Here is a 57,671-nt window from a genome sequence, read left to right on the forward strand (position 1 = left end):
GCGGTCCCGTGTTTCGGGCGCCGCCCGGACTCCGGGGTTCTCTCTTCGGTGCTGTTCGTCATGGGTCACGACGGTAGGAGGTGGACCTTTCCGTTTCCTGTGGACCGCGTTAGAGCACGGTAGGAACACGGACCGGCCGCACCCCGGCCACCGGTGCGTCTCCCGTCACCCGCCGTGCTCCGCGAGGCCCTCGGGGTCGAGTACCTCGACAGCGCCGTACCGCACGTGGATCAGACCCAGGTGCTCGAACTCCTTGAGGACCTTCCCGCGACGCGGTCCTGGCTTCTCTCCAGCCGCTCGGCGATGCTGGACATCCAGCGGCGGGTGAAGGTCGGATGCCGCCTCAGGAGCCGGGCGAAGCGGTCCGGGGCCACACACAGGCAGACGCTGTCCTCCACCGCCCGAGCGGTGTAGGCCATGGGCGTGCACAGCAGCGACTGGATGTCACCGTCCACGTCGCCGGGGCGCAGCACGCGCAGGACCCCGTGGTACGAGCCGTTGGGGTCGGTTTCCAGGGCGGGTCGGCCGGAGCGGACGATCCAGACACCGGTGCTGGGTCTGTGGGACTCGAAGGCGGTCTCGCCGCGCTGTAGCCGTCGCGTGCCCAGGCTGGCGGCCAGCGCGGATATGTCTGATCTGTCCAGTGGGGAGGAGGTCCGGCCCCCACGTGCTGAGCGATCCACACCGCCTCCTGGACGAGCCCCGCATCGCTGGGTGTGTGCTGCCGCTTCGGCTTGGTCACCACCGTGTCCTCGCCTGGTTGATGGTCGCAGTGAGCGGTGTTCCCACCGGGCGCCCGCGTTCACCGGAACTGTCATGTCGCCGACAGTCGGAGGTCGTCTCCGGTCGTGCGGGCCGATGCGCGTCGTGTCGCCCGGGCGGACGTGCGGGACCGGTCCGGGCGACGGCTGGCCCCTGTGCCGCCGCGCTCCCTCCGGCGGGAGGTGGAGTGCGGGTGTCCCGCTCTCCGGGCCGGGAGGCCGTGGCCGCGGCGCTCTTCCGCCTCTCGTGGAAGGCGGACACGGAGGAGCGGGCCGGTGCGGGGACCTGGTCCTCCGTACCGACCCGCCGAACGCGGTTGTCCCGGGTGTGGCGATATCGGGGGTCCTCCCCTTACCGGATCCAGAACCCCGGGCCGCCGTGCCCGTAGTAGCCGCCGTGGCTGTAGCTGCTGTAGTGGTACGCGCCGCCGGGGCCGGCGTAGGAGCTGCTGTGGTGGTGGTAGGTGCCGCCCGAACCGCCGTGGTCGGTGCCGGCCGCCGACATCGACGAGGCCGAGAGCGCGATGGCGGGAGCCGCCAGAACGGCGACAGCGATACGGCGAACCGTCTTCTTGCTGGTGTTCATCATCCCCGCATCCTTTCTGGTGCCGCGCCGTCGCGCGGATACGTCCGGACCGTGTCGGCGCCCTCCCGTTTCCCCTCTCGGGGGGAGGGCCGGGCAGCGTCGGCACATCTCCAGTGAACCCGGTCTCGGAAGGCGTTTCGAGGAGACTGTCAGGGGCCTGACCAAGGAAACCCGGAGAATGGGGAAAAAGGTCCTCGGGAGGGCTCCCATTGTTTTCCGCCTCTCCGGAAGAAAAGTTTGGGAAAGCTCGGGAAAGAATGCTTTTCGTGCTCTCGGGCCACCGGGGACGCACCGGTGCCGCGTCCCGCGGCGGTGCCCGCCCCTCGGCCCGGCTCGGGACCGGGGCGAGTGTTCACAGCGGCTACTCCAAGCTAAGTGTTCATGGTTGGCTATGTTCACATATATGTGTATGCTGTGCACACAGCGAAGGGTTCCGTGGAAAACGGGAGCGGTGTGCACGCCTGGGCGTCCGCGCGCCCCGGCCGCCCCGGACTCCGCCCCACGGGGCGGCCCGCCTTCCGGCGGCGCTTCGCGGCCCCCGTACACACAGACCGGAGCACCACCATGAACCAGCCTCCCCAGCCTCCCCATGGACCGCCCATCCCGCCGGTGCCGGGCACGCCGCCCGGCCGGGGCACGTCCATGGGTGGGAAGATCGGCCTCGGATGCGGCGGATGCCTCGGTGTCCTGCTCGTCCTGTTCCTGTTCGCCGGATGCGTGGCCGCGCTCTCGGGAGGCGGCGAAGCCGGCTCCACGGGCGAGCGGCCCTCCGAGACCGCCGGGGCGCCCCGGGAGACCCCCGAGGAAGAGGAGGCCGCCCCGGCCGAGGAGGCCCCGGAGGAGGAAGAGGAGGGGCCCGCCACCATCGGCAACGGCGTCCACCGGGTGGGCGAGGACATCGGGCCCGGCACGTACACGACCGACGGCCCGGACCCCGACGACCTCTTCCCCATGTGCTACTACGCGCGCCTGTCCGGCCTGTCGGGGGAGCTCGACGACATCATCGCCAACAACAACATCGAGGGACCCGGCTCCGTGGTCGTCGAGGAGGGCGACACCGCGCTGGAGCTGTCCGGCGGCTGCGAGTGGACGCTCCAGGAGCCTTAGGCCGGCCGGGGGCGGGCGGAGTCCGGCCCCGACAGCAGGACGGGCGGCCCGGACGGGGGCCGACCCGAGCGGACCGCCGACCGGGGGAGCGGGACGGTCGGCGGTCCGCGCCCGTATCCCGCGTGCGCGGACCGGACCGGCTCAGAGCAGGTTCGCCGCCAGGAGGATCGCCACCAGTAGGAACAGGCCCGCGACGAGCACGAGGAGCACCTCGGCGCGGATCTCCACCCGCCTGCCCGGGTACCCGCGCGGCTGGAGGTACTGGGCGAACCCGGGGTGGTGCAGTCGGACGATCAGGGTGGCGACGGCGGCCATCTCGTGCGCGTCGTGTGCCTTCGCCAGGTCGTCGAGCAGCCGCTGGACCTCGGCGGGGGCGGGCTCGCCCTCCGCGGCCGGGGCGCTCCGGGGCGCGGCCCCGGCTGCGGGACGGGCCCCGGGCGGAGGCGGGATCTGCCAGGGGTCCGCCCACGCCTGAGGCGGGGGAGGATCCGGTTCCGAATGGCGGCCCACCGTCGCCGGGACCGGCGGGGAGGGCGCGACCGGGGGCTGGGAACGGTCCCGCTCCCCGGTGTCCTCCACGGCGCCTCCGGACCCGGGTTCCGGTCCGGGCGGGGCGGGCGGCGGCGGAGCCGCAGGCCCCGCCGCCGCCCGCGGCGCGGGGTCCGGTTCCGGCGGGGGGGCCGGCGGGACCGGAGGGGGCTGGGGGAGCGCCTGTTCCCGGGCCCGGGAGTACAGGTAGTCCAGTACCGAGTCGTGGTCCCCGGCGGCCCTCGTCTCCCTGCCGAGCTCCGACAGCTCAGCGGGCCCCCGGTGCAGCAGGCCCACCAGCCAGCGTGCGGTCAGGTGGTACTCGTCGGCCCTCTCCGGAGCCAGGACGTCCACCAGCGGAGGACCGTCCGGACCGGAGGGGGGCCGAAAGGCGATCCGGGGCCGTTCCTGGTGCGCGCTCCTGCGCGCGGGCCAGGGCTCGTAGGTGGAGAACGACCACTCCATCCCCTCGTAGAGGGGGGACCTCTCCTCGCCGACGATGTCGCGCAGAGCGCGGTAGAGCCCCCACAGCAGCAGCAGGCGCTCCCATTCGTCCAGGGACGGGCCCCGGTCGGGCACCAGGACGTCGAGGGGCTCCAGGGGGAACTCCAGCACCCGCGCGACCAGGGCGGGCAGACCGGGATGGGCGGCCGCCTCCTCGTCCAGCCGCCGCACCTTCCACTCGGCCCCGGCCAGCGTGACGGGGTCGACGGTGGCCCATCCGCGGGGGGTCCGCCCGGGCGTCTCCAGCCACGTCCGGAGGTAGGGCCACGCGCCCAGAGCGGACAGGAGCGCCCCGGGCAACCCGAGGTGCTCACCGACCAGGGCCTGGGCCCGGGTCCCGCGTCGGTCCCGGGGACTGTCCTCGGGGGAGCGGCGCAGCAGCGCGGCCCGGCCGTCCCCGAACCTGCGGTACCAGTAGCTGGGCGCGGCGAGCTCGGGGGGAAGGGCCGGATCGACCACCTTGACGAGCCTGTCCCGCCAGAGGCTCAGCCCGTTGTAGTCCTCCTGGGCGAAGGAGGTCCCGACGGGGCCCAGCCCCGGGCCCACCAGGCCGTCGTCGCGGACGGAGAAGGAGATCCGGTGCAGTACGGTCCCGGTGCTCCCGACCGGTGCGGCCATGTCAGCGGCCCACCTTCCGCGCCTCGGCGCCGCCCAGCACTCCCGTCGCGGCCATGAGGGTCAGGAAGGGTTGCAGGGCGCGCTGGGGCCGGACCGGGCGCGCGTAGGCCCTGCCCTCGGGGAGGGGAGGACCGCCGGTGGCGGAGGCCGCGTGGATGGCGGTCCTGCCGAACTCGAACCAGGGGCGCAGGTAGGTCCGGCCCTTGTCGTACCGGCTGACGAAGGCGTACAGGTCCCGGGTCTCCTCCTCGACGCGCTCGGCGTCGGGGGCGCGCACGCCGTCGCGCAGCCACCGGTCGACGGGGTGCTCGAACCGGAACAGGTCCGCCTTGCTCATCACCAGCACCGCTGCCTTGTCCTGTTTGTCGGCGACCAGGTCCAGGACCGTGGCGAACGTGGTTTCGGGGCGCTCGTTGCGCATGTCCTCGGTGGAGAAGACGAACAGGAAGCCGTCCACGGTGTCCAGGAACACCTGTTTCTCGGCCTGGCCCGCGGTGCCCAGGACCTCACCGGAGACGTCGAAGAAGGTCACCGCCCTGGGCGGCGCCGAGGGCGTCTCCGCGTCGCCCACCATCAGGCCGACCTCGAACTCCCACACGTCATGGCTGGTGCGGTCGAGCATCTCGCCGCGGTCCAGCAGGGGCCGGACCTTGGTGTTGGTGAACTCCTCGTACCCGCGTACGTCCAGCGGGGAGGCGGACAGGCCGAACTGCTCCAGCCCCTGGTTCTGGATCGCGCCGACCATCGACGCCAGCAGGTGCGTCTTGCCCGCTTTGTAGGACCCGATCAGCGCGACCACGACCGGGTCGCTGTCGGCGCTGACGTACTGGTAGGGGAGGTGGTGCTCGGGGACCTCCCCGGCCTGGTTGGGACAGCGCACCTGGGCGCGGCGCAACAGCCTGCGCCGCTGCTCCGGAGTCGCCCCGTCCGGGACCTCCAGCGCCCGGTGTTCGCCGTCCTTCCACAACCACAGCCTCCCGTGGTCCAGGACCACCCGGCTCAGGCACACCGGGCAGCGCACCCCGGGGGGTGCGGTCTCGTGTTCACTCATCAGGTCCGCCTCTCGGTCGGGGGTGCCGTTCTCAGCGGGTGAGCGCGAACAGGATCGCGGCCGCGGCCAACAGCACCGGCACCAGTGCGTAGAAGGCCCACAGGACCGGTTTCCGCCGCCCGCCGGGGCGCCGGGACGCGTCCGCCGGGGCGGAGCCGGGCTCCGCCGGACCCCCCGGTTCCCGGGCGGGGCCCTCCTCGTCCGCGCGCCGGGGCGCCACGTACCCGGAGGCCTCCCGCTTGTGCCCCAGCCGATCCAGGAACTCCGCGCGCCCCGGCTTGAGGTGGGCGTCCATTCTGTGCCGGTAGGGCGTCGCGGTCCCGGAGAAACGGGACAGCAGGACGTCGGCGCCCGGACGCTCGGCCGCGGTCCCGGCGAAGACGTCGGAGAGTTCCACGGCCAGGCTCGGGAAGTCCTCCAAGGGCAGCACCCCGCCGCCGCGCACGTCGTGTCCGCTCAGGGCCTGGAACAGGACCAGGCCCGCGGACCAGACGTCGTCGCGCGGGTCGCACACGCCCGTGCCCTCGCGTTGCTCGTGTGAGGCCCAGGGCTCGGCGCCCACCGCGGTGCGCGGGGTGCCCGCCACGGTGGCGTGCGCGAAACCGCACAGCTGGACCCTCGCCAGGTCCGGGTCCCAGCGCACGGTCCCGGGCCGGATGTCCCGGTGGACCACCTCGCAGGACCGCAGCCAGTTCAGCGCCCGGAGCAGCCCCTCGCGGAAGGCGGCCCGCTCGGCGTCGAAGAGCTGCCGCCGCCGGTACAGCGCCTCCAAGGGCTCGCCGACGTGCGGCTCCAACAGGGCGAAGGGTTCGGCGGGGTCGTCGTGGTAGCCCACCAGCCTGCTCAGCTCGGCGGGGGCCGAACCGCTGGCCGCCCTGGCCAGCCGCACACCGGCGAGGATCTCGTTGTCCAGGGCGTTGAAGGCCTCCACCCGCTGTTGGGGGCGCTCCCGCCGCGCGGTCCGCACCCGCAGCAGCACCCGGTCGCTGACCTCGTCCCGGACCAGGTCGTGCTCCAGGAGCGGGTGGGCGGGCGCGAGCGTGTCGTCGGCGCGGATCCGTACCAGGCGGTACGGGACCTCGTCCCGGTGCGGGGTCAGGTAGACCCCGCTCGGGGAACCGTACTCGTTCACCGAAGGTAGTCCTCCTCGAACGGGGAGGGCGGCGCGTCGGCACCGCCGACACCCGTTGCCTCCTCCGTGTCCTGTCCACCCGGTCCCGCGTCCGCCCGGGAACCGGTGCCCTCCTGTGCCGCCGCGGGGCCCGTGCCCGCCGGGCCGTCCGCGCCCTCCGGGTGGACCGCGGGCCCGTCGTGCCCCGTCGGGGCCTCGGCGGAGCCGCCCGCCGGGTCGCTCCCGGGGTCGGGCTCCCGGGCGCCGGACCACCGGGTGCGCACCACCCCGTGGCGCAGCGGGACCAGGCGCACCAGCCCGGTCAGGCGCCCGCCGTGCGTCCACACCGTGCTCTGCGCGATCTCCGGGGCCCGCTCACCGTGCCCGTCGTGGTGCAGTTGCCCGCGCAGTGACCGGGGGGCGAAACGGACCACGGCGACCGCCGAGGCCGTGTCCCTGAGCAGCGGCAGGTGCACGGGGTCGCACAGTTGCAGCATGCGCTCCTCCGGCTGCCGCAGGAGCGTGCGCACCGCCCGGTCCAGGCCCGAACCGCCGTAGATCCGCCGCGGCAGGTCGGGGTCGGCGAACCGGGGCGGGGCGTGGGGGCCCACACGGTCCAGGTGGCCCCGGTACTCCTCCATGAGGTCGGCGGCCGTGGCCCGGGTGCGCTCGTAGGGGTCCCTGACCGGCCCGTCCGCGCGCGGCCGCGCCCACAGGTCCTCCAGGCAGGTGCGGGCCAGCGCGGCCAGGTCCGAGTACAGCACCGCCTCCAGTTCGGGCAGGCGGGAGGGGGCGCCCGGGCCGGGTACGGACTCCGACAGGGCGTCGGCCACCGCGCGCGCGGCGCTGGCGGCGGCGCGCGCGGTGTCGGCGAGGCGGCGCCGCTGCGGGCCCGGGTACCACTCCTCCCGCGCCGTCTCGTTGACGAGCGAGGTCAGGGCGGAGGCGGCCGCGCCCGCCCGCGCCAACCCGACCTGGTCCCTCCAGCGGCGCGCCAGCCCGGTCCAGGTGCGCACGAGCACGACCGTCCCAGCGGCCGCGCTGACGGCGAGGGCGGCTCCCAGGAGCAACGGCGGGGGCGGCCCCGGCGGCAGCGAGTCGGTCCGGAGCAGTCCGCCCAGCCCCGTGCCGGCCAGTGCGCCCGCGAACGCCGTGACCGCGTGGACCGCCAGGAGCGGTCGGCCCGCACCCGGGCCCCGGGCCGAGCGCAGGCCCGCGGCGAGCGCCCCGACCCAGCCCAGGGCCAGGACCAGGGCTCCGACCGGTCCGGCCCAGCCGCCGGTCAGCGCCGGAAGCAGGGGCAGGAGGAAGGCCGCGGGCAGCAGCCCGGAGAGAGTTCGGGGAAGTGGGAAGGGCGGCGGTGAGCTCAGCGCGGCGATCACCTCGTCGGGCGCCGCCCGGTCGGCCCGGGGCAGGGCGGCGGCGCTGCCGCGGGGGGAGACCCGTTCGGCGACCCGGTCCAGGTCGGCGGCGACGCCGGTCACCGACGAGCCCCGGCTCAGGCGCTCCTCCGCCCGGCGGGCCAGCGCGCCGACGGCCTCTTCGACATCCTCCGGACCCGGCGGACGGCCGCGGAGCCCGGCGCGTTCCAGCTCGGCCGCCAACCGCTCCCCGCCAAGGGAGCTCAGCCGCGACAGCAGCGACCGGACCCGCTCCCGGTACCCCGAGAGCGAGCCGCCCACCCGGGCCAGCTCCGCCTCGCGGATCCGGACCGGGGCGGCCAGGACGCCGCCCCATCCCGAGGCGGCCGCCAGGGCCGCCTCGGCGTCGGCCACGTCGTCGCGCAGGCGGCGTTCGTGGCCGGCCAGCTCGCCCGTGCCCGGATGGCCGTCCCCGGGCGTGGGCCGGTGGGTTCCCCGCACCAGGTCGGCCAGGATGCCCCCGCGCGGCCCGGGGGCCGACTCCGCCGAGGGCCCCGGCCCGCCGCGGTCGGGGTCGGTGAAGTCGCGTACGGCCCGGGCCAGAGCCGAGGCGACGGCGTCCGATCCCCCTTCGGGCCCGGCCCAGGACAGGCCGGGTGAGGCCGCGGCGTCGGGCATCCGGCGGCTGAGTTCGACGATCTGGTCGAAGACCTCGGCCTGGCTCAGCACCTCGACCAGGTGCGCCACCCCGGCCCGGGAGCCGGGGGCGGCGTCGGGGTGGGGCCGGGGGGTCCCCGGGGGGAGCAGGCCCCAGTCCACCCCCGTCTCATGGCTGACCCACAGCGTGGCCACGCCCCGTTCGGGGCCCAGTTCGCCCGGACGCTCCAGGACACGGCGTCCGCTCCCGTCGTCGGAGGGCGAGCCGCAGACCACGCACACCAGCGACCGGACGCGCCCGCCGGTGAAGGCCTCCACGTAGGCGGGGCCGTGGTCGAGGAGCAGTTCCGTCCCGTCCAGGACCAGGGCCCGGTCCGAGCCGGTCAGGGGCGCTCCCTCGCCGAAGTCCCGGCGGACCCGCTGCAGGGCCTCCCGCGCGGTGGTGCCCCGCAGGTCCAGCAGGTGCACGCTCATCGGAAGAGGTCACCGTCCTCGCCGTGGTAGCGGGCCTCGCGCTCCAGGTCCCGGAGGTTGGTGCTCAGCGGGGCGGCCACCCCCTGGAACTCCAGGTCCAGTGCGGCGGGCAGGGTGTGCTCCCAGAAGTCCCGGATCTGCCGGGCCCGGTTGCGGGAGTTGCCGCGCAGGTCCTCCAGCATCCGGTCCAGCCGTCCGACCTCCTTGTCGGCCGACTGGCACAGGGCCGTGTAGGCGCTGTGCGGCTCCGACGGCCGGCTCTCCACGCCCCGGGGCAGCTCCGCCATGAGCTGGGCGCAGAACTGGCCGGTGATGCCGTCCTCCCCGTTGAAGGCCCAGTGCTCGTAGGCCTGGAGCAGGCTGCCCCAGGAGGAGGCCCGGCCCAGGGGGCTGAGCCGCAGCGGCATGGTGACACCGCCGCCCAGGGTGAAGCGGACCTCGTCGGGTGAGGAGGGGTCCCCCACCACCGTGGCCCGGCCGTTCCACAGGGCGTTGAGCATCCGGTGCAGGATGCGCACGCGGTGCCGCTCGGTGGTGGCCAGGTAGCTGAAGTCGTAGCCCAGGCGCTGGCGCCACGGCAGGTAGTCCTGCGGCCGCTGGTGGGTCAGCGCCTCCGACCACAGGCGCATCACCTCCCGCACCTCGGGCACCTCGGTGATCCCCATGGAGCTGCGGAAGAGCACCACGCTCAGGCTCTCGGCGCTGACCGGCCGGAACTCGTAGGCGTGGCCGCCGCCGCGGGGCAGGTTGACGGACTCCCGCAGGTACTGCTCGACGCGGGGGTTGGCGGACGGGGAGTGGTAGGTGATCAGCACCTTGAGCGGGCCGCTGCCCTGGGGTACGTAGCCGACCGGCAGCAGCCCGGCGACCTGGGCGCGGAACTGGGCCAGGTCCTCGTCCGCGATGCTGCCGTCGCCCTGTTCCGCGGCCTGGGAGAGCAGGTCCGCCAGACGGGGCAGCAGGGGGGTGTGGGCCGGGCCGGGCTCCCGCAGGAAGCGCTTGACCTCGGACTTGAGGGTCTCCCGCAGGAAGCCGACCGCCTCGGCGGGGCCGCGCTCCAGGCAGGTGTCGTAGGCCGCGCGCCACCCCCGGGCGCCGATGAGCACCTGGACCAGTTCCGCGTCGGTGGGGGACACGTGCAGGCGCCCGGTCTCGTGCAGGAAGCGCGCCAGGTGGTCGCGGACCCGCACGAAGAAGGGCTCCAGGTCCCCGCCCGAGGGCGGCAGGAGGTAGGAGACGCCCGTGCGCGGCCGGTACAGCTGCTGCGCCAGGCGCTCGAAACGGGTGCGGTCGGCGCGGGCGTGCTCGTCCAGCTGCTGGGTCAGGGCGCCCAGGTCCCGGTGCAGCTGGGTCGCCGCCCGGTTCCAGCGCGGTACGGTCGGTGCCCACGCCTCGCTCCAGACCACGCGGGTCTGCCAGTCGTACCAGAGATCCTGGTCCTTCCTGGCCTGTACCGGCACTGGGTCGGTGTAGCGCACCTTGCGCATTCCGCCCACGCGGTCCCGCATCCGCGGGATGGGCGGCAGCGAGCCCAGCCCCTCGGGAGGGGAGGGGGTGTTGCGGCGCTGTTGGAGGATGCCCAGGACCCCCAGCCTGCCGACCCGGCTGCTGCTGTGGGAGTCGCCCGCGACCACGCGCAGCGCGTCGAAGGGGTCGACCTGTCCCAGCAGTTCGCGCACCCCCGCCCGGTGGTCGAAGTTCTGGGCCATCTCGGGGATCTCGTGGCCCAGCTTGCCGCGCAGGGCGTGCAGGCTGCGCTTCATGGAGTCCCCGCGGTCGTACAGGGCGGTGGCGATCTCCTCGGCTCCGGTGACGGGCTGCGGTTCGGCGAAGTCGATGCCGGCCTGGGCCAGGACCGGGTGGATGTTGGCCGCGGAGAAGAAGTCGTTCACCAGGGCCTCGGTCCGCCCCTCGGCGCTCTGCGCCGGGGCCTGCATGTCCTCCACCGCCGAGCGCAGCAGCCGGGAGCCGATGATGTCGGAGAGTTCGTCCACCGGCACGGTCAGGGAGGCGACCAGCGCGGTGGACACCCCGCGGTTACCGATCCCGGTCTCGGCGAGGGACTCGCGGTCGGCCTGGGTGTTGATGAAGCTGTCCGCGAAGGACTGGTGGTTCTCCTGCTTGGCGGACTCGGCCTCGGCGCGCCGGTCCATGTCGGTGCTGGCCAGGGAGAGTACGAGCGAGACCACGGACCGGTGCAGGTCCTCCCGGTCGGTCCCGGTCGGGCGGCTGAACAGGAAGGCCGTCTGCACGGTGGAGGGCATGATCTGCACCCGCCCCTCCACCGGGTAGTAGACGGCCGTCTCGTCGCGCAGGTCGCCCCCGGGCCGGTGCTCGTTGACCAGTTCCAGGGAGGCGGCGCGGCCGTTCTGGTCGTCGACCAGGCGGAACATGTCCAGCAGGGCCCGCCCGGCGTTGAGCTTGGCGTTGCGTCCGCCGCCGAAGCCCTCGTCGAAGGCGGAGGGCATGAGGACCAGGGGGTAGATCTTCACGCGCAGTCCCGGCCGCTGGAAGGTGTGCGCGATCAGGTGCAGGTAGTCGTAGAAGATCCCGGTGCCGGTACCCCCGGCCACGGAGAAGGACACGAAGACGTCGCACGAGCGGGGCAGCGTGCCGCCCAGGGCGGCCAGGTCGCCCGCCGAGTTGGCGATGCGGTTGATCGCCTCGTGCAGCGGGGCCACCGCCGGCCCCGTCCCGGAGCGGAAGGTTTCGAACAGCGCGGCCCGTCCCACCGTGGGGAACTGCCCGGCGCCCTTGTCCAGCGGGGCCACCCGGGGTTCCCCGCCCGCGGGCGGCAGCCAGTGGTCCACCGTCTCGTTGGCGCTCAGCCGCAGGCTGCGCGCGGCCTCGGGGTAGGTGTGCACCTCGGGCACCAGGTCACGCACGTAGTGGGCGGTGCGCTCGGCCGCGGCGAAGTGGCGGCGGCCGGGGACGACCCGTTCGGGCAGGCTGTCCAGCTCGCCGCGGTTGACGTCGGCGTAGACGAACTGCACGCAGGAGGGAAGCTGGTAGGGGAGCAGGTCGGCGCCGGGGCGCGACTGCTGGAACTCGGTCCCGTCGGGGCCGCACAGCTCCTCGCGCATGCGGCGCTCCAGTTCGGCTCCGATACGACAGCCGGTGCCGCCGAGGCCGACGTAGAGCAGCGGCTGGTAGAGCTTCATCGTCATGGGGTCTCGCAGGCCCTTCAGGCTGGTCGTTGTTCTTCGGGGCGGACGTCGCGGGGCCGCCGCCGGGGTGCGGCGGCCGGAGCGTCGGGTGTCCGGGTCGGGGCGGGGGCGTTCCCGCCGGTGTCAGTCCAGGCGGATCCCCGAGGGGCGCGGGCCCTCCCCGCCCGCCTCACCGGCCGCGCCCGCGGACGCCCCGGCGGGGGCGTGCGGTCCCGCGGTCCCGCGGGGGCGTCGCTCGTCGCGGAAGAGCACCGTCAGGTCGTCGCCCAGGGGGCCGCTGCGTTCGCCCGGTTCCAGGGACTGGACGCGGCCGCGGGGCGTGCGCAGCAGTACACCGCCGGAGGCCGAGCGCGAGGCGCGGTAGAGCCGTGCGGAGTCGGTGGGGCCCGCGTGCTCCAACCGCGGCTCCGCTCCCTCGGCGTCGCGGATGGTGAAGACGAAGGAGGAGCCGCGCCTGCTGGGGGCGCGCAGTTCGGGCCCCAGGGAGCTTCCGTTCCGCTGGAGTTCCACCACCAGGCCCCGGACGTCGCGGGCCTCGCGCCTGCGCCGCCACAGCAGCCAGGCCAGGAGCGCCCCGGCGCACAAGAGGGCGGCCAGCGGCGCCCAGGCCCACCAGTAGCGTTCCAGGAGCCCGGGGGACGTGCGCACGGTGACCGTGAGCGGGGCGGAGGTGTTCAGGACGGCGCCGTCGGCGCTGACGGCCTGGACGTGCAGTACCGCCCGCCCCAGCGCGGAGCCCTCCTCGAAGCGGACGGTGAAGGGGGTCCGGCTGGTGCCCGGGTCGAAGGAGGCGGTGTCCTGTTCGATGGTGGCCAGGACGCCGTCGGGCACCCCCAGGAGCAGTTCCACCTGCCCCGCCTCGGTGTCCTGGTTGTCGACGCTGAGGATTCCGCCGATCTCGGTGCCCGCCCAGACCTCCAGGGGCGGCGCGTCGAAGCTGACGCTGGGCTGGAGGGAGGCGCCTCCGGGGTCGACGGTGTAGCGCAGCTCCCGCACGTCGTCGGGGACACCGGGGCCCTGGACCCGGCTGGTGAAGAGCAGTTCGGGATCCCCCTCCGGGACGGAGACCGTACCCGCGTACTGGCCGTCCCGGGCGGTGGTGTCGGGGGCGGTGCCCTCGTCGCTGAGCGCGATCGGCTCGGAGGAGCCGTCCGGCAGGGCGACCTCGGCGGAGAAGTCGAGTTCGGAGAGGGCCCCGGCGTCGGTGACGGCGCCGCGTCGGGTGCGGATGTCCACGCGCACCACCAGCTCCCGGGAGGAGCGCTCGGCGGGTTCGACCGTGAGGTAGGTGTTGACCCGGCCCTGCCACTGCACGGTGGCCGTCACCAGCTCCTCGGGGGTTCCGTCCGGGGAGGTGAGCCGTACCTCCCAGGTGCCCGGCAGGGGGTCGACGATGTGCAGCACCTCGATTTCGCCGTTGGCGCCGCTGAGGCTGGTCCGGGAGCCCTTGTGCTCCTCGGCCCCGGGGTCGACCGCGTCGCCCTCGGGGTCGGTGTACTCGACCCCGATGGCGGGGTTGTTCTTGGTGACGACCAGCGCGCCGTCGGTGGCGATGGCCGGGATCACGGCCGACAGGGTGGTCGTGCCGCCGCCACGCAGGGTGTCGCTGTCCAGGTCGCCCGCCACCGAGCACGAGGCCGCGGCCAGGGCCTCGCGCAGGGACAGCACCACGTCGGCGGAGCCGTCGACCACGCGGGCGGAGGGGGCGGCCACTTCCAGGTCGTTGCACGTCTCCTGGGAACCGCCCGCCGCGAACGCGTCGAGCTGGTCGCGGTCGATGGCCGATCCGAAGCCCAGGGGCCAGATCCGCACTCCGTTGTCACGGGCGGTCTCCAGGTGCTCCTCGATCCGGGCCGCCGCGTTGTCGTCGCGGTCCTCCGGCCGGGCGCCGTAGTGGGGGCTGTCGCGGACGTCGAGTTCGCCGTCGGTGAGCAGGAAGACGATTCCGACCGCGTCCGGGGGAGCCTCGGGGTCGCGCAGGTAGCGCAGGGCCGTGCCCAGGGCCTCGGCGTGGTCGGTGTCGTCGCCCTCGGCGGAGTCGCGCCGCCGGAGCCCAGTGACGCAGTCGGAGAGGTACTGGCGGCCCGCCCCCTCGTCGACCGGGGTGGGACGGCACACCTCCCGTGCCGCGATCTGGCCGGGGCGTCCGTTGTTGCTGCCGAAGCCCACGACCGTCACCCGGGAGCCGGGGTCCAGGACGCTCTGCGCGATGGTGGAGGCCGCCCTGGTCTCCTCGGCGACGTCGGACTCCGTCAGGGAGCCGGACTCGTCCACCAGGATCACGATGTCCAGCGGGGTGGGGGCCTCAGCGGGCGTCTCCTCCCCTGGGCTCGGTGACTCGGACGCCTCCTCGTCGGCGGGGTGGGCCCCGGGCGCCGCGACGGCGGCGGGCGGGGGAAGGAGAAAGAGCAGACAGGCCGCGGCGAGGGCCGCTCGTCTCCAGGTCGTCGCCGCACGCGGGGTCAGCGCCACGCCACCTGTCCCTTCGTCCGTCTTGTTGTTTTTCGCAGCACGATAAACGATACGTGTGTGCGAACAATTGGATTATTGTCCGAAAAGCGATCGGGAGCCTTACTTTACTGTCTTCTGTGGGGGTCTTCAACGGATTTCGAGGAGGCCGTTTTATCTCGCTATGTGTAATGGTGGAACCGCGTCCTGTGTTCTCGGTCGGGGTGGTTTCCTCCCTGGTGGTGCGGGAAGTATTTCTTGTTTATTTGATGGCGTCGTGGGGCTTTTGGGGCGCCAGGGGAGTTCTTTGGAAAAGATGTCCCGCTGTGTTTTCCATGGGATTCAAGGGAGAGAAAGGACTCCCATGGGGGGTTTGGGGTGTTTCTGGCGTGGGTGTGGGTGCGCGCCCGTCGGAAAGGGGCCGGTGTGCGGGCCAGATGGGCGACTTTCAACCCTTTTTCGGGAATGACGGCAGGAATGGGAGTTCTGCCCGGTTCAGGGGAGGTCCCGCGCTCCGGGGAGAGAGTCACCCGGGCGGGAGGGGGCCGCACTGTCGCGTGCGGCCGTGCCGGACCGCCCGCCGACCGGCACGGGCGGCCCGGCGCACCTCTGCTCTGGGAGGGGCCCGGTGTCCCGGGCAGGGGGGCCGGGTCAGGGCTTGCGGGCCAGACCCGCCCACATGTCGGTGTCCGGAGCCTCGCCGACCTCGGGCTCCCCGGCCCGCCAGCGCGTGGCCGGGACCACCCCGGGCTCGAGCAGGTCCAGGCCCCCGAAGTAGGCGGCGAACTCCTCGCGCGTGTGCGAGCGGTAGGCCAGGGCCGCGCCCTCGTTCCACCGCTCCAGCGCCGCCAGCGCCGCGGGGTCGTCGGGCATCACGTGGTCGCCCACCATCACGAAGCTGCCCGGGGCCAGTGCCGCCCTGTACCGTTCCATGACGTCCAGGGCCTCGGCCAGGTCGGGGATGTGCCCGAGCGTGCCCACGACGCTCAGCGCCACCGGGCGGTCCAGGTCCAGCAGGTCGCCCGCCGCCGCCAGCACCTTCCCGGTCTCGCGCAGATCGGTGTCCACGAACGCGGTGGCGCCCTCCTCGGTGCCCACCAGCAGGGCGCGGGCGTGGGCGAGGACCATGGGGTCGTTGTCGACGTAGACCACGCGGGACCCGGGTGCGGCGGCCTGGGCGACCTCGTGGGTGTTGTTGGCGGTGGGCAGGCCGGTGCCGATGTCGAGGAACTGGCGCACCCCCTCCTCCCGGGCCAGGTGGGTGATCCCGCGGGTCAGGAAGCCCCGGCCCGCGCGGGCGTCGGTGACGATGCTCGGGCGCACGGCCAGGATCTGGTCACCCAGCGCGCGGTCGACCGGGTAGTGGTCCTTGCCGCCGAGCCAGTAGTTCCACACCCGCGCCGAGTGGGCCACGGTGGTGTCGATGGGCGGAGTCTCCGTCACGGACGGGCCTTTCGTTCGGTGGACGTGCCGGGGGTGCCGGGCCGGGCGGGTCAGGGCTTGCGGGCCACGCCGCCGTACTGGGCGATCTCCTCGGGCCGCCCGATGTCGGTCCGGTCGGGGCGCCAGAACGGGATGGACACGACCCCCGGGTCCATCAGCTCCAGCCCGTCGAAGAACGCGGTGATCTCCTCGACGGTGCGCAGGTGGTAGGGCAGGGACGCCCCCTCGTTCCACGCCTCGGTGGCCGCGACGATCTCCGGGCCGGTGTTCGTGCTGTCGCACATGGCGAAGAAGCTGCCCGGGGGCAGCGCGTCCAGGTAGGCGCGCACCAGGGCGTAGGTGCCCTCCTCCACCGGGTAGTGGCCCAGGGTGCCCAGGAAGGTGAGCGCGATCGGCCGGTCGAAGTCCAGGTGGGCGCGGGCCTGGTCCAGGAGGGGCCCGGGGTCGGTGAGGTCGGCGTCCACGTAGTGGGTGCTCCCCTCGGGGCTGCTGGTGAGCAGGGCGCGGGCGTGGGCGAGGACCATGGGGTCGTTGTCGACGTAGACCACGCGGGAGTCGGGGGCCGCGGCCTGCGCGGCCTCGTGGGTGTTGTTGGCGGTGGGCAGGCCGGTGCCGATGTCGAGGAACTGGCGCACCCCCTCCTCCCGGGCCAGGTGGGTGACCACGCGCACGAGGAACTCCCGCTCCGCGCGGGCGATCTCGACGATCTCGGGAAAGGCCTGCTCGACCTGTTCGCCGAGCGCGCGGTCGACCGGGTAGTGGTCCTTGCCGCCGAGCCAGTAGTTCCACACCCGCGCCGAGTGGGCCGCGGTGGTGTCGATGGGCGGAGTCTCCGTCACGTGCGTGCCTCTCGTCGGCGGGAGTGATGCGTGTATTGTCCTGGTCGCGGAGTGTCGCGCGCAACCCGCAAAGCCCGGCGGCGCAAGGCTTTCCGAAGCCCCGGAGAACGCGCTGGTCCCGGGTGTGCCCGCGCCGGTCCCGGCCCCGGCCGCGCGCCCGCGGCGGAGCGTCACCCGGTTCCGGACGCCACAATGGGGGCATGCCACACCACCGACCACCGCGGACCGACGACGGGGCGCCCTGCCCCTGCGGCGGCCCCGGCGCCTACCGGGACTGCTGCGCCCCCCTGCACCGGGGCGGGGAGCGGGCCGCCACCGCCGAACGTCTCATGCGCTCGCGCTACAGCGCCTTCGCCGTCGGCGACCGCGACTACCTGCTGCGCAGCTGGCACCCCGACACCCGGCCCCAATACCTGGACCTGGACCCCGCGACCGTCTGGAGGCGCCTGGAGGTGCTCTCCACCACCGGCGGCACGCCCTTCCACAACGAGGGCACCGTGGCCTTCCGCGCGGTGTACCGGGAGAACGGACGCGAGGGCGCGCTGGAGGAGCACAGCCGCTTCACCCGCCACGGGGGGAACTGGGTCTACCTCGACGCCCTCCCGGGGTGAGGCCCCGCCGGTGACGCGCGGCGGCGCCGGGTAGGTGCCCGGGCACGCTGTGTCCCCGCGAGGCGGTAGGAAGGGGAACGCGTTCCGCGCCCCCTCGAACCACAGCCGACACGGAGACCACCATGACCGCTCCGCCCCCCGGACCCCTGGAACAGGGAGAACTCGTCCAGGACCTCGCCAGGAAACTGGTCGCGGCCACCCCGAGGGATGGTGACAGCTCACCTACGTCGCCAGGGTGGTCGGCGCCCACCGCGGCGAGACGCTCGCCGTCCAGGAGGCCGACGGCCGGGTCCGCCGGGTCGAGGTGCCCGACGGGGCCGCCGACGCGGTCGACGCCCTCAAACAGGCCTGTTACCAGCCGGGCAAGGGCACCTGGCTCTCCATGGTCATCTCGGTCCACCGCTCCCGCCAGCTCAACATCGAGTACAACCACGACACCGAGCCCGAGCTGCCCGCCGGGGTCAGCCCGCTCGTGTACGCCCAGGAGCTGGAGCGCTTCCCCCGGGACCAGGAGCTGGTCCCGGAGTGGCTCGCGGCCCGGCTCGACCAGGCGCGGCGGATCGACGCCGACGGGCTGCGCGCGGAGTTCGGCGCCGCCCTGGAACAGGCCTGCGCCCGCGCCGGGAGGGAGCGCTCGACTCCCTGGTCACCCGCGAGACCGCCCCCGGCCTGTGGCAGACCGTGGTCGTGGACGCCCCCGACTCGCTCAGCCCGCTGCCCCGACGGGCCCACGAGCGCTCCGGGCGCCCCGACGCCACGGTCTTCGCCGAGGCCGTGGCCGCCTCCGTCGGCGAGGACGCCGAGGTCAGCGAGCACGAGTTCGACGGAACCCGCATCGTGCACATCGGCGGACGGCACCCCTACGCTGCGGCGCACGCCCACGTCCTGGACCGCCACCTGGGCGACCTGCCGCACGGGGCACTGGTGGTCTCCCCCGTCCCCGAGGTCGTGCTCGCCCACCCGCTCGGCCAGGGGCACCCGATCGCCGCCATCGACCACCTCCAGCAGATCGCCGAGCGCTACACCGCCGACGGCGACAAGCCGATCAGCGCCCAGCCGTACTGGTGGCACCCGGGATCGCGCTCGCGCGACCAGGGCGTCCGCCCGACCTGCGCCCCGTGGGCGTGCGCGTGGACCGCGGGAGCGGATCGGTCACGCTCAGCGGCGACCAGGAGTTCCGCGCCCTGCTCGACACCCTGGTCCGCTGACCCCGGGCGGGCCCCGGCGCGGGAGGCGCCGGGGCCCGCCCGCGGCCTCAGCCCCGCGTGCCGCCCGGGTCCTGCCACCGCGCGGCGATCAGGTCCACGGCCTGATCGGCCAGCTCCTCGCCGCACTCCCGCACCTGCGCCAGCGACTCCCGGAACCGGGCGACCCGGCGGAAGAGCTCCCCGTGGCGCCGCTGCTCCTCCACGGGCAGGACCGGAAGCCGCATCCGGGACGGGTCCACCCTCAGGTGGCCGCGCATGCTGCTGCCCACCCGGGTGATGTTGGCCGACTCCCCGGAACTGGCCACCAGCCCGGCCAGGAACCACGGGTCGACCGCGGCGGGGTTGGTGCGCACCACGTACAGGCCGACACCCGGATAGGCCCCGGCGTCGGCCGCGCCGGCCACCCGCGCGGTGGGTCTGCGGGCCAGGGCCGGGATCAGCACGTCGCCCTCCTGGATCGGCGGGTTGCGCATCGGGTCGGCGTCGACCTCCTCGGTGCGCTCGGGGGCCGCGCCCCGCACCACGTCCTCGCCGGTGAGCACCCGGGCGCTGGTCCGCGGGCCGCCCTCCTCCGCCGAACGCCGCGGCACCGGCCGCCGGATGGTCACCGACCCGGCCTTGGCCAGCTCCGCCAGGGTGACCGCTCCGGCCGCACCGTCCCCGCCGCCGTCCTCGGGGGCCTCGGGCAGCAGGGCGCGCAGGGAGCGCAGCGCGCCCTCCATCCGCCCGCGCCGCTCGGCGAACAGCGCCGGGTCGCCGGTCCAGGCGCGCGGCACCGGCAGGCGCGTACGCGGGGTCAGGTCCGCCTCCCCGTCCATGAGGTCGACCGCGTCCACGGCCCGCGCCGCCCCGGGCCGCTCGGTGAAGCCCTCGGGGTCGGCCCGGTACTCCTTCCAGGCCCCGTCGACCGCGGCCGCGACCTCCTCGGCGGAGGGCGTCCGCCCGGGTTCGCGCGCGTCGGTGTCCACGAGCAGCACGGGCCCGGGCGCGGCCCCCTCCTCGGGGGCGCGCAGCACCCACAGCTGCAGCGGCACGGCGTAGTGGGCCGCGAACCCCGGCGGCAGCGAGACCACCGCGCCGAAGGCGCCCGCGCGCAGCAGGGAGCGGCGGATGCGCCGTCCCGACGGGCGCTGCGCGGCCCCCGGCGGCATGAGCACCACCGCCGAGCCGCCGGGGCGCAGCAGCGACAGGCAGTGCTGCACCCAGGCCAGGTCGGACTCGAGGCGGGGCGGCGCCCCGTACCTCCACCGCGGGTCCTCGGCGAGCTCCTCGGCCCCCCAGTTGCGCTCGCCGAACGGCGGCGCGCACAGGACGGTGTCGGCGCCCTCCCCACCGAAGGCGGGGGAGCGCAGGGCGTCGGCCACCCGCAGGTCCGCCTCCGGCGTCAGGGCGTCGGCGAAGGCCAGCCGCAGCGCGGCCGACCACACCGAGGCCCCCTCGCGGTCCTGCCCGCGCAGGGCGCGCCGCCCGGCGCGCGCGGCGGCCAGCAGCAGTTCGCCCCGTCCGCAGGCGGGGTCGGCCACCACCGCGCCGTCCCCGGCCAGGCGCACCATGAGGTCGGCCAGTTCGGGCGGGACCGTGTGCGAGCCGGAGGGGGAGCGCTGGTCCAGTCGGCCCAGCAGGCGCCCGAAGGAGGACCGCGCCCCGCCGTCGCCCGCGGCGCGCACGGCCGCGTCGACCAGCACCCCGGCCCTCCCGGCGGGCACCCCCTCGGGAGGGCGGGCGGCCAGGGCGTCCAGTCCGGCGCGTTCCAGGCGTTCGGCGAAGGAGAGCCGGGCCCGTTCCAGCAGCGCGGCCGGGTCGGTGCCGGTCTCCGCCGCGGCGGGTTCGGCGTCCAGGTACAGCAGCAGCACCCCGGCCCAGACCAGCGCCGCCTCGGCGGGCACCAGGGAGCGCAGGGAGTCCAGCGCCTGCCACAGCCGCTGGTCGGGGTCCACGCCCGGGACCTGGCGGTGCGCGGCCAGCCACTCCTCCACCTGGGCCAGGTCGAACCGGGGGCTGCGGTCGGTGCCGCCGACCGGCTGGGGGAAGTCCTCGTGGCGGCGCCGCCAGTTGCTCACCGCGGTGGGCTTGACCCCCGCGATCCTGGCGATGTCCGCCGAGCTCACCCGCACGTCACCGGTGCCCATGGACCCCATCCCGTCTGTGACCACAGCTGACAGGTCATGACTATACACAGCCGGTTCGGTGAACGCTGTGCGTGCCCTGACCGCCCACTATAAGGATTTGGTTGGGTTCCTTCACACCTCGGGGGTGTGCACGGAGGTTCCGGGGGTAGCCGTTCCATTACCGGACAAGCGGTGCGCAGGGGTGCGAAAGGGGAGGGGCACGGATGCTGGAATGGTGGGAGTTCGCACTCCGACTCGGCTGCGCCTTCGGGCTGGGCTGCCTGGTGGGGGTCGAGCGCCAGTGGCGGGCGCGCATGGCGGGGCTGCGGACCAACGCGCTCGTCTCCGTGGGGTCGGCGCTGTTCGTGCTCCTGGCCGCCAACACCGTGGACGAGGTCAGCCCGACCCGTGTCGCGGCCCAGGTGGTCTCCGGCATCGGTTTCCTCGGCGCGGGCGTCATCCTGCGCGACGGCATCAACGTGCGCGGCATCAACACCGCCGCCACCATCTGGTGCGCCTCGGCCGTGGGAGTCCTGGCGGGCAGCGGTATATACGTGGGCGCGGCGATGGGCGCGGTCACGGTGGTGGCCGCCAACGTCCTGCTGCGCCCGGTGGCCCGTCGGCTCCAGAAGCACAACTCCGCCTCCCACGAGGTCGGGACGGTCTACCGGATCCACGTGGTGTGCAGCGACTCCCAGGACGCCCACGTACGGGCCCTGCTGCTCCAGGCGCTGTCCGACACCGACTTCAGCCTGCGCTCCGTGGAGAGCGGCCACCTGACCGAGGACCCCGACTCGGTGTCGGTGCGCGCCGACATCGTCGTCAGCGGGCGCCAGGACGACACGCTCGAACAGGTGGTGCGCAGGCTCAGCCTGGAACCGGAGGTGTCCTCGGTGCACTGGCGTGAAATGGAGGAGGAGGCCAGCTAGGGGCGCTCCTCCACCGGGGCCTCCTCGCGCGGGCCGATCCCGACCGGGCCCGCGGTCCCGCCCCCGTCGTGCGCGGCCCGGGGGAAGAGCCGCATCCGGACCAGGAGTTCCACCCTCTGGGCCGGTGCCCCGCCCTCCTCCTCCCGCCGGTACGCGGCCGCACGGACGACCGCGGCGAGGCACCGCCGTGGCGCCCCGCACCCGCCGGCGCCGTGAGCGCCGGAAACGGGTGCCGGCGGCCCCTAGGCTGGGAGCCATGACCGACCACGGCCCCGACACCGCCAGCACCGACGCCTTCCCGGGGACCGACCCCGGGGACCTGGACGAGCTCCTCCGGGGGGCCGCCTCCCGTGCCGGGGGCGGCGAGCGGACCCGCCGCGCGCTGGAGGACATGCGCGAGGACCCGCCCACACCGCTGGAGGGCCAGTACGCCTCCGTCGAACTGGTCAAGCTCCTGGGCGAGAGCCGGGACGAGGGGGACGCGGCCGAGGCGGAGCGGATCGCCGCCGAACTCCTGCGCCCCGGCCGGCTGGACGAGGGGCCCGCCCAGCTGCTCGGTGAGCACTTCCAGGCGCTGGAGCGCTGGGACGAGGCGCTGCACTGCTACAACATCGCCGCCCGGAGGCTGGTCGCCGCGCCGCCCGCCGAACTCGCCGAGGAGGAGGACTTGGCCCTGGCGCCGCTGGTCAGTCGCCTGCTGGCCCGGATGCGGCTGGGCATGGCGCACGACGAGCACGACGAGGTGGCCCTGGGCGTGGCCCGTCGCCAGGTCGAGGCCCTGGCGGACCTCTCCCGCACCGGCCAGGACCGCCCGGAGACGGACGTGGCGGCGTTCTGCTCCCGGGAGTCCTTCGAGGGGGCCCGCGCCGGGGGAGTCCTGTCCGGGGGCGCCGCCGAGGAGGGCGCCGACGCCTACTGCCGCGCCGCCGAGCGGGCCCTGCGCGAGCGGGCCCGCCTCAACCCCCGGGCCTCGCGGGCCGTGGTGCTGTACGACCTCGATGAGGTCACCGCCTTCGCCGAGCGCTCCGGCCTGGACCCGGCGGACGAGGCCACCACCACCGCGTGGGCGCGGCGGGAGCTCGCCCCGGACGACCCCCGGATCCGGGCCTGGCCGCCCGCCCGCAACGAGGCCTGTTGGTGCGCCTCGGGCCGCAAGTACAAGAAGTGCTGCGGCTCGCCCGCCAACCGCTGACCAGGGCGGTTCCGCCTGGAGGGTTCGGGCCGATCCCCGGTGGCCGGAAGCTGTATCAGCGTCTCGGCCAAACTCAGCACCGTCGTCCCCCCGGTACATCGGATCGCGGTGACGGAACGGGTGTGCCAGGTCCTGTCCGCGGTAGGCAGGGCCGGTGCCGTCGGGCACTGGGCTCCCGGAGACCTGGAGATCGGACACAAGCGATGGAGAGTGTTCTTCTCCTAGGGCGTGCCTTGCGCTGTGGCACCCCGCGCGGGCTCCGCCTTTCATGGGAAGGAACCGCCACTCGGGTCCGCCCCGCGGTGAGGGGACGGGATGGAGCGGTTCCCGTTCGCGCTCATGGTCATCACGTTCCCGTGGGTTCCGGTGAGAGTTCAGCTTGGTCGGGGACCCTTCACGTCGACTTGTCCCCAGGGCCCTGACCCGGCGGCGTAGGGCGTCGGGGACACCCGTGTCGATGGGGAGGGGATCCGAGAACGCGGTCGGCACCCCTCTCCGACTCCGGCGGACACCTCCGTAGCCGACCGTGTCGGCGGCGACGACGGGCAGAGCATCCGAACGGGACAGCGCATGGTGGGCGGGCGCACCGCCGACGAACCACTGACAGAACTTGCGTGGGACGCCTCGGACCCCTTGCACCGCGGGTTCCGGGAACACGGCCGTTCCCGGAACCCGGCGTCCTCAGCCCAGTAGAGCCTCCAGAGCGCCCAACGCCGCGTCACGGCGCAGCCGGTCGTGGAAGTTCTGGTTGCGGTAGTTGCGCAGACAGCTGTAGCAGGACGTCTCCACCCCGCAGTCGCACCTGTCCACCCGCGCGTGGGCGGCCTCCAGCACACGCGGGAAGCTCGCGGCGATCCTGGCCGGTCCGCCCGCGCCACCGGGGACGGTGTCGAACAGCACCGGGTTCATCGTTCCCCCCAGACGCCGGAACAGCGTGCCGTCGATGTCGTCGCGACTGATGTCCAGCGCGGAGGAGGCCCCCTCCAACAGTGCGAACAGCAGCGAGTAGCGGACCGGATCGCTGACGCGCCCCATGTCCAGGGCACCACCGAAGGAGACCTCCATGATGTCGGTCTCGTAGCGGTGGGCCAGGGACAGGCGGCGTACCGTCCCCTCACAGTCGGTGCCCTTGAGGGGGTGGGGGTGCTTTCGGGGCTTCCTGCCCTCGGTCACCCCCTGGCCCCAGCCGCAACGGTCGCAGATGAGGTACCCGAGCCCGCTCGGCCCGTCGGAGACGGCCACCAGCTCCCCCCGGCTGCCCGCCTGGCACAGCACGGTACCGCCGGGGAGTTCGTGGGGGTGGTCCTCGGGCTCGGCGGCCAGGTTCACGACGTGGGTGAACCCGTGCCAGGAGATCTTGGGCGGTACCGCTCCGGCGGGTTCGACCTTGGTACTGGCGACGAACCCGAACTGGGGGATGCGGTACTGGGTGGGTGTCCCCTTGTAGGCGGTCGAGCAGGACGGGCACACCGGCGGCAGCTCGTCACGGGACTCCGCGTAGTGGCCGCACCCCTCGCACACCCGGTAGTAGTTGCCCAGCAGCTCCTTGCCGGGCAGGCGGTACACCCCGGCCGAAGTCCACCGTTTGCCGCCGGCCACGACCGAGCTGCCGGGGGCGTACTCGTAGATCGCCGAGGACAGGTCCCGGGCCAGTTCCAAGCTGCGCCCGACCGTCTCACCGGAGTGGTGGGTGCGCAGCTCAACGGTGTCGATGGGAAACCCGTACTTGGGCAGGACGTTGCGGGTGGCGAGGAAACCCAGCAGGGAGCGTCCGGTGACGGTGTTGATGGTGCGTTCGAAACGCGCGGCCAGAGGGCTGTTGCGGGCCTGGAAGGCCTCCAGGCGCCGCTGCTCGAAATCCTCGACGTCGGCCGTGACCTCAGCGCCCAGCGCGCGCAGCATCTCGCACAGCCGCTCCACCCAGTCCCCGCCCTTCAGGTCCAGCCGCCGGGCGACCTCGTCTGGCAGGATGCGCTCTAGAGCTGTTGAGACCTCGCCGGGGACCGGGGAGAGGAAGTCGGCGACCCTGGTGTAGGGCGCGGGCGAGCCCTCCCGACCAGAGCGGAAGAACTCGCCCACGGTGCCCCACGACTCCCCGGTCTCCCGGTACCAGTACCGGAAGAACGCGGCCAGTGCCACCGAGTGCGCGTGCCTGCGGTCGATGCGCTCGTTGGCCAGCGGTACGTAGGGAGCGCGGACCTCCCCGGCGATCATCTTCTCCGGTTCCTGGTAGCGGAACATGTCGTGGGAACGCCGCTGGGCGTAGGTGACCACCAGTGCGGCCGAGTCCGCGCGGCGCCCGGCACGCCCCGCGCGTTGCACGTAGTTGGCGGTGGTCGGCGGCATGTTGCGCATGAACACCGACTGCAGTTCGCCCACGTCCACGCCCAACTCGAAGGTGGTGGAGCAGGACAGGGCGTTGATCCTGCCCTTGACGAAGTCCTGCTGGATCTCGGCGGCCCGCTCACTCGACCACTGGGCGGTGTGCTCCTCCGCGGCCAGGGTGACCGGGTTCAGGTTGCGGTACAGCTGCCGGTAGTGGTCCTCGTCCTTGTCGGGGTCGGGTACCTCGTAGGGCACGAGGGTCCCCGTGCAGTTGAGGGTGGGGCACACGCCGCGCACGGACACCGGGTGCAGCCGTCGGCACCCGTCACACTGGTAGGGGGCTGAGCCGGGACCGACCAGGGTGAGGGTCAGGTCGCGGTGGCCGACCTGGTGGACGGTGCCCAGGCCCCGCTCACGGGAGGAGACCAGCCAGCCGTCCTCGTCCTTGGTCAGCGTCTTCCAGACCGACTCCAGAACCGTGGCGGGATCGGCCTCCACCTCCAGGTGTTCCAGCAGCCTGCGCACGTAGTTGAGCCTGCGGTTGTCCCCCTGGGTGGGCAGCCAGCTCAGTACCCTGCGGGCCCGGTCGCTGCCGTTGAGCCGGGCGAAGATGGGACCGCGCCGGGGCGCGAACACCTCGTCGTCGGCGGCCACCCCCTCGGGCATGGTCAGCGCCCCCTGCTGGCGCAGGGTCCGCACCAGCTCGCCGAACAGGTCCCACACCTCGTCCTCGGAGAGCCCCAGGCGCTGGGTGAACGCCGGCGGGATCCGCGTGCCCCCGGGCCGCAGCAGGCCCACCCGCAGCAGACCCCGCCCCTCCAGGGACTGGCGGTCGTCGGTGGTGACCATATCGCTCAGGACCCAGGGGGCGACCCTGGTGACCCGCTCGCGCTTGGAGGCCCTGCGATCGAAGAACCCGGCGCGCTTGGCCGTCCTGGCGGTGGCGTCGACGAGGTCCTCCACCCCGATGTGCTCGTCCGGGTCGGGGTCGTGGATGTCGGTCATCGCCTCCAGGATCAGCCTGCGCCGCTGGAACACCTCGTAGCTGCCCCGCAGGTAGGGCGCGAAGAAGGCCGCGGACTGGCGGCTGTCGCTGAAGGTCAGCAGTTTGCGTCCGCCGCCGGGGCGGTCGGCGGCCTCCTCGTCGGGGTCCTCGGGCAGCGCCTGGTAGAGCGCGGTGGCCACGACCGCGGCGGCCGCGTCGTTGCCGCTCTGGAAGCGGCGCAGGGTCTCGGCGCCGCGCGCACCGCACCGCAGGCAGGGTGCGGTGTCGGGGTTGCGGCTCTTGCTCCGGATCACCCGGACCGGGCGCACCGACCGGCCCCGGCACGTCACCGCGCAGGAGCCGTCGGCGGTGTCGGAGACCGTGCCGCAGCCGGTGCACAGGAAGCGCGGTTCGGCCCGGTGGTCGCCGGGGTCCTCCAGGGTGTCGTCGTCATCGTCCACCGTGGTGGGAGCGGTGCCCAGGTAGAACCACTCGGCGGGGTCCTTGGGGGAGCGCTGGGGGACCAGGCGCCGCCCCCGGCCGTCGTGGATCTGGGTTCCCACGGCGTAGACGTCACCGCAGCGCTTGCACGCGCCCAGCTCGAAGGCGGGGGCCGCGCAGGTCTCGCACTCCTCGTGCCGGGCCAGGGAGACGTGCGGCCCCTGTTCGCCCAAGCAGGTGAAGGCCCCGTCGGTGGCCCGCGTGAACAGGTGGTAACGGGCCGACAGGAGCGGGTTGCCGTGCTCGTCCCGCACTCTGCTGCCCAGGGACACCAGTGAGGCCAGGGCCCGCACCCGTTCGGCCGGGGTCCGCGTCCCCTGGCCCTCCCCGGGGTCGGGGACCGCGCTGAAGAGCTCCTCGGCCAGTTCCTCCAGGGGGCGGGGGCCGCCGCTGGCCATGAGTACGCGCAGGTACTGGACCCGCCGCTCCCCGGCCAGGAGCGCGGCGGCGTCCGCGCCGCCGACCACGTGGCGCCTGGCCGCGGTGACCAGGGCCCGCTCCGGGTCCTCGACCTCGGCCAGGGCCCGGTACTCCAGGGCGGGCAGCGGGCCCCACGTGCTCTCGGTGACCGTGTCGCGCCGGGTGGCGCTCACCAGGTCCTGCCGGTCGGGGTCGGCGTCGTCCCACTCGAAACGGGCGTGGAACAGCTTCGAAGCGAAGTCCATGACCTTGTGCGGGTCATCGCCGACGGTGGCGCTGGTGGCGATGCACCGCAGTTCGCGGCCGGGGGCGACCCGTTCGCGCAGGCGCCGCAGCAGCATGGCCAGCTCCGCGGCCTTGGCCCCGTCGTAGACGTGCGCCTCGTCCAGGGCGATGAACCGCCACTGCCCGGCGTGCTCGCCCTCGAACAGGTCCAGGTCGGCGGGGCGGAGCAGCAGGTACTCGAGCATCGCGTAGTTGGTCAGCAGCAGGTGCGGCGGGTTCTGGCGCATCCGCTCCCGGCTCAACAGCTCGTTGGGCAGCACCGGCTCCCCGTGGTGCAGGGACTCGAAGGCCTCCCGGGCCCTGAGTTCGCTCTCCTTGGTCTCTCCCGTGTAGCGGCCGAAGGTGATGTGCGGACTGTTGGCCAACAGCTGCCGCAACCGCTTGAGCTGGTCGTTGGCCAGCGCGTTCATGGGGTAGAGCAGCAGGGCCCGCACGCCCGGACCGAGTTCGCCCCGCTCGTGCTGGCGCTCCAGCTCGTTGAGGACGGGTACCAGGAAGCTCTCGGTCTTGCCCGAGCCGGTACCCGTGGCCACCACCAGGTTGCGTCCCGCCCGGGCCTTGCGGATCGCCTCCTCCTGGTGCTGGTACAGGGGCCGGGTCAGGTCGATGTCGGGTCCGCTCGGTGCGAGGAAGCCGGGTGAGAGGACCCCCTCCCGGACCAGCTCCTCGGGGGTGCGGCCCGTCTCGTAGGGCGGGGTGGCCTCCAGAAGGGGGCCCTTGCTCAACAGCGCGCTGGAGGAGATCCGCTCGTCGAGCGCCGAGGCCAGTACGGGGTCGCGTACCGGGAGCAGCGAGCGCAGGTAGCGCCGGTAGGTGGCGCTGATCTGGGCGCTGACGTCGATCGGGTCGAGCTGGGAGGTCACGTCTGCTCCTCGTGGTCGGGGGTGCGCTCGGCACCGGAGAGGGTGAGTTCGGCCAGGACGATGTCGGTGGCGACCAGGTCGGGTGCGGCCTCGGCCAGCGCGGTCCACGTCCTGCGCTGCGCCTGGGCGAGGGAGGCGAACAGGGGGAAGCCCCGGGCGGCCAGGCGCGCGGTGACCGCCATGGCCAGGGACACCGCGGGCAGGTTGAGCCACGGCCGCGCGTCGGGGGTGTGGCGCGATCCGACCAGTGCCGTCGCGGCGTGCTGGTGGTGAGGGCGCAACCGGGTGAGCGAGCGCAGGACCGGGTGGACGATGTCGGCTCCGTGCTTGCGGACCAGGCGCAGGCGCGCGGAGTCGCGGATGGTGAACAGGCCCATGGCCGCGTTGCTCCGCGAGTCCCCGTCCAGCAGGGCCCGGGGTACGACCCGGGCGGCCTGCCACAGCGCCTCGAACCGCTCCGGGGACAGAGCGGTCATGCTCTCGGTGGCGGCGTCGAACCGCCCCGTGCCGTGGGCGGGGTCGCGTCCGCCCTCCTCCAGGATCCTCCTGGCGGTGTGCCCGCAGCGCTGCTCCATCTGCTCCAGGAAGTCGGCGTGCCCGCTCTCGGGGGCGTCCAGGTCGCAGCGGGCCAGCACGTGGCCGCCCGCCAGGCAGGCGGCCACGGGCAGGCGGCTCCACAGGCCGGCCGCCCAGGCGGGGTCGGGGCGTTCTCCGAGCGGCGCGGCGACCACACCGGAGGAGACCAGGGTGGACACGCTCCGCTGGGGGGACAGGTCCGCGTCCGGGTGGGCCACCAGGGCCTCCAGGGGGCGGGCGGCCAGTGCCCGGCGGGCCCCGACCACGGTGTGCTCCGCCAGGTCCGATGCGCGCAGTCGGTCCGCCACCCCCAGCATTCGCCAGAGCCGGACGGCGTTGGCCCCGCCCTCCCGCGCCGCCTCGGACAGGTCCCCGGCGGCGAGGGCCCGGCACAGCGCCTCCTCCGGTTCGTCGGTGCCGTGCGGGCGGCCGGGCACGGAGCAGCTCAGCAGGTTGGGCGTGCCGGCGTCGGGCCACCGGGGCCAGTCGGTCACCGCCCACGGGTCCTCCACGGCCACGACCACGAGCAGCGGCCCTCCGACGCGCCCGTCCTCCGGCAGCGCGATCCGTCCCTCGGCGGTGACGGGGAACACCTCGGGCCCGCGCCAGGGGGCGTGCTGGGTGTACACGGCCGCGCTCACGTCCGCCGCGCCGACGAACCCCTCCAGGAGGAGATCCCCGCCCTGGTGGCGGACACCGGTGGCCAGACGGCGCGGTCGGACGGACGCCAGGGGCACGACCCGGGCGGCGTAGCCCACCACCAGCTCCAGGCTCGGATGCGCGGTGGCGGTGTCGGTGACCTGGGCCAGGGGATAGCGCACGGTGTTCCCCGGCGTGTCCTTGCGGGCCCGCACCCACTGGAGGGGCCGCACGCCCTCACGTACGCACAGATCGCCCAGCAGACCCGGATCGTCTCCCTCGGGGAGGCGGACCAGCAGGTCCCCGGCCTCGCCCACCGCCTCGGTGTCCAGGCGCAGCGGCTCGGCGCTCCAGCGGGGGGTGTGCCCCCCGGTGGACAGCACACGCAGGTGCGGGGGGCGGATGGTGACGGGCAGTTGCGCGGTGCCCGTGCTGAGGGTGGCCGCCCGGGAGGTCTGGTCGTGGTCGAACCCGTGCACGGCCGGTTCGGCGCGCAGCCCCTCGGGGGCGGTCAGCTCCGAGCGCCCCGGGGCCAGCCCTCCCCGCCGCAGGATCCGGACACCGGGCTCGTGTGTGGCGGTCAGACCCTCGGCCACGGCCACCTGGAGCTGGGTGCCCCGGCCCAGGGGCCCGCGGACCCGTACCGTGAAGGAGCCCAGCACAGGTGAGGGGAGCCCGTCGAAGGGGTGCACGCGGTCACCCCCCGTCCCGGTGGCGCGGGCCAGGACGCGGCCGCTGTCGGCGAAGAGCACGTCCACGTCCCAGGCCACCGCCGAGCCGGTGTCCTCGGGCAACAGGACCGCGGGGGGACGCGCGTGCACCGGAGCGCCGTACACGGTGGTGACTCCGGGCACGGGATCGGACAGCTCCACCTCGGGGCGGGCGCGTCCCTGGATCCGGTGGACGCGGCCTCCCTCCAGGCCGAGCCAGGAACCGCGCTCGGTGTGCAGCCGGACCAGTTCCCAGCCCCGCCAGCCGTAGGGGGCCTCACCGGTCTCGGCGACACGGACGTCGCCGGAGCGGGCCAGCGTCCGCTCCCCCGGGTACAGCGCCCAAACCGAGCCCGGCGGCAGGGCCAGGTCTGTGCTGACCAGTGCGCCGTCCTCGGTGAAGAGCAGCAGCGGATCGTCGGGGTCGACCAGGGTGAGCCGGTGCCAGGCGTCGGTGCGGTGCGGGGCGACCGACACGCTCCGGGTGGGCCGCGGCAGGGTGAACACGGTCCGCTCACCGCCTGTCCAGCGCTGCCGGACGCTGTGGCTGTCCTCGTCGGTGACGATGTTCCAGCGCACGTCGTCCCCGTACTCGTCGGCGGGGAGCTGGACGTGGACACCGTGCACGTAGGGGTCCAGCCCCAGGCTGGGGCGCAGGGACCGGCGCCGTGCCGACGCGGACCGGTTCCAGGCGGGCAGCGCGCCCCGGGCCCCGGCTTCCTCCAGGGCCCGTACGGCGGGTGCGCGGAAGCGCTCGGGCAGACCGGCCTCCCGGCAGGTCGCGTCGGCGTCGTCCTGGAGGAGTTCGAGCAGGTGCATGCAGCGCTCGATGGTCTCCAGGGCGTAGTCCCGACCCGAGGACAGGAACCGCTGCGCGGGCTTGTCCAGGTCCCTGAGCCGGAACTGCCCGCCCAGGGCCCACTGGTGCAGTCCGTGGGCGTCCAGGCCCGGGTCGGCGTGCACCCGGTGCAGGATGAGGTCGAACAGGTCCTTCAGGCAGTAGGTGGGGATCCCCGAGTGCATGACCATGGGACCCACGTACCGGTACTGGGTGTCGTCGGTGAAGGGCTCCAACCCCAGCACGTCCAGGGAGCGCAGGAACCCGTTGCCCCATTCGGCGTTGGCCTGGCGCGGGCGGGGCACTCCGGTGTGCTTCCACAGGTCGGGCCACAGCTTGCCGCCGGAGTAGTGGGCCGTGGCGATGCCGACCGTGACGGCCGCCGTGCACGCGGGCCAGCGGTGCAGCCGGGGTTCCATCCCCGCGTTGAGCCGGGCGGTGAAGACCTTCCCCAGGGCGAGGGCGGCCTGCCTCAGTTCCTTCGGGCTGATGGCCGCCTCGGAGACCAGGGACACGCCGTCCAGGCGCGGCCGCCATTCGGACTCGCGGACGTCGAGGAGTTGGTCGGCGGTGACCTTCCGGGGGGCCTGCCGGAGGGGCTTCTCTTCGAAGGGCAGCGGCACGGGCATGGACATGGCCGGCTCCAGGGGGGTGTGTCGTCGACACGGCGTAGTCTCACCGATGACATCAACATAGAGACCGGCTGAAAACATTGTCAACTCTAGATTCTCGTGGTGTATTGTTCTCGACCGAGAGAGAGGAGGCGCTCCATGGCCCAGGGCACAGGCGTCACCGCGGCCGACATCGCGCGTATCGCCCAGGTGAGTCGGACCACGGTCAGCAACTGGCGCCGACGCCACGAGGACTTCCCGCGACCGGTGGGCGGAGCGGGCAACCGGGCGCTGTTCGACCGCACCCAGGTGGAGGCGTGGCTCGCCCGGGGCGGGCGCCTGCCCGAACGCGCACCGCACGAACTGGTCTGGGAACAGGTGCGCGCCGCCGCCGGTGAGGGCGCGGACCCGGCGGAGGTGGTCGCCGACGCGCAGGAGTTCCTCCTCGACCTCTCCCGGGGCGGTGCCGAGGCCGCCGGAACCGCGGGGAAGAGACTGACCGCCCGCCCAGGAGGAGACGAGCTGGCCCGAGCACTGCGCGAGGCGGCCACGACCCCCGAACGGGCGCGGGAGTTCTCCGACCACCTGCATGACGCCTACGTGGACTCGCTGGGCGGCAAGGCGCACATCACGCCCGGGTCACTGGCCGACCTCATGGCCGCGCTGGCCGGGGTGGGTGGGGGTGAGGTGCTCGACCCCGCTTGCGGCGGAGGCACCCTGCTCCGCGCCGCCGCGGACGCGGGCGCCACGGGACTGCACGGTCAGGAGACCGCGGCCGCCACCGCGCGCCTGGCCCGGGCGCGGCTGGGGCTGCACACAGGGCACGGAGACGGGAACGTGTCCGCACAGGTCACCGGGGGCGACTCCCTGACCGGTGACGCCTTCCCCGGCCGCCGCTTCGACGCGGTGCTGTGCAACCCCCCGTTCAACCAGCGCGACTGGGGCGCGGACCAGCTCGCCTACGACGAGCGCTGGGCCTACGGCGTACCGCCCCGGTCGGAGTCCGAACTGGCTTGGGTGCAGCACTGCCTCGCCCACACCCGCCCCGGAGGCCTGGCCGTGCTGCTCATGCCGCCGGCCGCGGCCTCGCGTCCCTCCGGGCGCCGCATCCGCAGGGAACTGCTGCGCCGCGGCGCGCTGCGGGCGGTCCTCGCCCTTCCCGTGGGCGCCGCGGCCCCCGTGCACGTCGGACTCCAGGTGTGGGTCCTGCACCAGCCCGACCCCGCGTCGGCGGTGGAGCCCCGGATCCTGTTCGTCGACACCGCGGCCGGCACGGAGGAGGAGGCCGAGGACGGCGAGCGCCGACCGGTCGACTGGGAGGGGTTGCGCCGGTCCGTCACGCGGGTCTGGCGGGACTTCCTCGGCGCGCCGGCCGAGGTCGCCGACCAGCCCGGTTTCTGCCGGGCGGTGCCCGCGATCGAGCTGCTGGACGACAGTGTGGACCTGACCCCGCACCGCCACCTGCCCGTGGCCGCGCCCGAGATGAGCGGGAGGGAGGCGGGCCAGTGGTCGGGACGGGCCCGGCGAAGACTCCTGCGCGTCCTGGAGGACACCCGCGCGTCCGTGCCCGGACACGGCTGGGCCGGGCGGGAGGCCGCCGGATGGCGGATGACCACCGTCGCCGACCTCGCGCGCTCCGGCGCCCTGACCCTGTACCGGGCCCCCTCGTCCGGAACCGCGTCCCCTCCCGGGGAGGAGGAGAGCGGCCCGGGAGGCCTTCGCGTACTGACCCTGGCCGACGTCCTCGGCGGACGCACCCCCAGCGGCCGCCCGGACGCGCTCGACGGCACGGCGGAGCCGGAGGAGCGGGTACGGGTTCGGCCCGGCGACGTGGTCGTGCCCTCCTCCCTGGCCCGCCGGGGCCCGTACCGGGCCCGGGTCGCGGGTGAGGAGGAGTCCGGAGCTCTGCTGGGCGCGAACCTGCACCTGCTCCGGCCGGACCCGGCGCACGTCGACCCCTGGTTCCTGGCGGGGTTCCTGGAGGACGAGGACAACCTGCGCCGGGCCGGGCTCGGCTCCACCATCGTCCGGGTGGACCTGCGCAAGCTCAGTGTGCCGCTGCTCTCCCTGGCCGAGCAGCGGCGCTACGGCGCGGCCTTCCGGGAGATCCACGAGTTCCGCGTCCACCTGGACCGGGTCAGCGCGGCCGCCGGGGAGCTGGGGGAGCACCTGTCCAGCGGCCTGCGCGCCGGGCTGCTGGCGCCGCCGCCCCCGTCGGGCCCGGGAGGGGCCGAGCAGGCCGAACGGTCCCCGGACACACCGGACATCAGACAGACTTGACGCACACCCCGGCGCCCCCACACTCGCATACCCCTTTTCGGAAGGACCCCGGTGAACTCGAGTACCCACCAGGAGCTGGCCAACTTCATCTGGTCCGTCGCGGACCTGCTCCGCGGTGACTACAAGCAGTCCGAGTACGGCAAGGTGATCCTGCCGTTCGTCGTGCTGCGTCGGCTGGACTGCGTCCTGGAGCCGACCAAGCAGGCGGTCCGGGAGGCGCACGAGAAGTTCAGGGGCAAGCCCGTGCACGACACCTTCGTGCTCCGGGCGTCGGGCCACAGCTTCTACAACACCAGTCCGCTGACGCTGAAGCGCATCGCCGACGACGCCTCCCAGGCGGCCAACAACCTCACGCACTTCGTCAACGCCTTCTCCGAGAACGCCCGCGAGGTGCTGGAGAAGTACGACTTCCTCGCGCAGATCCGGCGGCTCGACGAGGCGGGCCTGCTGTACCAGGTGGTGGGCAGGTTCGCGGACCTGGACCTGGGGCCGGAGCGGGTCTCCAACATGCAGATGGGCTACGTCTTCGAGGAGCTCATCCGCCGCTTCTCCGAGATCTCCAACGAGACCGCCGGTGAGCACTTCACCCCCCGCGAGGTCATCCGGCTCATGACCGAGCTCCTCCTCGCCCCGGACAAGGACAGCCTGCGCGGCCCCGGGGTCGTCCGCGAGGTCCTGGACCCGGCGTGCGGCACCGGCGGCATGCTCACCGAGGTGCACGACTACATCCTCGGCCTCAACCCGGACGCCACCGTCGCGATGTCCGGCCAGGAGCTCAACGGTGAGTCGTGGGCGATCAGCCGGTCCGACCTGATGATCAAGGGCCAGAACCCCAAGAACATCAAGTTCGGCAACTCCTTCAACAACGACCAGCACCGGGGGAGCACGTTCGACTACATGCTCGCCAACCCGCCGTTCGGGGTGGAGTGGAAGAAGGTCAAGGACGACGTGGAGGCCGAGCACCAGCTCGGCAGGCTGGGTCGCTTCGAGGCCGGGCTGCCCCGGATCAACGACGGTTCGCTGTTGTTCCTCCAGCACATGATCTCGAAGATGAAGCCCTACGAGCCGGGGAACATCGAGAAGCCCGGCAGCCGCCTGGCGATCGTCTTCAACGGATCCCCGCTGTTCACCGGGGGAGCGGGGTCCGGTGAGTCGGAGATCCGCCGGTGGATCCTGGAGAACGACTGGCTGGAGGCGATCGTCGCCCTGCCCGACCAGCTGTTCTACAACACGGGGATATCCACCTACTTCTGGATCCTCACCAACCGCAAGGACAGCGCCCACAAGGGCAAGGTCATGCTCGTCGACGCCCGGGAGCACTGGGCCAAGATGCGCAAGTCCCTGGGCGACAAGCGCAAGTACATCACCGACGAGCAGATCGGTGAGCTGTCTCGGCTGTACCTGGACGCGCAGGGCGTGGCCGCCGACCCCGAGCACCCCCTGCACGGCAAGGTGAAGGTCTTCGCCAACGAGGACTTCGGGTACCAGCGCATCACCGTGGAGCGCCCGTTGAAGCTGCGCTTCGAGGTCACCGAGGACGCCCTGGCCGAGCTGAGCGCCGTGCTGGACAAGGGCAGGGCCACCGCCAAGTACGAGCAGAAGGCCGAGCTGGTGGAGACGCTCCGGTCGCTGGTCGGTGTCGGACCCTCCTTCAAGAAGACCGAGTTCGCCGACCGGATCCAGGTGGCGTTGGCGGAGGCGGGCGTGAGCAAACCGCCCACGGCCGTGATGAAGGCGGTCTGGTCCGTGGTGTCGGTGCGCGACCCCGAGGGCGAGGTTCAGAGGAAGAAGGGCGAGCCGGAGCCGGACCCAGAACTGCGCGACTTCGAGAACATCCCGCTGGGCGAGGACATCGAGGCCTACATGGAGCGGGAGGTCCTGCCGCACGTCGCGGACGCCTGGGTGGATCACTCGAAGACGAGGATCGGCTACGAGATCCCCTTCACGCGGTACTTCTACGTGTACACGCCTCCCCGGCCGTTGGAGGAGATCGATGCCGAGCTCAAGCAGCTTGAGGGCGAGATCCAGCGACTCCTGGGAGAGGCGACCAAGTGAATAAAGTTCCCCTTAAAAGGGTTGCTCGTATTATTGCGGGGCAATCTCCGAAGTCTGAGGATGTAACACCACTCACTGCTGGCATTCCATTTCTTCAGGGGAATGCTGAATTTGGCCCTGAGAATCCGAAGCCAAAATTTGAATGCAACCTTGCCAGTAAGTACTGTGATACTGGCGATATTCTACTTTCAGTGAGGGCTCCTGTTGGTGCTGTAAATATTGCTGATCGCCGTTATGCAGTAGGTCGTGGAGTTTGTGCAATTCGCGCAGAGTCTGTTGACCAAAGGTATCTTTGGTGGTGGCTTAATGGACAGAGTGAAATTTTGAATTCTGTTGCCACTGGTTCAACGTATTCGGCAGTGACTGCTGAACAGGTTGGCGCTATAGAAGTTCCCGCCATGGGGCTTGGGGAGCAGCGGCGTATAGCTGACTTCCTTGATGCTGAAGTGGGTCTCGTAGAGGCTGCTGGTTGGAAAAGAAGGGAAGTTTCTGTTCTTGCTCGTCAGAGGCATCGAGCCTTGATTGACATGGAAATAGTCAAGCTCTCTGAAAAATTTGGTGATCGTCTACTCAGGCGCTCCATTGTTGGCATGGAGCAAGGATTCAGTCCGCTGTGTGACAATTATCCTGCGTCTGAGGGTGAATGGGGAGTGCTTAAGGTTAGTTCTGTTAAGCTCGGCGTCTTTACTGAAGAGGAAAACAAGCACTACCCAGAGGGCGACGCAAGTATGTCGCGGTATGAAGTTAAGGAGGGGGATTTGTTGGTCACTCGGGCTAACACTCCTTCCTTGGTTGGGTCGGTCGCTCTCGTCCCCAGGGTGCGCGAGAAGCTTCTTATTTCTGACAAGATCTTTCGAGTGAAAACGTCGGGGAATATCGACCCTCGCTTCCTTGCCTTCGCTGCTGGTGGAAGTCGTATTCGGGGAATGTGTGCGATGGCTTCGCATGGGACTTCCCAGTCGATGGTCAATCTCAAGTCCGAGGAGATCAAGGCATGGCCGATCCCGGCGGCTCCGCTCGATGAGCAGGCGAGGGCCGCAGCCAGGTTCGAAGAGAGTCGTGTGTTCACTGACCGGTTGCGAGAACTCGCCGACCGACAGATCCAGCTTCTGGAAGAGCGTAAGCGTGCCCTGATCACCGCCGCTGTCACCGGTCAGATCGACGTCACCACCGCGCGAGGAGCTGATGTTTCGTGAGCCCCGTCTACGACGAGAGAACCTTCGAGGACAACATCGTCGCCTCCCTGCTCTCAAACGGCTGGCGACAGGGGACCCCCGCTGACTACCACGCCGAACTGGGGTTGGACACCGCCCAGCTCACCGAGTTCCTCGGGGCCACCCAGGGGGACGAGTTCGAGGAGCTCGCCGCGCGCTGCGGCGGCACGGAAGCCGCCCAGACCACCTTCACCAAGACCCTCGCCAAGCGGATCGACGAGCAGGGCACCCTCCACGTCCTGCGCAAGGGCGTCACCGTCGAAGGGGTGCGCTTCAAACTCGCCCACTTCCGGCCCTCGCACACCATCGTCGAGAACGCCCTGGACAACTACCGGCGGAACCGGCTCAGCGTCACCCGCCAGCTGCACTACGCCACCAAGGACGGCGACCGGGGCAAGTCCCTGGACCTGGTCCTGTTCGTCAACGGCCTGCCCGTCGCCACCGCCGAACTCAAGAACCCCCTCACCGGGCAGGACGTCAACGACGCCAAACGCCAGTACGCCCACGACCGCGACCCCCTCGAAACGCTCTTCGCGCGGCGCACCCTGGTCCATTTCGCCGTTGACCCCGACCTGGTCTTCCTCACCACCCGCCTCGCGGGTCCCGACACCGTCTTCCTGCCGTTCAACACCGGCTCCGAGGGCCCCGGCCGCACCGGCGGCGCGGGCAACCCCCCGCTCGCGACGGGGGCAACCGGCTACCGGACCTCCTACCTGTGGGAACAGGTCTGGCAGATCGACAACTGGCTCGACCTCCTCGAACGCTTCGTCCACGTCAAGCGGGACAAGGACTCCAGGGGCCGCAAGCGCCAGAGCGTCATCTTCCCCCGCTTCCACCAGTGGCACGCGGTGCGCACCCTCGTCGACCACGCCGCCCGCCACGGGGCGGGTAACAACTACCTCGTCATGCACTCGGCCGGGTCGGGCAAGTCCAACACGATCGCCTGGCTCTCCCACCGACTCGCCTCCCTACACACCTCCGAAGACCCCTCCCACCTGGACCCCGCCGCCGTGGAGAAGGGCCTCAAGCCCAACGAACGGGTCTTCGACAAGACCATCATCATCACCGACCGCTCCGTCCTGGACCGCCAACTCCAGGACACCGTCGGCGACTTCTCCCAGGTGGAGGGGCTGGTCGGAAAGATCGGCGGCAAGGGCGGCTCCAAGTCCGCCCAACTGGCCGAGGCGCTGTCCACCTCCACCAAGCGCATCCTTGTGGTCACCCTCCAGACCTTCCCCGCCCTCCTCGACTACCTCAAGAAGGAGCCCGTCGAGATCAAGGGCCACCGGTTCGCGATCGTCGTCGACGAGGCGCACTCCTCCCAGAGCGGAGAGGCCGCCAAGGACGTCAAGAAGGCCCTCCGGGACCTGGGCCTGGACGCGGACGACGACGAACCCGACAGCGAGCAGGAGGGGCAGGCGGAGCAGTCCACCGAGGAGGCCCTGCGCGAGTCGGCCGCCTACCGGGGCCGCAGCGCGAACCTGTCCTACTTCGCGTTCACCGCCACCCCCAAGCACAAGACCCTCAACCTGTTCGGTCGCCGCAACCGGGCCACCGGCAAGTACGAGCCCTTCCACGTCTACTCGATGCGCCAGGCCATCGACGAGGGCTTCATCCTCGACCCGCTGCGCAACTACCTCACGTACGGCGCCCAGTACAAGCTGGCCAACCTCAACGCCGAGGACCGCGAGGTGGACGCGGACAAGGCCCGGTCCGAACTCGCCCGCTTCGCCTTCCTGCACGAGTCCTCGCTGGCCCAGCACGCCGAGGTGATCGTCGAGAACTTCAACCGGGTCACCCGCGGCCAGATGGACGGCCGGGCCAAGGCCATGGTCGTCACCCGCTCCCGCGAGGCCGCGCTGCGCCTGTACCGGGCGACCGTCAGCTACCTGGAGGACAGCGGCGCCCCGGACCCGGGGGTCCTCGTCGCCTTCTCCGGGGCCCTCAAACTCACCAAGGACGACCCGGGCGTCACCGAGGCCGACGTCAACGGCTTCCCCGAGGGCGAGCTCCCACAGCGCTTCGCCTATACCGCCGCCGACGACCGGTACTCCGGCGCCCGTAGCGGCAACCGCGAGTACCGGCTGCTGATCGTCGCCGAGAAGTACCAGACCGGGTTCGACCAGCCGCTGTTGACCACCATGTTCGTGGTCAAACCCCTCAAGGGCGTGGCCGCCGTGCAGACCCTGTCCCGGCTCAACCGCACCCACCCGCGCAAGAGCCAGAGCGACCTGTTCGTCCTCGACTTCGTCAACCGGGCCGAGGACGTCAAGGAGCAGTTCAAGCCCTTCTACGAGCAGGCGGTCACCGTCGAGGCCGACCCCGACCGGCTGCACAGGGCCAAGCACCGGCTGATGCACGGGGCGAACATCCTGGTGGAGGCCGAGCTGGAGGGCTTCGCCAAGGCCTATCTCGACGTCACGGACGGCCCGCAGCCCACCGACGAACAGCTCAGGAACCACCCCGACCTCCTGCGCCACCTCAATCCCGCGGTGGAGCGCTACACGACGCTGGCCACCGCCGAGGACGAGGACGACCGCGCCGACGCCGACACCTTCCGGACCGAGCTCAACGACTACGTCACCAAGTACGCCTTCCTCGCCCAGATCATGAGCTACCCGGACACGGAGCTGGAGCGCCTGTACCTGTACGGCCGCTTCCTGCTCCGGGCCCTGCCCGCCCGGCGGGACGGCGGGGTCGACATCGGCAAGGTCAGCCTGAGCCACTTCCGGCTCTTCGCGACCGGAAAGCACGACCTCGGGCTGTCCCCGGAGGGCGACCAGGAGCTTCCCGGCTTCTCCGACGGGGCCGCGGGCGCCGCCGATCCCAGGAAGGAGCTGCTCTCCGAGCTCATCGAGCTCTTCAACGAGCACTTCGGCCGCAACCTCAGCGAGGCGGACCGGCTCATGCTGGAGGAGCGTCTCCAGAGCGTCGTCCAGAACCCCAAGGTCAAACTCGCCGCCCTCAACAGCGACGAGAACGCCTTCCAGCACGTGTTCGACGAGCCCATGGAGGAGGCGATCGCGGAACGCTACGAGAGCGGCATCGAGTTCACCAACCGTTACTTCGGTGACGCCGACTTCAAGAACTCGATCAACCGCGCCATGCGGAGGGCCGCCTACCGGCTCATTCGCCGGGAGCACGGCTCCACGGCGGCCTGAGGGCACGGCCGCTCGGGTGGAACGGAGGCCCGAGCGGCGCCCCATCCCGCTCCCCGTGGCCGTAGGATCACCCACGACGCACGCGTACAACCCCCCTGTGGCCGGTGGCCCCGCACCACCGTCCGCGTCGACCCCGGATGGAGGGCATGGTGCCCGGGCCCCCGCGGCGGATCGCCGACCGGTACGACATCACCAGCGCCATCAGCACCGGCGGAATGGGACAGGTATGGCAGGGTTACGACACGGTCCTGGACCGTCCGGTGGCGGTCAAGGTCATCCGCCCCGACCTGGTCGCCCGACCCGACGAGTACGGTGAACTGGCCGAGCGCTTCCGGCGTGAGGCCCGCATCACCGCCCGGATCGAGCACCCCGGGGTGCCCGCCGTCTACGACGCCGCCATCGACCGGGACAAGGGCCTGCTCTACCTGGTGATGCAGTTCGTCAGGGGCATCCCCCTGTCCGACCTCATCAACGAACGGGCTCCCCTGGAGGTCCCGGCCGCGGCCTCCGTCGCCGCCCAGGTGTGCGCCGTGCTCGCGCAGGCGCACGCGGTCCCGGTCATCCACCGCGACCTCAAGCCCGGCAACATCATGGTGGCCGAGGACGGCTCCGTGAAGGTCCTGGACTTCGGCGTCGCCGCCGTCCTGCGCACCGATCTGACCCGCCTCACCGTCACCGGCTCCCAACTGGGAACCTTCGCCTACATGCCGCCCGAACAGGTCAAGGGACTGGGAGCCACCCCCGGCAGCGACCTCTACTCGCTCGGCTGCGTCCTGTACGAGCTGCTGACCGGGCAGCCCGTCTTCCCCGCCGGACTCACCGCCTTCCAACTCCAGGTCGCCCACGTGCAGACCACCCCCCGACCCGCCTCCGCACTGCGCCCCGACCTGCCCGCCGACCTGGACGCCCTCCTCGCGGACCTGCTGGCCAAGAGCTCCGAGGCCCGTCCCGCCTCCGCGCAGGAGGTCCACGACCGCCTCGCCCCGCACCTTCCCCCCGCCGACCTCGCCACCCCGGAGAGGCCCCGGCCGCCGGGAGCACTGCCCGACCCCACCCGCCCCTACCGGCGTCCCATGGCCCCCCGGCCGCCCACCCCTCCGGAGACGGGCGTCGCACCGACCAGGGTCGGTCCTCCCTCCGGGCCCCCGGTCGTTCCCGGGCTCGAACCCGGTGCGTTGGAGGAGGCCGACGCCCACGCCTCGGCGCTCCTGGCCGAGGACCGCTTCGCCCAGGCGGCGGCGGTCCTGGACGAAATCCTCGAACCGGCGGCGGCCGCCCTGGGCGAGGAGTCGGCGAAGGTCGTCGAACTGCGCCTGCTGCGCGTCAACGCACTGGGCCTGGGCGGCGACTTCCGGCGGGCCCTGCCCGAGTTCACCGCGCTCGCCGAGATCCTGGAGCGCCAGGGCGGACCCACCGAGGAAAGGGCGATCGTCTGCCGCCAACAGGCCGCCTACTGCCTGGCCCAACTCGGCCAGACCACCCAGGCCCTGCGCGACGCCGAAGCGCTCCTGGACCGGGTCCGCGACTCCATCGGGGAGCGCTCCGACATCGCGTTGGAGCTGCGCCGCGACATCGGCATGTGGCGGCTGTGGTCGGGAGACGCCCACCGCGCCGCCGCCGAACTCACCGCCCTCCACGCCGACCTGGAGGCGGTGTACGGTCCCGACGACCCCGAGACCCGGCAGATCCAGGAGATCCTCCACCGGCTCAGACACCGATGACCCGCGGGGCGCCCGACACGCCGCGCACCCGTCTCCCCCGTTCCTTGAGCCACAGAAGGAGAACCCCACCCCCATGCCGCAACTCGCTCTGGGAAAACAGTTCTTCGCGAGCGGGGAGTACGACGAGCTCCCCCCGTCGGCCCGCAAGAACATCCGGCTCGCCATGGAGAAGTTCAGCCTTCTCACCCACGCCGAGCTCAAGGCCGACAAGGGACTCAACTTCAAACCGCCCCAGGGCCGCCGCAACCGGAGCATCTTCACCTTCAAGGTGGACAACTTCTACCGCGGGGTCGTGCTCGCCCCCGAAAGCGGTGACAGCTACCTCCTGCTGAAGGTCCTGGCACACGACGCCGCCTACGACTGGGCCAACAAGCAGGACGCGGGTGTCAACCAGCTCACCGGCGCGGTGGAGATCTGGAACGCCGAGGCCCTGGAACGGGCCACCCCCGACCTGGAGGAGCGGGCCGCCCCGACCGCCCCGGAACAGCGGCTGTTCGCGAAGGTGTCCGACGGGGAGCTGACGACCCTGGGCGTCACCGAGAAGGTGCTGCGCGCCGCACGTACGGCCGTGGACGCCGACGACCTCGCCGACATCGTCCCCTTCCTGCCCGAGGACCAGGCCGAGGTCCTGCAGTACCTGGCCGCGGGCTTCTCCGTGGAGGAGATCTGGCGGGACGTCGTCGCCCACCGGCCCTCCGGCGCGGTCGGCGGCGACCTGGACACCGCCATCCGCAACACCCCCACCCGGGTCAGGCTGGTCTCCGGCCTGGACGAGCTGGAGGAGATCCTCTCCCAGCCCTTCGCCGCCTGGCGGACCTTCCTGCACCCCGCACAGCGCAGGATTGCCTACAAGGCCAGCTACCCCGGCAGCTACCAGGTCACCGGCGGCCCCGGCACGGGCAAGACCGTGGTGGCCATGCACCGGGTCAAGCACCTGCTGACCTACCTGCGCCCCGGTGAGCGCATCCTGTTCACCACCTTCACCAACACCCTCGCCTCGGCGCTGAGGACGGGCATCCGCCAACTCGTGGATGATCCGGGTCGGCTGGAGCGGCTCGACATCACCACCGTCAACGCCCAGACGAGCCAGGTGCTGACCGAGGCCGCCGGCGGGCGCGCGCCCCGTTTCGTCAACGACCTCCAGGAACTCGACCGCTGGCGGCGGATCGTCGGCGAACAGGGGCTGGAGTGGAGCGCGGAGTTCCTCCAACAGGAGTACCGCCACGTCGTCCTCGCCCAGCGCCTGGACACCCTGGAGGAGTATCAGAAGGCCGACCGCAGGGGACGCGGCAACCGGCTGGCCGCCCCCCAGCGCGAGCGGGTGTGGAGGGCCCTGACCGCCTTCACCGAGGGCCTGGACGCCGACGGGGTCCAAACCCACCTGCGGGGCTGCGACCAGGCCGCCCGGCTCCTGGAGGAGCGCGGGCCGCGCTTCCGGCACGTGGTGGTGGACGAGGCCCAGGACCTGCACCCGGCGCAGTGGCGGCTGCTGCGCGCGGCCGTGGCACCCGCGCCCGACGACCTGTTCATCGCCGGGGACCCCCACCAGCGCATCTACGACGCCAAGGTCTCCCTCAAGGCCCTGGGCATCAACGTGGTGGGGCGCTCCCAGCGGCTTCGCCGCAACTACCGCAGCACCCAGCAGATCCTCACCTGGTCCCGGCCGCTGCTGGAGGGGGAGGAGGTGGAGGCCCTGGCCGACGGCGGCACCGAGTCCCTCGCCGGGTACCGGTCGGCGCTCCAGGGACCCAGGCCGACCACTCACGCCGCCACCACCCCGGGGGAGGAGTGGGACGCCCTCGTGAAGCGGGTACGCGAGTGGCTGGACGCGGGTGTGGAGCCGTCCTCGGTGGCGGTCGCCGCGCGGTTCAGGTGGGCGGTCGGCGACACGGTGTCCGCGCTCACCGGTGCCGGGATCGAGGCGTGTGAACTGCGCGGGTCCGACGACGACACCCCGGGTGTGCGCGTGGCCACGATGCACTCGCTCAAGGGGCTGGAGTTCCGGTGCGTCGCGGCGGTGGGGGTCTCCGAGGGGGTCGTACCCAACCCCAAGGCGATCACCGACGCGCGGGTGGACGAGATCCAGCACGCGACCGACCTGATGGCGGAGAGGTGTCTGCTCTTCGTGGTCTGCACCCGGGCACGCGACCACCTGCACGTGTCCTGGCACGGCAGGCCGAGCCCCTTCCTGGTGGAAGCGGGTATCGCATGAGTGCCACGACGAGGCCCGAACACGGTCGCGAGACCGTCACGCGGGAAGCCGTCATCGCCCGGGAACAGGAGGCCGTCGACCACGCCTACGTGTGCCTGGAGCGGATGAGGGCCGAGACGGAGAAGATGGTCCTCGACCCCGGCGGCGCCAACGCCAAGGACAGCGCCGAGCTGCTCCGACAGCACCGGAAGAGGCTGGAGGCCTACGACGACCTCGCGGACAAGCCCCTCGTGATCATGCGCGTCGACACGGTGACCGGTGACGGAGGTGACGGGGAGAGCTTCTACATCGGGCGCCGGAACGTGGTCGACGAGCAACGGGAACGCGTCGTCATCTCCTGGACCGCGGAGGCCGCCGTCCGCTGGCGGCAGGCTCGGCAGAGTGACCCGGGGGAGGTGCGGCTCCGGGGTGTCCTGCACTGCGACCGTCAGCGCGTCCGCGACTTCCACGACGAGATCCACCTCCTCCCGGCCCCCGGCCTCGCGGACGTGCGCGGACCCGCGGACTCCCCGCTCCAGCCGGTCCCCGCCAGTGCGGGAGGAGAAGCCTTCGACCCCTTCCTCGTCCAGGAGCTCGAACAGGCCCGCGACGGGCGTATGCGCGACATCGTCGAGACCATCCAGCGGGAGCAACTCGACCTGGTCGCCGACGGCCGCCCGGGTGTCCTGATGGTCCAGGGAGGTCCGGGAACCGGTAAGACCGCCGTTGGCCTGCACCGGGTCACCTGGCTGCTGGACAACAGGGGGTGGGAGGCGGAGGACGTCCTCGTCGTGGGTCCGCACCAGGAGTTCCTCGACTTCGTCAGCACGGTGCTCCCCGCGCTGGGCAGCCGGGGCGTACGCACCATGGAGCTCTCCCGGATGTGGGGCACGGGGACGGCGCCCCAGGACACCGGGCCCCGGGCCAGGATCAAATCCGACCTACGGATGGCCGAACTGCTCCGCAGGGCCGTCGAGGGCGTCGCCCGGCCCGAACGGCTGGAGGACTTCGTCGAGTACGGCGCTTTCACCATCACCGGTGGAGGTATGAGCGCCGAGGTCGAGCGCGCGGACCTGGACCGGTACCTGGAGGATGCCCTCACCCGCCCCGGATCCCTGCGTGACCAGCGCGACCAGTTCCTGGAGCCACTGCTCAACGGTCTGGCCGCCCGCGTCGTCCGCTTTCTGAGCGAGGAAGAGCGTAAGGCCCGCGGGAAGGAACAGGAAGAAGGGCAGGAGGAGGGCGCGGTCAAGGAGGAGATCGTCGTCGACAGTCGCCTCCGGGCTTGGGTGGAACAGCATCCCCGCGTCAGCGCGCTGGTCAACGCGCTGTGGCCGCTGACGGACGAGGAACGGATCCTCCGGCGGCTGTTCGGGGACCGGGACGTCCTGGCGAGGGCGGCCGAGGACCTGTTCAGTGAGGAGGAACAACGTCATCTGCTGAACAAACCCCGGACCAAGGTGGTCTGGACGCAGGAGGACCGGGTCTGTCTGGAGGAACTGCGGTTCCTGGTGCGCGGTGAGCGACCCCGTGTATACCGGCACATCGTTCTGGACGAGGCCCAGGACCTGACCCCCATGCAGGTGCGCTCCCTGGCCCAGCGGTGCCCCGACGGGTCCATGACCGTCCTCGGCGACCTGGCGCAGGCGACGGGTCCGCACAGGTACGCCAACTGGGGCGACTTCGCCCGTTCACTGGGTACGGGGCAGTGGCACACCGCCGAACTCCTGGTGGGATACCGCGTGCCCCGCCAGGTCATGGAGTTCGCCGCTTCCGTCGCCCGCCGCCACGCCCCCGGCACGGAGGTTCCCCGCTCGATCCGCGAACGTGAGGGGAACGCGCTGACCCTGCGCCGCGCGGACACGGGCACGCTGCTCGACGAGCTCGAACGCCGCCTGTGGGAATTGGAGGCCGCCACGGACGGCCAGCGCTCGATCGCCGTCATCATCCCCGAGGACGTGGACATCTTCGTGGGGGCCGAGGAGATCGCGGAGGCCGTCGCGGCCAAGGGGAAGAACGCGCGGCTGGTGCGGGTGCTGAGCGCCTCGGAGGTCAACGGCCTGGAGTTCGACCATGTGGTGGTGGTCGAGCCCGCCGCGATCGTAGGGGAGGGCCCTGCTGGCATGGGACGCCTGTACGTGGCCCTGACCCGCTATACCCAGTCGCTGTCCGTCGTCCACGCCCGGCCGCTTCCGCCCGAGCTGGGCGGTGGTGAGCAGGATGGGGATACCTCGGCGGACGGAGGTTCTTCGGGCACGGTTCCTAAGGCGGGAACGGTGGAGTCACCGGAAACGCTTCCCGAGGAAAGGGAAACCGCCGACACGGTCCAGACAGCGGCCGCGGGGGTGGGACTGCGGGCGTTCGTCGAGCGGGCCGCCGAGGGCGCGAGGGAGGACGAGGAGGGTCAACGCCTGTGGCACGCCCTCATGGCCGAACTCTACGAGTGCGGACAGCGCCCCCGGCATGATGACCTGGTCGACGTGCTCTCGTCAGGGCCGGAGGGAAGGTCCCTGTTCCAGGTCCTCGGAAAGGACGGCCACACCTACGCGGGGATGCGGCAGGGTGTGCTGAGGGCCAGGGAGGCCGCTCACGTCTGCCCCGAGGAGATCGACCGGATCTGCCTGGTCCTGCCTCGGGAGCCCGTGGAGGGGTGGGCGGTGGAGGTGCTCTGCGAGATGTTCGGTGTCTATGTCGTCTGGCGTGCGGACCGTAGGTGGCAGGGGCCGGACGTGAGCCGGGTCTTCGGCCCGGAGCGGGAAGAAGCCGGAACCGAGGGCTGACGTAGCGGTTGTCTCGGGGCGTTGTGCTGCCCCTGGTGCCGGTGAACAGACACTGCCCGGTGGAGGAGTCCCTTCCTCTGCCGGGCAGCAACCGTTCGCGGGTCCGGGCTATCTCAGAGCTGCGGAGAGGAAGGCTTCCCACTCGGCGGCGGGGAAGGGGAGGTGGCCCTTGGCCGGGTTCTTGGAGTCCCGGACGGCTGCGCCGCCAGGCAGGTCGGCGACCTCGACGCAGTTGTTGTTTACACCGGTATAGCTACTTTTGCGAAAGTTGAGGGCGTGAGCGATCTCTACGCAGTCCCCGTTGACACCGCTGTAGCTGCTGGTGCACCACATCATCTGATCAGCCACTGTGCTCACTCTTCTAGATCCTGGATCAGGTGCTTAAGGGTTTCCAAAGTCTGCACCGGAGTCATAGAACAACTCTGGGTGCTGCCAAACATGGCGTTGAACGCCCTGATTTGGTGGTCTTCCTCCAAATACATGGTAGTGGCGGGTCCCTCTAGGTAGACGATGCTCGAATCTCGGGGGTCGGGGAAGTCCATGATGAGGTAGCTTCCCTCGGTCGATGTGTGGGCTCCTGCTGAGAACGGCAGGACATAGATGTCGATGTTGTGGCGTGCGGCCAGATGCGTTAGATGACGCAGTTGCTCACGCATTACGGCGGGTGACCCCACCGTGCGATGCAGGGCTGCCTCGTCAATGATCGCCAGGTACGTTGGTGGATCGACTCGATTCAAGATCGTCTGTCGAGCCATCCGAGCCGCCACACGCTGAGAGATCTCAGCGTCGTCGCGTACCCGGTTGGCTCGAAAGACCGCATCGGCGTATGCGGGAGTCTGGAGAAGACCAGGAACTAGCTGGGGCTCGAAGGTACGGATGGCACATGCCTCAGCTTCGAAGTCAGCCAGGATCTGAGGCATGACGTCCTTGTAAGAGGACCACCACCCCTTTTGTCCAGCCAGCTTAGAGAGCTCATGCATGGCTCTCCGGACGGTGGAGTCGCGCACCTCATAGAGATCCAGAAGCTTGTTCAAGGTCGGAGCGGGGACCGTCTTGGACTCCGCCTGTTCGATCTTGCTCAGGTTGGACTTGCCCATCCCAGCGCGTTTGGCGGCTTCGACGAGGGTCATCCCAGATTCAGTCCGGAGACGCTTGAGCTCGGCTGACAGGCGTCGGCGACGAACGCTGGGGCTGTAGGGAGCGGCCATGCGCTCAGCCTAGCGGGGAAAGCTTGTCAGTGGAATTCTCTAGCACTAGTTGACCTGAGTGGAATTTCTTGTCATGGTTGAAGTGTAGACAGTGACTGGCATCTCACGCAGAGTCTCTGCTGGTCAGGCTACGCCGTGCCCCTTCCTCCTGCCGGGGAAACGCGAAGGTCCCATGCCTGCGGGCACGCCGAACCACCCGTTCAACTCCCACCTGTGAAGGAGTCTGTTCGCCATGCTCGCAACCGCCCCCAGGCCTCCGATGCCCCCGCTGCCCGAGGTCACCGTCCCCTTGGGTGAGTTGGTGCCGCCCCGGTGCCGCCACTACTTCACCGGGACCACCGACCGCGCCCCCTACCGGGTGCGCCGCTACGACTTCGCGGGCTCGGTCCAGTACCTGCCCCTGGTCCGCGCGTTCCTGGACACCTGCGCCGCCACACGCGAGGAGGACTACCGCTACCTGTTCACCCTGCTGGGCAGCGAACTGGCCAGCAACGCCCTGCGCCACTCCAAGTCGGGTCAGCCTTTCGGGGTCTACACCCTCACCTGTCAGCGCACCCGCACCGGGCTGCGCCTGACCTGCCGCGACCAGGGCGCCCGGGACGGGAAGACGGTGGACTTCGGTCAGCGCTCGCACCTGCGGCCCAACCCGAACGGGCTGGACCTGTCCGCCGAGTCCGGGCGTGGGCTGGCCATGATCGACGCCCTGGCTACCGACTGGGGGGACAACGGCATCCCCGACCACCGCCAGGTGTGGTTCTTCCTGGCCTACGACCTGGCCGGAAGCCGCTGGAACACCCAGCCGTAGCCGACACGCATCACACCGCGAACGTGAAACGGGCCCAGGAGAGCGTTGCCGCGCTCTTCCCGGGCCCACCAATCCCTGAATTCCACACTGCGAGATGTAAGAAAGCAGGATCAGTGACGCATCCTATCCCCGACCCCCGACCTTCCAGCGACCCGCTGTACCGCGTGCCTCCACCGCTGCCCCGGCGCCGCCCCCTGGTCGGGCCCTACTGCCCCCGCTGCGAGCACCCCTCCTGCCGCAGGCTCCGGGCCGAACGCCTGCCCCGTCTGGGCGGGCACCGCGCCGAGTTCGCCCGCGAGCACGCCCGCGCCGCCGACCTCCAACGGTACAACCCCCACCTGCTCATCTGGTTCGGCGAGGCCACGCTCTCCTACTGGGTGGCCTCCTCCACCGGTCTGAGCGAGGCGCCCGAACCCGGAGACGTGCTCCTCCTGCTGGATCCGGCACCCGACCTGGTCACCTTCGGAGGCTGATCCACACCACCCGGGGTGGAACGGGTGGCCGCCCTCCACCCCGGGCGTAGGCCATCAAGAAGAAGGAACGGTTGCGGAAGCCGGTGGAACGGGGTTCCAGGGCGGCGGCTAGGGTTTCCAGGTGATCTACGTCTTCACCCTGACTTCCTCATCGCGGCGGGAGAGCAGAGGCGCTCTCGACCTGGACGAGTATTTCACGCACACGATTCCCCCCGGGCTTCCCGCCCCCTACCCCAAGGGGAACATCGCCCTCGTCTTCGTGCGCTACGAGGAGGGGGACGAGGCCGTTCCCCCAGGCGTTTACCTGGAGAAGCTGGGCGTCATTCTGGATCCCCAAGGAGAGAAGGTCGCCACCGTCGGCAAACGGATCAAGGTGGACGTTCTCCGGGACGTGCGCGAACTCCTGCCGTTGCTCACCCTGCAACAGAAACTCGACGGTGATCTCGCCGACCGGTTGTGGACCGCCACCGAAAAGGGCGTCTACCCCATGGCCAGGGAGGACGGGGAGGCCGTACTCTCGGCGCTGCGCGGGATGTCCGACTGGTTGGACGCGATACTCGAATACCTCGGCGCCGCCCTGGAACGCGACCAACTGGAGGAGGACAGGCCTGAGGACCGCTTCCGGATGGAGGAGCGCGACGCCATGCGCGTCTCCACACGGATCGCGGGTTTCCCCAGCGCGTCGCTGGAAAACTGGAGGCGTCCCGCCGACGCCAACGCCCCCTACCTGGCCGGACTCGTCCGGGAGCCGACCGAACAGGGCCTGATCGATCGGGACGCGCACCCGCCCCTGGAGTGGGGCGCGAGCCTGGGGCACCTCCGCCGCCACGACATCGAGGTACTCACCGACGGCAGGCGCACGCTGGAGATCACCAACGTCAACGCCACACCCGTGGAGGGGCGGCTCGGCACGGACCTGATCTACTACCACCACAACACGCGCAGCTTCGTCTTCGTCCAGTACAAACGCCTTCCCCTGGGGGAGCGGAACATCTGGGTCGATGCCCGACTGCGCGAGCAGATGAACAAACTGGAAGCACTGGCCGCTCTCAGTACTGATCCCGCCTCCCCCGAGGACTGGCGTCTGAGCAGCGATCCCTGTTTCGTCAAGCTCGCCCAGTGGACCCCCGAGGACGACAGCACCAGCCTGGCCCCGACCAGGGGCCTGTACCTGCCCGTCTCCTACATACGGTTGCTCCTGGACGATCCCCGTACCAGGGGACCCCGCGGGGGCACGCTCCTCGGATACGACACCGTGCCCCGCTACCTGGCCAACACCGAGTTCATCGAGCTGGTCAAGACAGGGCTGGTGGGGACGGTGGGGACCAGTGTGGAGGACCTGGACAAGCTCGTCACCGAAAGGGCCGGGTCGGGCCGGGGCGTCGTCGTCGCGGTGGAGAGGGGAAACGAGACGGCCGCCCAGCGGCAGGCGCGCAACCGTTCCCGGGGAAGCCGTCGCAGGCGCCGGTCCCCCCGAACCGGGCACGGAACCGAACCCCTGTTCTGAGCACGGGGTCTACGCACTGGCCGGATCTGGCCAGGAGAAGGGGCCGCGAGTTGGCTGAGGGCTCCTTCTCCTGGTGTAGAACTGGTGCCCGTGCTGCTTTTCGCTTCTTCGTAGAGAGCCGGGAGGGGAATGGCGGACCAGATCACCGGCGCGGTGGACAACACCTTCGTCAACCTGGGCCAGATCCTCAAGTTGGTGCAGATCGGGAACATGCACGGGCATATCTCGATCCACCTCGGCGACATGGTGCACACCGAGACCGAAGCGGTGCTCGGGGAATATCAGAAGTACCTCGCCGCCACATTCTCCCCAGCCGAACCGGAGGCCTATCAGCGGTTCCGGAAAGTGTTCGACGACCAGGGACGGGGCGTTCTGGAAGGAGAGCCCGGGAACGGCAGGGAGACCACGGCCATCGCCCTGCACACATCACGCGGGCTGCGTGTCCATTCGATCCCCCTGGACGAGAAACCCCGGATGCGGCTGGCCCGCACCATGCCCGTACCGGGAAACGGGTATCTGGTCGACCTCTCCGCACTCCCCCGAATCGAAGAGCCGGTCGTCACCGAACTGCGTGCCCTCGGAGTCAGGGCGGCCGCGGCCGGGGCGGCGCTGACCGTCCTCGCCCGGCCCGGACAGCTCCTCGGCGAGCTGCACGAGGTCCCCGTGTTCCGTGTCCGCAGGCCGCCGGGCATCACCGTGCTCGCCGGGCATCTGGAATACCTGCTGGGGGCGAGTGAGCAGAGGGTGTGGACCACTTGGGGGGCCGTCCAGGACAAGATGCGGGACGCCGCTCCCGCCGACGCCGTGCGCCTGGCGCGCATCGCCTACCAGTCCCGACCGACGGACTCCAGGACCTGCACGGAGACGTGGACCCGCAACGCGCTCAGCGCCTACGGTGACTGGCGCGGCGAGTTGGACGGGTGGTTCGCCGAGCACCGCGGGGACACGGCGGCGGCCTGGGACCGGATCGTCCTGATCACCACGGCGATGCTGGAGGGGCGGGAAGCGTCCGAGGTGTTCACCGCCGCCGACGCGCTGGCCCGGATCCTGGATGTCCGGCCCGGGGACGTGGGAGGGCTCTCGGGCCTGGGAGTGGACCCCTCCCTGGAAGTCGTGGGGGCACGCCGCACCCGGGATCGCGGTGTGTGCTTCACCCGACCGGAGTACGCGGACGCGGTACTGGAATACGTCTGGGAGCAACTTCCGCGCCTCCGGGGCCATCTGGTCACCTGGACGGGTGACCTGATCGCGGAGGGGAGTCCGCAGCTCGCCGCTCAGATATGGCGGGCCTGTGAGCGCCTGGCGCTGTTGCGCGGGGACCAGGCCCTGACGGTCACCTTCTTCGACCACTGGACGCAGGACGGCAGGACCAGGCAGGCAGCGGTGGACTTCGCCGCCACGGTCGCCGAGTCGCCGGACTTCGGGCGGGCGATACGCAGACGCCTCTACGACATCGCCAAGAAGCCCTCGTCCGATCACCAGGCGGTGGCGGTCGCGCGCGTGTGCGCCCTCTATGGCCTGAGCAACCCCGTGTCCGCGCTGGTCCGCCTGAAATGGCTCGCCCAGGCCGAGTCGGAGAGAGCGCGTCAGGCCGCGCTCGACGCTGTGGAGACGCTGGCGGGGGAAGCGGAACGATGGTTCGACGTCGTCGAGGCGGTTCTGGACGGGTGGTGCCACGAAGGAGTCCCGGCCAGACGCAGACAGGTCGCGTTCCGCTTCCTCGTCCGTGCCCTGGCCGGGTCCGAGGACGGTGCACCCGAGATGCTCGTGTGGCTGAGGACGTACGGAGACGGGGACCGGGCCGCCGACCGTGTCGCGGACATGTGGGGGACGGTCCTCGACCAGGGGGACGAGGCCCTGGCACAGGACGCGGTCGGTACCTGGGTCTCCTGTGTCCTTGAGGACGCGTCCAGGTTTGAGGACGTGGCCAACGTCCTGGTGAGGGCGGTGAACGGAGGAGACGGGCTCCTGAGCGAGGAGAGGAAGAACAGGCGCACCGTCACCGCGGGCCGGATGATCGTCCTCTGGTGCGAGCGCAACGGTGTCGACTTCAGGAACAGCGCTGTCCACGCTCTCCAGGCGCGGCTGTACGGGGCGCGCGGTTCCGCCGCCGCGGGCTGAGGGCCGCGTCGGCCTCTCAGGTCCTGTCGGTGAACGGGGCGTACCTGCGCATCTGCGCGTACATCGACCGGATCCGCTTCAACACCATCAGAAGTGTCATGAACAGGTGCACGAGAGCGGCGATGACCACGGCCGAGGCCCATCGCGGTACCGCCTCCTGGTCGTAGGCCACGATCAGGGCCATGAGGCCGGCGGTCGCGACCAGGCCCAGCAGCGTCGCGTAGGCGACGTTGGCGTGCAGCTGGTCCACCATGCGGGCGGTTCTGAGCGCGCCCTCGCCCGAACGTTCCGCCGCGACGCGCAGGCCCAGCCCGAAGACGTGGACCAGCAGGCCGAACAGCAGGGCCGTGAAGACCGAGACGCCCGCGATCAGGTTCTGCGCGTTGGCGATCCGGACCTCGAAGAGGAACGCGCAGACCCCCACACCGAGGGGGAAGGCGAAGAAGGCCGCGTAGTCCCGGGTCATCCAGCGCCCGGTGCGCCGGTCCACCAGTGTGTTCAGGTGATCGGTGACGACGCCAAGTACGGACCATTTCGCGTCCATGGCGACCCTCTCATCGATGGTGTCCGCCCCCGCACGCCGAGGCTGTCGAACTTCAGTCCGAATCTATCGCGAGGTGCTGACACGTTCTGGCCGCGGTTTCACGCATGATCGCGAGGGCCTGACGGTCGGAGGGGCGCGGAGCGTCGTCCTCCGCCAGGAGGTAGGTCAGGGGAGGCGCCGTCTCCTCCTCGTCGAGGATGATCGTCCTCTCCTGGGTGTCGTCGTTCAGGGTGACACGTGTTTCGACGATGTGTTCGGCGGTGCGCAGATGGAAGAGTTCGGCCATGTCGAAGGATCGGGTGAGCACCTGTTCGCGAAAGAGGGAGAGGAGGGCCTGGTCCATCCGCTTGGGCTTGTAGGTGTGACAGAAGGTTCCGCTGGGCCGCGTCTCGTCCTGGTTGAACAGGTCGGTCCCCCGGAAGTTCTCCCTGACCTCGATCTCGGTCAGCCGGGCCCTGGCCAGGAACATCCGGAACGCCTCGGAGTCGGCCAGGGCCTCGTGTCTCAGGACCAGGCCCCTCCGCCTCAGCGCGGGCATGGTGGATTCCTTCAGGTGCTCCAGGAAGGCCGTACCCGCGCCGGTGCGCCGATAGCGCTCCGTGAGCAGGAGGGCGAAGGAAGCGCGGCGCGGCACCACGACGAGATTGCGCAGGAAGGTCGTGGCGGCCTCATCCTGCTTGATGCGGTACCGGTCCTGGTGCTTGTGGACGTCCTTGACCATGCCGGGGCTGCCGAACTTGCCGTAGTCCAAGCGGATCTCGACCTCCCGCTCCTCGGTACGCCGGTGGTCGGGAACGGAGAGGTAGTACTGGCGCCGTTCGTCCCTTCTCGGCGTGTGCTCCAGCTCCTTCAGCGCCTCTCCGACCAGGTCCAGGAGGTCGAGCCCTCCTCCGTCCAGGTCGTCCACGGGCATGACCTGGTCCGGGCGCCGCATCCTGGACACCTGGATCCGGTACACGGCGAAACAGTGCTTGGCCATCGTCGCAGTCTCCGATCCGCTTCTCGTACCTCCCCGCCGCCGTTGCCGCTCAGCTCTCGTCGCCCATGTCCGCGTAGAGGCGTTCGGCCAGGTCAGCCATGGAGACACCGTCGATGTACCACCGGGAGGGCCCTTGGACGGCCAACGGGGCGTTCTCCCAGCCCACGAGCCCGTACATGTGCATGACGAGTCCGCTGGGGGAGTAGTTGCGCCCGTCCGCCGCCCACAGCAGGGGGTACTTGCGGTTGCCGGTCCATGACGCCTCGACCCGGGCGGGGTCCTTGGCCAGCCATTCCGAAAGGGCCTGTCGTTCGTTCGTGTTGGCGGGCTCGAAGCGTAGCGGTGTCCCGTTCACCAGGGCGCCCGAGTCCTTGAGGATGGTCACGCTGTTCGGGCGGCGGAGCTTGCGGGACGCCCTCTGCTGGGCCTGCCGCAGGTAGTCGTCGGGGACCTTCGGTGATTCCCCGCCCGCTCGTACGTCGCGCAGGACCGCGTCACTGAGCAGACGGCAGCGCAGGGGATCCGACAGGGTCCGGGTCAGCGACTTCTTGGAGTCCGGGCCGAAGGCCAGGTCCACATGGTGGACGAGCCAGGGGAACACTGTGTCGACGAGCGCCGGCACACGGGCGAGTACCCCGTCCCAGCCGTACTCGACGTCGTCCATCCCCTTGCGGTCGATGATCTGGGACACCAGGTGAGCGATGAGGAAGTCACCGCGGTCGGCCACGTCGGCGGCCCGACCCTTGTACTTCTTGGCCACCTCGTGGACGCGGGCTACGGTCGCCCGGTGCAGCCGGACCATACCCCAGATCATCGAAGCGCTGGGCTGCTCCTTGAACAGAAGGTCGTAGGCTCCGTCCGAGCCACGCTCCCAGAGCGTATCCACGTTCTGCTTGGCGCGGACGGTGAGCTTGGTGTTGGGGTGCGCGCAGGCCAGGGCCACCGCCGCCTGTGTCACGGAACACCCCTGATCAGGAGAAGGATCGGCCTCACCGCGCTTGTAGGTGTAGGTCTTGTCTAGGACGAGGGCGAACTCCTCGCGAATGTAGGTCTGGGTCCGGTCCAGGGCGACGAAGTCCCGCTCCTCGACCTGGTTCTGCCGGTTGCGGGTGGTGGTGATCCGGGAGGGCAGCTCCGGCGAGTCCCCGTTGGTGCAGATGACGTGGACACTCACGTCCGCGTCCTCCAGGGCCTCCGGAGATTCCAGCAGTGCGTGGTGCAGGGAGGTGACGCTCTGGGCTCCGTTGACCACACTCGCTCCGCGGAGCTTCAGGATCACCGGCTCGTCGGGTCGGCGCCGACCGGGGAACTCGGTCTCCAGGGAGTCGCAGATGACCGTGATCCCGTTGTGGAAGCACAGGAAGTACTCCGGGTTGTTCACCGCGGTCTCCACGATGCCGGAGTTGACCTCGTTTACCCCCAGCGCGTAGCGGATGTTCTGCTGGAACAGGTGCTGTCCCGCGGTGCCGAACCACTCGGCGACCTGGGAGGCGGGAACGATCCCCTGGTACATGCTGACCGGCACGTCGACGTGGATCCACTTGCGCATCCGCGCCTCGATCTCGACCTCCGGGGGAGCCTCCTCCACGCGGATCTGCTGCCACAGGGACTCGGTGTTGAGGACCCTGTAGTCCAGGGTCAGACCGTGTCCGTTGGCCTCCGCCAACTCGTCCTCGAAGGTCTCCCGGACCTCCTCGCTCAAACCCCCCGGGCCGGTGACCGCCATGACCAGGTGCACGCGGGCGTGGGGGTCGCGTAGAACGGCGCGCAGCCGGTCCTCGAACCGCTGGGCGCGCTCGTTGAGGCGGTCGAAGTTGCTGTTGTCGATGAGCCGCCACCCCTGGATGAGCGCTCTGGCGGCGTCCTTGCCCACCCCGGCGGTCCCCTTGGAGCTGTACTTGGCCTGGACCAGCCAGATCTCACGCGAGGTCTCCGAGATCGCGATGGCGTCGATTCCCTGGTCCCTGCGGCCGTCGATCACGCACTTGACGCAGTCCTTGTCCTCCCAGCCCGTCAAACCGCGGACGGCGAGTGCGGCCAGCGCACGCGAGGACCGGGCGGTCTCCACCTCCTGCGGCTGCTTGCCCTCGAAGTCGCTCATGTCGATCTGGGCGTTGAAATCCCTGTTCAGCACATGGGCGATTTGCCTCAGGGCGCGGGGGTTGGTGTCACGGGCACGCGGGGAGCCGGGCATCGGGTGTCCTTGGAGGGAGAATCGTGACGGGAGGTGACGACCATCGTACTGGGACCGGGTACCCGCATGAGTGTTTTCGGCCTTCCCGTGGCCACCGGGACGGGGGTCCCGGTGGCGGTTCCGCTACTCGGCGCGGTACCTCGACGGAGGCGCGGGCCAGGGCTCACCGACCGCGGCCGCGTCGAGGACGTCGTCGAGCCGGAGCCAGGCATGCTCCCCGGAGCCCGTCGCCGGGTTGTCGGCGAACCGCTTCCAGGCCTGCTCGTCCGTGCCCAGCGCCTGGGTGACGGCCGACACCACGGCTGGCTGTCCCTGCGGGCAGCGCACCGCCGACCACAGCGGCAGGGCCCGCACCACCTCGGGGGCCACCTCCGGCAGGGACAGGACCAGCGCGGTCCAGGCCCGGCGAAGCGGGGGGTTGCCGCCCAGGCGGGCGCGCAGATGCCTCGTCAGCCGCAGGAGCGCCGCCTCCGGGGCGGAATGGCGGTCGAGGATTCCGGAGAGGGACTTCCCGGTGGTCCGGCGTTCGAACGCCAGTGAGAGCAGCGCCTTCTCCACGAGGGCGTCATGGCCGGGGTGCGCGTCCAGGTAGCGCCTGAGGTCGTCGGCGCTCAGGTCGGCGAGTTCCCGCACCTCCACCCTGTCCGGGGAGCCGAGTTCACGTACGCCCGAGGCGACGGGCACGGAGGAGGGGTCCACCAGCCTCCGAAGGACGTCCAGGTCCTCACGGAGGCGCTCCATGTCCCGGTACATCTGGTGGCTGCGGTAGGAGGGTCCCTGTTTCCGGAGGTAGGCCTCGCCCGCCCGGATGATCGGCCGGGCCGACTCCCTGAGCTCCGGGGTGACCTCGGGCAGATGGGTCAGGACCACGCGCAGCCACCGCAGGCCCCTGGGGCCGAAGCGCTGCTCATGGGGGGCCTTCTCCCACCAGGGGATGACATGGACGGCGGCCTCGGCGAACATCCGGCGCAGATGTGCCAGC

36 protein-coding genes (1 of these 36 running past the window's edge) are annotated in these 57,671 nt (G+C 71.5%); 16 read left to right on the forward strand and 20 right to left on the reverse strand.

Annotated elements, in window-relative coordinates; translation table 11 throughout:
* Positions 1–230 precede the first annotated feature (230 nt).
* A complete protein-coding gene (locus FYW95_RS16280) occupies positions 231–683 on the reverse strand; it encodes a Crp/Fnr family transcriptional regulator (protein ID WP_160050503.1) in 453 nt (150 codons plus the stop codon).
* A gap of 430 nt (positions 684–1,113) precedes the next feature.
* Positions 1,114–1,350, reverse strand: a complete 237-nt coding sequence (locus FYW95_RS16285) for a hypothetical protein (protein ID WP_236572207.1) — start codon at positions 1,348–1,350, stop codon at positions 1,114–1,116.
* 639 nt (positions 1,351–1,989) lie between these two features.
* Between FYW95_RS16285 and FYW95_RS16290 the strand changes: the two genes are divergently transcribed.
* On the forward strand, positions 1,990–2,454 hold the full coding sequence (locus FYW95_RS16290; RefSeq protein ID WP_159944405.1) for a hypothetical protein: 465 nt from the start codon (positions 1,990–1,992) through the stop codon (positions 2,452–2,454).
* Between the two features lie 141 nt (positions 2,455–2,595).
* Here the strand turns inward: FYW95_RS16290 and FYW95_RS16295 are convergent, their stop codons facing one another.
* From FYW95_RS16295 to FYW95_RS16330, 8 genes are all read right to left on the reverse strand, one after another.
* Entirely contained in the window at positions 2,596–4,104 is a 1,509-nt protein-coding gene (locus FYW95_RS16295) for a hypothetical protein (RefSeq protein WP_160050504.1), read from the reverse strand.
* Between the two features lies 1 nt (position 4,105).
* A complete protein-coding gene (locus tag FYW95_RS16300; protein ID WP_160050505.1) occupies positions 4,106–5,155 on the reverse strand; it encodes a TRAFAC clade GTPase domain-containing protein in 1,050 nt (349 codons plus the stop codon).
* A 31-nt stretch (positions 5,156–5,186) separates the two neighbouring features.
* The gene (locus FYW95_RS16305) at positions 5,187–6,287 is read right to left on the reverse strand and encodes a protein kinase domain-containing protein (protein WP_159944402.1); all 1,101 of its coding nucleotides are present in this window, start codon (positions 6,285–6,287) and stop codon (positions 5,187–5,189) included.
* Positions 6,284–8,758 carry a hypothetical protein gene (locus FYW95_RS16310; protein ID WP_160050506.1) on the reverse strand — a complete coding sequence of 825 codons (2,475 nt, stop codon included), beginning with the start codon at positions 8,756–8,758 and terminating at the stop codon, positions 6,284–6,286. The genes FYW95_RS16305 and FYW95_RS16310 overlap by 4 nt, the downstream gene beginning before the upstream one ends.
* On the reverse strand, positions 8,755–11,925 hold the full coding sequence (locus tag FYW95_RS16315; protein WP_159944400.1) for a tubulin-like doman-containing protein: 3,171 nt from the start codon (positions 11,923–11,925) through the stop codon (positions 8,755–8,757). The genes FYW95_RS16310 and FYW95_RS16315 overlap by 4 nt, the downstream gene beginning before the upstream one ends.
* 123 nt (positions 11,926–12,048) lie before the next feature.
* Positions 12,049–14,397 carry a vWA domain-containing protein gene (locus FYW95_RS16320; protein WP_160050507.1) on the reverse strand — a complete coding sequence of 783 codons (2,349 nt, stop codon included), beginning with the start codon at positions 14,395–14,397 and terminating at the stop codon, positions 12,049–12,051.
* Between the two features lie 627 nt (positions 14,398–15,024).
* The gene (locus FYW95_RS16325) at positions 15,025–15,816 is read right to left on the reverse strand and encodes an SAM-dependent methyltransferase (protein ID WP_159944398.1); all 792 of its coding nucleotides are present in this window, start codon (positions 15,814–15,816) and stop codon (positions 15,025–15,027) included.
* A 50-nt stretch (positions 15,817–15,866) separates the two neighbouring features.
* Complete coding sequence (locus FYW95_RS16330) at positions 15,867–16,655, reverse strand: SAM-dependent methyltransferase (RefSeq protein WP_159944397.1); 789 nt, start codon at positions 16,653–16,655, stop codon at positions 15,867–15,869.
* 200 nt (positions 16,656–16,855) lie between these two features.
* Here FYW95_RS16330 and FYW95_RS16335 point away from each other — a divergent pair, with 200 nt between their 5' ends.
* Positions 16,856–17,266 (forward strand): YchJ family protein, encoded by a 411-nt coding sequence (locus FYW95_RS16335; RefSeq protein ID WP_159944396.1) that lies wholly within the window; start codon positions 16,856–16,858, stop codon positions 17,264–17,266.
* Positions 17,267–17,617: 351 nt separating this feature from the next.
* Here the strand turns inward: FYW95_RS16335 and FYW95_RS28275 are convergent, their stop codons facing one another.
* Entirely contained in the window at positions 17,618–18,337 is a 720-nt protein-coding gene (locus FYW95_RS28275) for a hypothetical protein (protein WP_236567971.1), read from the reverse strand.
* Here FYW95_RS28275 and FYW95_RS28280 point away from each other — a divergent pair.
* Positions 18,331–18,474 (forward strand): hypothetical protein, encoded by a 144-nt coding sequence (locus FYW95_RS28280; RefSeq protein WP_236567970.1) that lies wholly within the window; start codon positions 18,331–18,333, stop codon positions 18,472–18,474. The two genes, FYW95_RS28275 and FYW95_RS28280, sit on opposite strands and share 7 nt — an antisense overlap.
* A 47-nt stretch (positions 18,475–18,521) precedes the next feature.
* On the opposite strand, the gene FYW95_RS16345 is transcribed toward FYW95_RS28280, so the two are convergent.
* Positions 18,522–20,603 (reverse strand): N-6 DNA methylase, encoded by a 2,082-nt coding sequence (locus tag FYW95_RS16345; protein WP_159944395.1) that lies wholly within the window; start codon positions 20,601–20,603, stop codon positions 18,522–18,524.
* A 203-nt stretch (positions 20,604–20,806) separates the two neighbouring features.
* Here FYW95_RS16345 and FYW95_RS16350 point away from each other — a divergent pair, with 203 nt between their 5' ends.
* Together FYW95_RS16350 and FYW95_RS16355 are read left to right on the forward strand one after the other, a co-directional pair.
* Positions 20,807–21,511, forward strand: coding sequence for an MgtC/SapB family protein (locus FYW95_RS16350; RefSeq protein ID WP_159944394.1), 705 nt, complete (start codon positions 20,807–20,809; stop codon positions 21,509–21,511).
* Positions 21,512–21,767: 256 nt separating this feature from the next.
* A complete protein-coding gene (locus FYW95_RS16355; protein WP_160050508.1) occupies positions 21,768–22,703 on the forward strand; it encodes an SEC-C domain-containing protein in 936 nt (311 codons plus the stop codon).
* 681 nt (positions 22,704–23,384) lie between these two features.
* On the opposite strand, the gene FYW95_RS16360 is transcribed toward FYW95_RS16355, so the two are convergent.
* Both FYW95_RS16360 and FYW95_RS16365 read right to left on the reverse strand, forming a co-directional pair.
* The gene (locus tag FYW95_RS16360; RefSeq protein ID WP_160050509.1) at positions 23,385–28,082 is read right to left on the reverse strand and encodes a DEAD/DEAH box helicase; all 4,698 of its coding nucleotides are present in this window, start codon (positions 28,080–28,082) and stop codon (positions 23,385–23,387) included.
* Positions 28,079–31,480: a hypothetical protein gene (locus FYW95_RS16365; protein WP_160050510.1), complete on the reverse strand. Its 3,402-nt coding sequence runs from the start codon at positions 31,478–31,480 to the stop codon at positions 28,079–28,081. The genes FYW95_RS16360 and FYW95_RS16365 overlap by 4 nt, the downstream gene beginning before the upstream one ends.
* Positions 31,481–31,615: 135 nt before the next feature.
* Here FYW95_RS16365 and FYW95_RS16370 point away from each other — a divergent pair, with 135 nt between their 5' ends.
* From FYW95_RS16370 to FYW95_RS16400, 7 genes are all read left to right on the forward strand, one after another.
* Positions 31,616–33,736 (forward strand): N-6 DNA methylase, encoded by a 2,121-nt coding sequence (locus tag FYW95_RS16370; protein ID WP_160050511.1) that lies wholly within the window; start codon positions 31,616–31,618, stop codon positions 33,734–33,736.
* A 51-nt stretch (positions 33,737–33,787) separates the two neighbouring features.
* Entirely contained in the window at positions 33,788–35,791 is a 2,004-nt protein-coding gene (locus FYW95_RS16375; protein ID WP_160050512.1) for a type I restriction-modification system subunit M, read from the forward strand.
* Positions 35,788–36,987, forward strand: a complete 1,200-nt coding sequence (locus FYW95_RS16380; RefSeq protein ID WP_160050513.1) for a restriction endonuclease subunit S — start codon at positions 35,788–35,790, stop codon at positions 36,985–36,987. The genes FYW95_RS16375 and FYW95_RS16380 overlap by 4 nt, the downstream gene beginning before the upstream one ends.
* Positions 36,984–40,166 (forward strand): type I restriction endonuclease subunit R, encoded by a 3,183-nt coding sequence (locus FYW95_RS16385; RefSeq protein ID WP_160050514.1) that lies wholly within the window; start codon positions 36,984–36,986, stop codon positions 40,164–40,166. Before FYW95_RS16380 ends, FYW95_RS16385 begins: the two co-directional genes overlap by 4 nt.
* 146 nt (positions 40,167–40,312) lie before the next feature.
* The gene (locus FYW95_RS16390) at positions 40,313–41,887 is read left to right on the forward strand and encodes a serine/threonine-protein kinase (protein WP_160050515.1); all 1,575 of its coding nucleotides are present in this window, start codon (positions 40,313–40,315) and stop codon (positions 41,885–41,887) included.
* 73 nt (positions 41,888–41,960) lie between these two features.
* Positions 41,961–44,099 (forward strand): UvrD-helicase domain-containing protein, encoded by a 2,139-nt coding sequence (locus tag FYW95_RS16395; protein WP_160050516.1) that lies wholly within the window; start codon positions 41,961–41,963, stop codon positions 44,097–44,099.
* Complete coding sequence (locus tag FYW95_RS16400) at positions 44,096–46,858, forward strand: HelD family protein (protein WP_160050517.1); 2,763 nt, start codon at positions 44,096–44,098, stop codon at positions 46,856–46,858. Before FYW95_RS16395 ends, FYW95_RS16400 begins: the two co-directional genes overlap by 4 nt.
* Before the next feature lie 108 nt (positions 46,859–46,966).
* On the opposite strand, the gene FYW95_RS16405 is transcribed toward FYW95_RS16400, so the two are convergent.
* The gene (locus tag FYW95_RS16405; RefSeq protein ID WP_160050549.1) at positions 46,967–47,194 is read right to left on the reverse strand and encodes a DUF397 domain-containing protein; all 228 of its coding nucleotides are present in this window, start codon (positions 47,192–47,194) and stop codon (positions 46,967–46,969) included.
* A 17-nt stretch (positions 47,195–47,211) separates the two neighbouring features.
* Positions 47,212–48,066 carry a helix-turn-helix domain-containing protein gene (locus tag FYW95_RS16410; RefSeq protein ID WP_160050518.1) on the reverse strand — a complete coding sequence of 285 codons (855 nt, stop codon included), beginning with the start codon at positions 48,064–48,066 and terminating at the stop codon, positions 47,212–47,214.
* A 232-nt stretch (positions 48,067–48,298) separates the two neighbouring features.
* Between FYW95_RS16410 and FYW95_RS16415 the strand changes: the two genes are divergently transcribed.
* The 4 genes from FYW95_RS16415 (at position 48,299) to FYW95_RS16430 (ending at position 52,972) form a co-directional block, all read left to right on the forward strand.
* Entirely contained in the window at positions 48,299–48,871 is a 573-nt protein-coding gene (locus FYW95_RS16415; RefSeq protein ID WP_160050519.1) for an ATP-binding protein, read from the forward strand.
* Between the two features lie 113 nt (positions 48,872–48,984).
* Positions 48,985–49,344 carry a hypothetical protein gene (locus tag FYW95_RS16420; RefSeq protein ID WP_160050520.1) on the forward strand — a complete coding sequence of 120 codons (360 nt, stop codon included), beginning with the start codon at positions 48,985–48,987 and terminating at the stop codon, positions 49,342–49,344.
* A 121-nt stretch (positions 49,345–49,465) separates the two neighbouring features.
* On the forward strand, positions 49,466–50,851 hold the full coding sequence (locus tag FYW95_RS16425) for a hypothetical protein (RefSeq protein ID WP_160050521.1): 1,386 nt from the start codon (positions 49,466–49,468) through the stop codon (positions 50,849–50,851).
* A gap of 129 nt (positions 50,852–50,980) precedes the next feature.
* Positions 50,981–52,972, forward strand: a complete 1,992-nt coding sequence (locus tag FYW95_RS16430; RefSeq protein ID WP_160050522.1) for a hypothetical protein — start codon at positions 50,981–50,983, stop codon at positions 52,970–52,972.
* A gap of 16 nt (positions 52,973–52,988) precedes the next feature.
* Here the strand turns inward: FYW95_RS16430 and FYW95_RS16435 are convergent, their stop codons facing one another.
* The 4 genes from FYW95_RS16435 to FYW95_RS16450 all read right to left on the reverse strand — a co-directional run.
* Positions 52,989–53,516: a hypothetical protein gene (locus FYW95_RS16435; RefSeq protein ID WP_160050523.1), complete on the reverse strand. Its 528-nt coding sequence runs from the start codon at positions 53,514–53,516 to the stop codon at positions 52,989–52,991.
* 52 nt (positions 53,517–53,568) lie between these two features.
* The gene (locus FYW95_RS16440) at positions 53,569–54,495 is read right to left on the reverse strand and encodes a hypothetical protein (protein ID WP_160050524.1); all 927 of its coding nucleotides are present in this window, start codon (positions 54,493–54,495) and stop codon (positions 53,569–53,571) included.
* A 49-nt stretch (positions 54,496–54,544) separates the two neighbouring features.
* Positions 54,545–56,629 carry an AIPR family protein gene (locus FYW95_RS16445; RefSeq protein ID WP_236572219.1) on the reverse strand — a complete coding sequence of 695 codons (2,085 nt, stop codon included), beginning with the start codon at positions 56,627–56,629 and terminating at the stop codon, positions 54,545–54,547.
* 183 nt (positions 56,630–56,812) lie between these two features.
* Positions 56,813–57,671, reverse strand: the final stretch of a protein-coding gene (locus FYW95_RS16450; protein ID WP_160050526.1) for a hypothetical protein. It continues 1,085 nt past the right edge of the window; only the last 859 of its 1,944 coding nucleotides appear in the window; its start codon lies beyond the right edge, outside the window; its stop codon occupies positions 56,813–56,815.

Origin of the sequence: Nocardiopsis sp. FR4, assembly GCF_009830945.1 — a bacterium.
GTDB lineage: Bacteria > Actinomycetota > Actinomycetes > Streptosporangiales > Streptosporangiaceae > Nocardiopsis.

Excerpts from the sequence above, each read along its gene's own strand:
- FYW95_RS16355 (WP_160050508.1), top strand. The coding sequence starts at position 21,768 with ATGACCGACCACGGCCCCGACACCGCCAGCACCGACGCCTTCCCGGGG.
- FYW95_RS16430 (WP_160050522.1), top strand. The coding sequence starts at position 50,981 with ATGGCGGACCAGATCACCGGCGCGGTGGACAACACCTTCGTCAACCTG.
- FYW95_RS16370 (WP_160050511.1), top strand. The coding sequence starts at position 31,616 with ATGGCCCAGGGCACAGGCGTCACCGCGGCCGACATCGCGCGTATCGCC.
- FYW95_RS16390 (WP_160050515.1), top strand. The coding sequence starts at position 40,313 with ATGGTGCCCGGGCCCCCGCGGCGGATCGCCGACCGGTACGACATCACC.
- FYW95_RS16300 (WP_160050505.1), bottom strand. The coding sequence starts at position 5,155 with ATGAGTGAACACGAGACCGCACCCCCCGGGGTGCGCTGCCCGGTGTGC.
- FYW95_RS16295 (WP_160050504.1), bottom strand. The coding sequence starts at position 4,104 with ATGGCCGCACCGGTCGGGAGCACCGGGACCGTACTGCACCGGATCTCC.
- FYW95_RS16440 (WP_160050524.1), bottom strand. The coding sequence starts at position 54,495 with ATGGCCAAGCACTGTTTCGCCGTGTACCGGATCCAGGTGTCCAGGATG.
- FYW95_RS16400 (WP_160050517.1), top strand. The coding sequence starts at position 44,096 with ATGAGTGCCACGACGAGGCCCGAACACGGTCGCGAGACCGTCACGCGG.
- FYW95_RS16350 (WP_159944394.1), top strand. The coding sequence starts at position 20,807 with ATGCTGGAATGGTGGGAGTTCGCACTCCGACTCGGCTGCGCCTTCGGG.
- FYW95_RS16365 (WP_160050510.1), bottom strand. The coding sequence starts at position 31,480 with ATGTCCATGCCCGTGCCGCTGCCCTTCGAAGAGAAGCCCCTCCGGCAG.
- FYW95_RS16410 (WP_160050518.1), bottom strand. The coding sequence starts at position 48,066 with ATGGCCGCTCCCTACAGCCCCAGCGTTCGTCGCCGACGCCTGTCAGCC.
- FYW95_RS16415 (WP_160050519.1), top strand. The coding sequence starts at position 48,299 with ATGCTCGCAACCGCCCCCAGGCCTCCGATGCCCCCGCTGCCCGAGGTC.
- FYW95_RS16395 (WP_160050516.1), top strand. The coding sequence starts at position 41,961 with ATGCCGCAACTCGCTCTGGGAAAACAGTTCTTCGCGAGCGGGGAGTAC.
- FYW95_RS16290 (WP_159944405.1), top strand. The coding sequence starts at position 1,990 with ATGGGTGGGAAGATCGGCCTCGGATGCGGCGGATGCCTCGGTGTCCTG.
- FYW95_RS16405 (WP_160050549.1), bottom strand. The coding sequence starts at position 47,194 with ATGATGTGGTGCACCAGCAGCTACAGCGGTGTCAACGGGGACTGCGTA.
- FYW95_RS16285 (WP_236572207.1), bottom strand. The coding sequence starts at position 1,350 with ATGATGAACACCAGCAAGAAGACGGTTCGCCGTATCGCTGTCGCCGTT.
- FYW95_RS16335 (WP_159944396.1), top strand. The coding sequence starts at position 16,856 with ATGCCACACCACCGACCACCGCGGACCGACGACGGGGCGCCCTGCCCC.
- FYW95_RS16310 (WP_160050506.1), bottom strand. The coding sequence starts at position 8,758 with ATGAGCGTGCACCTGCTGGACCTGCGGGGCACCACCGCGCGGGAGGCC.
- FYW95_RS16315 (WP_159944400.1), bottom strand. The coding sequence starts at position 11,925 with ATGACGATGAAGCTCTACCAGCCGCTGCTCTACGTCGGCCTCGGCGGC.
- FYW95_RS16435 (WP_160050523.1), bottom strand. The coding sequence starts at position 53,516 with ATGGACGCGAAATGGTCCGTACTTGGCGTCGTCACCGATCACCTGAAC.
- FYW95_RS16345 (WP_159944395.1), bottom strand. The coding sequence starts at position 20,603 with ATGGGCACCGGTGACGTGCGGGTGAGCTCGGCGGACATCGCCAGGATC.